The 57,671-nt window shown below is 60.1% G+C and carries 43 protein-coding genes and 1 pseudogene (2 of these 44 only partly in view); 28 read left to right on the forward strand and 16 right to left on the reverse strand.

Features of this window, described 5'->3' with window-relative positions; translation table 11 throughout:
- Positions 1-689: the 3' portion of a DMT family transporter gene (locus AB4N41_RS21325; RefSeq protein ID WP_460138000.1), read on the forward strand. The gene continues 205 nt to the left of window position 1, outside the view; the window shows 689 of its 894 coding nt (coding positions 206-894); the start codon falls outside the window, past its left edge; it ends in the stop codon at positions 687-689.
- Positions 690-692: 3 nt separating this feature from the next.
- Here AB4N41_RS21325 and AB4N41_RS21330 read toward each other — a convergent pair whose 3' ends face one another.
- The 4 genes from AB4N41_RS21330 to AB4N41_RS21345 form a co-directional block, all read right to left on the reverse strand.
- Positions 693-1,733: an FUSC family protein gene (locus AB4N41_RS21330; RefSeq protein WP_243242787.1), complete on the reverse strand. Its 1,041-nt coding sequence runs from the start codon at positions 1,731-1,733 to the stop codon at positions 693-695.
- Positions 1,734-1,790: 57 nt separating this feature from the next.
- Positions 1,791-2,750 (reverse strand): HlyD family secretion protein, encoded by a 960-nt coding sequence (locus AB4N41_RS21335; RefSeq protein WP_016774598.1) that lies wholly within the window; start codon positions 2,748-2,750, stop codon positions 1,791-1,793.
- A 2-nt stretch (positions 2,751-2,752) separates the two neighbouring features.
- Positions 2,753-3,109, reverse strand: coding sequence for a DUF3302 domain-containing protein (locus AB4N41_RS21340; protein ID WP_095179895.1), 357 nt, complete (start codon positions 3,107-3,109; stop codon positions 2,753-2,755).
- A 102-nt stretch (positions 3,110-3,211) separates the two neighbouring features.
- On the reverse strand, positions 3,212-4,837 hold the full coding sequence (locus AB4N41_RS21345) for an NADP-dependent glyceraldehyde-3-phosphate dehydrogenase (RefSeq protein ID WP_252878111.1): 1,626 nt from the start codon (positions 4,835-4,837) through the stop codon (positions 3,212-3,214).
- A 376-nt stretch (positions 4,838-5,213) separates the two neighbouring features.
- Between AB4N41_RS21345 and AB4N41_RS21350 the strand changes: the two genes are divergently transcribed.
- The 12 genes from AB4N41_RS21350 (at position 5,214) to AB4N41_RS21405 (ending at position 16,601) form a co-directional block, all read left to right on the forward strand.
- Entirely contained in the window at positions 5,214-5,825 is a 612-nt protein-coding gene (locus AB4N41_RS21350) for a transposase (RefSeq protein WP_095179898.1), read from the forward strand.
- A 54-nt stretch (positions 5,826-5,879) separates the two neighbouring features.
- Positions 5,880-7,478 carry a ShlB/FhaC/HecB family hemolysin secretion/activation protein gene (locus tag AB4N41_RS21355; RefSeq protein WP_095179900.1) on the forward strand — a complete coding sequence of 533 codons (1,599 nt, stop codon included), beginning with the start codon at positions 5,880-5,882 and terminating at the stop codon, positions 7,476-7,478.
- Between the two features lie 12 nt (positions 7,479-7,490).
- A complete protein-coding gene (locus AB4N41_RS21360) occupies positions 7,491-9,290 on the forward strand; it encodes a DUF2341 domain-containing protein (RefSeq protein WP_252878112.1) in 1,800 nt (599 codons plus the stop codon).
- An 11-nt stretch (positions 9,291-9,301) separates the two neighbouring features.
- A complete protein-coding gene (locus AB4N41_RS21365; protein ID WP_003201710.1) occupies positions 9,302-9,727 on the forward strand; it encodes an ExbD/TolR family protein in 426 nt (141 codons plus the stop codon).
- A gap of 3 nt (positions 9,728-9,730) precedes the next feature.
- Positions 9,731-10,435: an energy transducer TonB family protein gene (locus AB4N41_RS21370; protein ID WP_150635408.1), complete on the forward strand. Its 705-nt coding sequence runs from the start codon at positions 9,731-9,733 to the stop codon at positions 10,433-10,435.
- 39 nt (positions 10,436-10,474) lie between these two features.
- Positions 10,475-12,172, forward strand: coding sequence for a putative porin (locus AB4N41_RS21375; protein ID WP_252878113.1), 1,698 nt, complete (start codon positions 10,475-10,477; stop codon positions 12,170-12,172).
- A 17-nt stretch (positions 12,173-12,189) separates the two neighbouring features.
- Positions 12,190-12,819: a DNA repair protein gene (locus AB4N41_RS21380; RefSeq protein ID WP_252878114.1), complete on the forward strand. Its 630-nt coding sequence runs from the start codon at positions 12,190-12,192 to the stop codon at positions 12,817-12,819.
- A gap of 17 nt (positions 12,820-12,836) precedes the next feature.
- Complete coding sequence (locus AB4N41_RS21385; protein ID WP_056785756.1) at positions 12,837-13,307, forward strand: YbjN domain-containing protein; 471 nt, start codon at positions 12,837-12,839, stop codon at positions 13,305-13,307.
- Entirely contained in the window at positions 13,304-14,245 is a 942-nt protein-coding gene (locus AB4N41_RS21390; RefSeq protein ID WP_252878115.1) for a peptidylprolyl isomerase, read from the forward strand. The genes AB4N41_RS21385 and AB4N41_RS21390 overlap by 4 nt, the downstream gene beginning before the upstream one ends.
- A 144-nt stretch (positions 14,246-14,389) precedes the next feature.
- Entirely contained in the window at positions 14,390-15,370 is a 981-nt protein-coding gene (locus AB4N41_RS21395) for a substrate-binding domain-containing protein (RefSeq protein ID WP_252878116.1), read from the forward strand.
- 95 nt (positions 15,371-15,465) lie between these two features.
- A complete protein-coding gene (locus AB4N41_RS21400; RefSeq protein ID WP_252876575.1) occupies positions 15,466-15,768 on the forward strand; it encodes a transposase in 303 nt (100 codons plus the stop codon).
- Positions 15,765-16,601 (forward strand): IS3 family transposase, encoded by an 837-nt coding sequence (locus AB4N41_RS21405; protein WP_041475818.1) that lies wholly within the window; start codon positions 15,765-15,767, stop codon positions 16,599-16,601. Before AB4N41_RS21400 ends, AB4N41_RS21405 begins: the two co-directional genes overlap by 4 nt.
- A gap of 370 nt (positions 16,602-16,971) precedes the next feature.
- Here the strand turns inward: AB4N41_RS21405 and AB4N41_RS21410 are convergent.
- The 4 genes and pseudogenes from AB4N41_RS21410 to AB4N41_RS21425 all read right to left on the reverse strand — a co-directional run.
- A pseudogene (locus AB4N41_RS21410) lies at positions 16,972-17,183 on the reverse strand (DUF6124 family protein); the annotation flags it as partial.
- Between the two features lie 84 nt (positions 17,184-17,267).
- The gene (locus AB4N41_RS21415) at positions 17,268-19,613 is read right to left on the reverse strand and encodes an Ig-like domain-containing protein (RefSeq protein WP_460138002.1); all 2,346 of its coding nucleotides are present in this window, start codon (positions 19,611-19,613) and stop codon (positions 17,268-17,270) included.
- Positions 19,614-20,129: 516 nt separating this feature from the next.
- Positions 20,130-22,880 carry an Ig-like domain-containing protein gene (locus AB4N41_RS21420; protein WP_460138003.1) on the reverse strand — a complete coding sequence of 917 codons (2,751 nt, stop codon included), beginning with the start codon at positions 22,878-22,880 and terminating at the stop codon, positions 20,130-20,132.
- A gap of 403 nt (positions 22,881-23,283) precedes the next feature.
- Positions 23,284-23,643: a DUF6124 family protein gene (locus tag AB4N41_RS21425; RefSeq protein ID WP_252878118.1), complete on the reverse strand. Its 360-nt coding sequence runs from the start codon at positions 23,641-23,643 to the stop codon at positions 23,284-23,286.
- Positions 23,644-24,270: 627 nt separating this feature from the next.
- Here AB4N41_RS21425 and AB4N41_RS21430 point away from each other — a divergent pair.
- Entirely contained in the window at positions 24,271-24,789 is a 519-nt protein-coding gene (locus AB4N41_RS21430) for a GNAT family N-acetyltransferase (RefSeq protein ID WP_252878119.1), read from the forward strand.
- A gap of 1 nt (position 24,790) precedes the next feature.
- Here the strand turns inward: AB4N41_RS21430 and AB4N41_RS21435 are convergent, their stop codons facing one another.
- Positions 24,791-25,483: an aspartate/glutamate racemase family protein gene (locus tag AB4N41_RS21435; RefSeq protein WP_252878120.1), complete on the reverse strand. Its 693-nt coding sequence runs from the start codon at positions 25,481-25,483 to the stop codon at positions 24,791-24,793.
- A gap of 197 nt (positions 25,484-25,680) precedes the next feature.
- On the opposite strand from AB4N41_RS21435, the gene AB4N41_RS21440 reads away from it, so the two are divergent.
- The 10 genes from AB4N41_RS21440 to AB4N41_RS21485 all read left to right on the forward strand — a co-directional run bounded on the left by AB4N41_RS21440 (position 25,681) and on the right by AB4N41_RS21485 (position 41,766).
- Entirely contained in the window at positions 25,681-26,172 is a 492-nt protein-coding gene (locus AB4N41_RS21440; protein ID WP_252878121.1) for a hypothetical protein, read from the forward strand.
- A gap of 429 nt (positions 26,173-26,601) precedes the next feature.
- Positions 26,602-27,576 carry a hypothetical protein gene (locus AB4N41_RS21445; RefSeq protein ID WP_130911429.1) on the forward strand — a complete coding sequence of 325 codons (975 nt, stop codon included), beginning with the start codon at positions 26,602-26,604 and terminating at the stop codon, positions 27,574-27,576.
- A gap of 129 nt (positions 27,577-27,705) precedes the next feature.
- Positions 27,706-28,383, forward strand: a complete 678-nt coding sequence (locus tag AB4N41_RS21450; protein ID WP_071172345.1) for a DUF3313 domain-containing protein — start codon at positions 27,706-27,708, stop codon at positions 28,381-28,383.
- 288 nt (positions 28,384-28,671) lie between these two features.
- A complete protein-coding gene (gene tpx / locus AB4N41_RS21455) occupies positions 28,672-29,172 on the forward strand; it encodes a thiol peroxidase (RefSeq protein WP_076563099.1) in 501 nt (166 codons plus the stop codon).
- 174 nt (positions 29,173-29,346) lie between these two features.
- Complete coding sequence (locus AB4N41_RS21460) at positions 29,347-30,651, forward strand: MdtA/MuxA family multidrug efflux RND transporter periplasmic adaptor subunit (RefSeq protein WP_041481001.1); 1,305 nt, start codon at positions 29,347-29,349, stop codon at positions 30,649-30,651.
- Positions 30,648-33,749 carry an MdtB/MuxB family multidrug efflux RND transporter permease subunit gene (locus AB4N41_RS21465; RefSeq protein ID WP_252878122.1) on the forward strand — a complete coding sequence of 1,034 codons (3,102 nt, stop codon included), beginning with the start codon at positions 30,648-30,650 and terminating at the stop codon, positions 33,747-33,749. The genes AB4N41_RS21460 and AB4N41_RS21465 overlap by 4 nt, the downstream gene beginning before the upstream one ends.
- A gap of 136 nt (positions 33,750-33,885) precedes the next feature.
- The gene (locus AB4N41_RS21470) at positions 33,886-36,993 is read left to right on the forward strand and encodes an efflux RND transporter permease subunit (protein WP_071172349.1); all 3,108 of its coding nucleotides are present in this window, start codon (positions 33,886-33,888) and stop codon (positions 36,991-36,993) included.
- Positions 36,990-38,459 (forward strand): efflux transporter outer membrane subunit, encoded by a 1,470-nt coding sequence (locus AB4N41_RS21475; RefSeq protein WP_150635394.1) that lies wholly within the window; start codon positions 36,990-36,992, stop codon positions 38,457-38,459. Before AB4N41_RS21470 ends, AB4N41_RS21475 begins: the two co-directional genes overlap by 4 nt.
- 301 nt (positions 38,460-38,760) lie before the next feature.
- Complete coding sequence (locus tag AB4N41_RS21480) at positions 38,761-40,842, forward strand: putative bifunctional diguanylate cyclase/phosphodiesterase (protein ID WP_252878123.1); 2,082 nt, start codon at positions 38,761-38,763, stop codon at positions 40,840-40,842.
- A 177-nt stretch (positions 40,843-41,019) separates the two neighbouring features.
- A complete protein-coding gene (locus tag AB4N41_RS21485; RefSeq protein ID WP_024012870.1) occupies positions 41,020-41,766 on the forward strand; it encodes an SDR family oxidoreductase in 747 nt (248 codons plus the stop codon).
- Positions 41,767-41,897: 131 nt separating this feature from the next.
- Here AB4N41_RS21485 and mapR read toward each other — a convergent pair whose 3' ends face one another.
- The 3 genes from mapR to AB4N41_RS21500 form a co-directional block, all read right to left on the reverse strand.
- Positions 41,898-43,307 (reverse strand): GntR family transcriptional regulator MpaR, encoded by a 1,410-nt coding sequence (gene mapR, locus AB4N41_RS21490; protein WP_125916197.1) that lies wholly within the window; start codon positions 43,305-43,307, stop codon positions 41,898-41,900.
- A gap of 369 nt (positions 43,308-43,676) precedes the next feature.
- A complete protein-coding gene (ccoG, locus tag AB4N41_RS21495; RefSeq protein WP_252878124.1) occupies positions 43,677-45,107 on the reverse strand; it encodes a cytochrome c oxidase accessory protein CcoG in 1,431 nt (476 codons plus the stop codon).
- A gap of 195 nt (positions 45,108-45,302) precedes the next feature.
- Complete coding sequence (locus AB4N41_RS21500) at positions 45,303-45,551, reverse strand: DUF3203 family protein (RefSeq protein WP_252878125.1); 249 nt, start codon at positions 45,549-45,551, stop codon at positions 45,303-45,305.
- Between the two features lie 121 nt (positions 45,552-45,672).
- On the opposite strand from AB4N41_RS21500, the gene AB4N41_RS21505 reads away from it, so the two are divergent.
- Positions 45,673-46,185, forward strand: a complete 513-nt coding sequence (locus AB4N41_RS21505) for an MgtC/SapB family protein (protein ID WP_056785798.1) — start codon at positions 45,673-45,675, stop codon at positions 46,183-46,185.
- A 150-nt stretch (positions 46,186-46,335) separates the two neighbouring features.
- Here the strand turns inward: AB4N41_RS21505 and AB4N41_RS21510 are convergent, their stop codons facing one another.
- A complete protein-coding gene (locus tag AB4N41_RS21510) occupies positions 46,336-46,494 on the reverse strand; it encodes a hypothetical protein (RefSeq protein WP_167351302.1) in 159 nt (52 codons plus the stop codon).
- 217 nt (positions 46,495-46,711) lie between these two features.
- Here AB4N41_RS21510 and AB4N41_RS21515 point away from each other — a divergent pair, with 217 nt between their 5' ends.
- The 3 genes from AB4N41_RS21515 to glgB all read left to right on the forward strand — a co-directional run bounded on the left by AB4N41_RS21515 (position 46,712) and on the right by glgB (position 54,471).
- Complete coding sequence (locus tag AB4N41_RS21515; RefSeq protein WP_095179938.1) at positions 46,712-48,709, forward strand: alpha-1,4-glucan--maltose-1-phosphate maltosyltransferase; 1,998 nt, start codon at positions 46,712-46,714, stop codon at positions 48,707-48,709.
- A 186-nt stretch (positions 48,710-48,895) separates the two neighbouring features.
- The gene (treS, locus tag AB4N41_RS21520) at positions 48,896-52,237 is read left to right on the forward strand and encodes a maltose alpha-D-glucosyltransferase (RefSeq protein ID WP_460138005.1); all 3,342 of its coding nucleotides are present in this window, start codon (positions 48,896-48,898) and stop codon (positions 52,235-52,237) included.
- Positions 52,238-52,239: 2 nt separating this feature from the next.
- Positions 52,240-54,471: a 1,4-alpha-glucan branching protein GlgB gene (glgB, locus tag AB4N41_RS21525; RefSeq protein ID WP_252878127.1), complete on the forward strand. Its 2,232-nt coding sequence runs from the start codon at positions 52,240-52,242 to the stop codon at positions 54,469-54,471.
- Positions 54,472-54,587: 116 nt separating this feature from the next.
- Here the strand turns inward: glgB and AB4N41_RS21530 are convergent, their stop codons facing one another.
- From AB4N41_RS21530 to AB4N41_RS21540, 3 genes are all read right to left on the reverse strand, one after another.
- Positions 54,588-55,640, reverse strand: a complete 1,053-nt coding sequence (locus AB4N41_RS21530; RefSeq protein ID WP_073474582.1) for an autotransporter outer membrane beta-barrel domain-containing protein — start codon at positions 55,638-55,640, stop codon at positions 54,588-54,590.
- Positions 55,641-56,019: 379 nt separating this feature from the next.
- Positions 56,020-56,802 carry an endonuclease/exonuclease/phosphatase family protein gene (locus AB4N41_RS21535; protein WP_016774637.1) on the reverse strand — a complete coding sequence of 261 codons (783 nt, stop codon included), beginning with the start codon at positions 56,800-56,802 and terminating at the stop codon, positions 56,020-56,022.
- 198 nt (positions 56,803-57,000) lie between these two features.
- On the reverse strand, positions 57,001-57,671 hold the 3' portion of the coding sequence (locus AB4N41_RS21540) for a PIG-L deacetylase family protein (RefSeq protein ID WP_056785811.1). 88 nt of this gene lie beyond the right edge of the window; only the last 671 of its 759 coding nucleotides appear in the window; its start codon lies off the right edge, out of view; it ends in the stop codon at positions 57,001-57,003.

Consider the following 57,671-nt stretch of genomic DNA (forward strand, 5'->3'; position numbering starts at 1 on the left):
TGCTGGCGGTGCTCAGTGGAATGGCGATTGTCGGCAACTGGGTGCTGCTGTTCGCATCCTATTCCCGCGCCTCGATTGCGATCGGCACGGCTGTCTATAACGTACAGCCGTTCATGCTGGTCGGCCTGGCGGCGTTGTTCCTCGGCGAAAAAATCACCCTGCAGAAGCTGTTCTGGTTGGCGATTTCGTTTCTGGGCATGCTGGCGATTGTCAGCGCCCATGGTACCCAAGGCGAGAGCGGCAATGACTATCTGCTGGGAATTGCTCTGGCGTTGGGCGCGGCGTTTCTGTATGCGATTGCCGCACTGATCATCAAGCGCCTGACCGGCACGCCGCCGCACCTCATCGTGCTGGTTCAAGTGTGCACCGGTGTGTTGTTGCTCGCGCCGTTCGCGCATTTCGATGCGTTGCCACAAGGCGTCGATGCGTGGGCCAGTCTGCTGACTCTCGGGATCGTGCACACCGGTCTGATGTACGTTTTGCTGTACGGCGCGATTCAAAAATTGCCGACGGCATTGACCGGCGCGCTGTCCTTTATATATCCGATCGCGGCGATTTTCGTTGACTGGTTCGCCTTCGGCCATCGCCTCCAATTGCTGCAATGGATAGGCGTCGCAGCGATCCTGCTGGCGGCCGCCGGCATGCAACAAGGTTGGGGCGGGAAAGCCCGGCGGCTGGCGGCGCAGTAAGGATCAGATGTTCCAGCGCGGTGCGGTCGCTGCCAGGCGCTGGCGCATCTCGCTGATATTGGCCGCCAGTTGTCGGGTCAACATCCGGTAGCCGTCGAGCGTATTGGCAACCGGCGCATCAAGGTCCACTGCTGGCAGCTCCATCGGTCGCTCCAGCCGTTGCGAGGCCCCGGTTTTCAACGCGCGAGCCATGCCGATCAGCTGCACACGAATTTGCCGGTGCTCAGCCTTCAGTGCCGTTTGCAGATGTGCCGTGGCCTGCGGGTCGCTTGCGTTGGGGCGGATATTGCCGAGGATCTCCAGCGTGCTGATGCACATGCGCAGGTTGCGCTGAATGGCGTCGAGCTCGGTCATGGAAATTTTCACTTCCTTGGACACCGACGGCATCAGCGAGCGCAACTGCACCATCACCGCACCGACCTTGCTCATCAGCCGCACGTGTTCGTCGGCGCTGACCGCTTCACCGTTGATGATGCGCCCGTACACCGTGGCGCAGTCGCGCAAGGCATCGGCGAGGTTGTAGCGCCACGAGTAGACCGCGTACAGCGGCAGGGCGAAGGAAAACGCCAGGGCGAGGGCGATGCCGATCAGGATGTCGACGCCGCGCCACAGACCATCGGTGATCGGGTTGTCGCCATGCCCGGCGACGATGAACACCGTGATGGCGGAGAGCAGGGCGGTGTAGCCGCCCTTGCCAATCGCGTGATACGAGAAAAAGCCACAGACCACGGCCATGGAAAAGTAGGTCAGCCACGGCATGCCCAGCCAGGCGTGCTGCGCCACCAAGGCCAATCCGACCCCCGCACCGATCAGGGTGCCGATGGCGCGCTCGGCGGCTTTTTTGCCGATGTTGCCGTGGTGCTGCAAACCGCCGATCACCACCAGCATGGTCACTGACGCCCATTCGCCGTGGGGCAGATTGATGCCAGTGGTCAGCAGAATCGTCGCCAGCAACCCCAAGGCCACCCGCACGGAATGGATCAGTCGGGCGTGACGGTAGCGCCGATACGGGTCCAGCAACGGACGCAGGATACGGCGCAACAGCGGTGGCAGGCGGTGGGTGCTGTAAGTAGTCAGTGCGAACCTCGTACGTCAGTCAAATCAGTGGAAGGGGAAAATGTAATTCATCCAGGCGGACATGCGCAGCAGGATTTTGCGCATCGCGCCGATGTGGTGAAAGTGCTGACTGTAAAGCGCCGCTTGCCCGTAGGCGCCGCCCGGCATGAGCGCGCTGTATTCGGCGAACGCCGGATCGGTTATCTCGATGATCACCGGCACGCGTCCGGCCGGTGGCGAACCGGTGTAGCTGATCAGGGTACCGGAAGGTTGCACCTGGCCCTCGGCGATCACCCCGATCACACTTTTCACCCGACCGGCAAAGACCTTGCCGGGAATGCCATCGAAGGCGACTTCGGCCTCGTCGCCCACGGTCAGACGCAATAGGCTGTTCTGGCGCATCCAGGCGGCGAAGTACTGACCTTCCTGCGGAATAAACACCATTGACGGGCGCAGCGGCAGCTTGCTCGCCATCATCCCCGGTCGCAGCGAAACGTGGGTGACGAAGCCTTTGCTCGGTGCTCGAACCACGGTGTTGTCCAGCTCGAACTGCGCATTGTCCAGTTGCGCCTGCAGATCGTCGGTGCGGGCGATGGCCGCGTCCAGTTCACGCTGGGTGCCGAAGTTGCGGCGAATCAGTTCGGTGATGCGGTAGCGGTCGCCCTTGGCTGCAACCAGTTGCGCCTTGAGCGATTTCAGGCGGTTCTGGAAAGGCGTGGGATCGATGCGAAACAGCACGTCGCCTTTTTCCAGGGGTTCGTTGCCCTTTACCGGTACGTCGATCACCTGGCCACTGATGATCGGAATAACCGGCACCGAGACGAAGTAGGAGCGCGCCACCTCAGAATAGGGATGGTTGTAGTTCATGGTGAAAATCAGCGCGCCGATGATCAGCACGCCACCCAGGACAGCGGTGGGCACCGTCCATTTGTTCAGCGGAATGCGGAAGATCTTGAAAATCGCGACGCAGAGCGCGGCATACGTGAGGATGAGCAACAGATCCATGCTCAGATCCCCCGGCTGTCAGAGTGAGGCGCAACCGGCGACTGCGCTTCCAGCCGCTCGATCCGGGCTTGCAGCTCGACGACCTGTTGCTCCAGTTGATCGACGTGATTCTGAATGGGTTTGCCATCGCCGAAACCCCAACCGCGATCCTCGCGATAGGCCATCGCCCAGATCCACAGAAATGGCCAGAGTGCATGCAAGGTGAACAGACTGACCCAGCCAGTGGCATGGATCGCGTCCTGGTGCGGGTGGTTGCGGTGGACAGCGATCTCGTACGGAATGTCATGCAGCACGATAATCCCGTAAAACAGCACGAGACCGACAAAAACCAACAGACCCAATGCAAAGTAATCGAGCATGGTCAGCCTCCCGGGCATCCAGCAATGCTGGGCTCAGTGTAGTCACTGAATTGCCGGGTAGCTGACGGATCGGCAGGATCATTCAATCCTGCCGATCATCCATCAAAAGATGTAATCGGTGGTCAGGAAACTCGAATCACGCCCGCGAATGATCTCGCTGATCAGGCCCTTATTGCTCTCCTGGAATTTGGTCGCCACCAGGGTGCGGATCGAAAACACTCGCAATGCATCGTGAACCGACAGCGTGCCTTCGGCAGAGTTTTTGCGGCCGTTGAACGGGTAGGTGTCCGGGCCGCGCTGGCACTGGGCGTTGAGGTTGATCCGCCCGACCTGGTTGGCGAAAGTGTCGACCAGCCGGCCGACGGCCACCGGGTTGGTGCCGAAGATACTCAACTGCTGGCCGAAGTCCGATTCCAGCACGTAGTCGATCACGGTATCGAGGTGGCGGTACGGCACGATGGGCACGACCGGACCGAACTGTTCTTCCTGATAGACGCGCATTTGCGGATTCACCGGATACAGCACTGCCGGGTAGAAGAACGAGGCGTGGGACTCGCCACCATTCGGGTTGACCACCTGTGCGCCTTTGCTTTGCGCATCCGCGACCAGCCCGTGCAGATAATCGACCTTGCCCGACTCCGGCAGCGGCGTCAGCGCCACGCCGCTGTCCCACGGCATACCCGGTTTCAGCGTGGCCAGTCTGGCGTTGAATTTCTCGATGAAGCTGTCGACCACGTCTTCATGCACGAAGAGGATTTTCAGTGCGGTGCAGCGCTGACCATTGAACGACAGCGAGCCGGTGACCGCTTCGCTCACAGCGTTGTCGAGATCGACTTCGGGCAGGACGATACCCGGGTTCTTGGCGTCCAGACCCAGAGCAGCGCGCAAACGGTGTGGTTTCGGATGCAGCTTCTTCAGGTCACTGGCAGCCTTGTTGGTGCCGATGAAGGCGAAGATGTCGATCTTGCCGCTGGCCATCAGCGCGCTGACGGTCTCGCGGCCACTGCCGTAGATGACGTTGATCACACCGCTCGGGAAGCTGTCGCGGAAGGCTTCGAGCAACGGCCGAATCAGCAGCACGCCGAGCTTGGCCGGTTTGAACACCACGGTGTTACCCATGATCAGTGCCGGAATCAGCGTGGTGAAGGTTTCGTTCAGCGGGTAGTTGTAAGGCCCCATGCACAAGGCGACGCCGAGCGGTACGCGGCGAATCTGACCGAGGGTGTCCTGCTCCAGCTCAAAGCGGCTGGAACGGCGGTCGAGTTCTTTCAGGGCATTGATGGTGTCGACGATGTAATCGCAGGTGCGATCGAACTCTTTTTCCGAGTCCTTGAGGTTCTTGCCGATCTCCCACATCAGCAGCTTGACCACCGCCTCGCGCTGCTCGCGCATGCGGCCGAGGAATGCTTCGACGTGCTGGATGCGTTCGGCCACGCGCATGGTTGGCCACAGGCCTTGGCCGCGATCGTAAGCGCGAACGGCAGCGTCGAGAGCGGTGAGCGCGGTGTCGGCATCCAGCAGCGGCGTGCTGCCGAGGATCACCTGTTCTTCGCCGTTTTCGCTTTTCAGATAGACCGGGCTGCGCACCTGCGCGAGTGGGCCGTCCCAGCGGCGCAATTGGCCATCGACCAGGTATTCACGCTGCTCGACCTGAGCGTCGAGGCGATATTTTTCCGGGATGTCGCTGACCGAAGGGAACAGGTTGCCAAGGATGTTTGCTGTGGTCATGTCACTACCCTGTGTTGAAGTCGGCGTGCCGATTGAAAGTCTTGTGAAGGTTATACGCCTGAACGGGCCGGGATTTAACCCCGTGAATGTCACGCGAATGTCACGCAACGGTGCAACCACAGTCCACCTTGTGGGAGCGAGCCTGCTCGCGAAGGCGGCGGCACATCCAACATCCTCATCGCCTGACACAGCGCTTTCGCGAGCAGGCTCGCTCCCACGGTCGATCATCTACATCCGTCAATCCATCTTCGGTAATGAAGCTTTTATGACAAAAGTTCGGTAGCCCTTTGCCAGTCCGGTCATGCCTGTGTAACGCGCTTGAGGGGCCTTTCGGGGCGCACTTTGCAAGCCGAGGCGGGACGCCGGGAGTGAGGCAATGGGGACTATGGAACGCTATTCGAAAGTGGGCATGCAGGAGCTCGATCAACGCCTGTCGAAGATCGTCGAAGCCGCGCGCAAGAAGCCGGTTTCGGTGTATCGCTACGGCGCGCCGTGGGTCTGGATCGTCTCGCAGGATGACTGGCAGGGCGCTTTGAAAGAAGTGTCCAGCTACATTCCGCCGGGCCATTCGCTGGTGTTGCTGCGCCCGCAGATCGACGATCTGCTCGACGCCCACCAGGACCTGCTGCGCGACCTCAACGCCGCGCCCGGCATGCTCATTCCCGCGCAGACGGTGATGCACATCCTGCTCCTGCAATTGCTGTATTCGGTGCCCAGCGAACAGCAGCTCTATGAACAGCTCAATTACAACCTGCTGTTCCGCTGGTTCGTCGGTCTTGGCCTGAACCAGAAGGTCTGGAGTTTCACCGCCCTCAGCCGTGACATCGCCACGCTGCTCAACGAGCCGCGCGCGGTGCTGCTGATTCAGAAAATCATCGGCGAAGTGTTCTGCGGTGCCTTGCTGCAAATGCCCGAGTTCTCGCTGAACTTTGCGCTGTTGCACACCTGGCTGGGCAAGCACGCCTGCGCCACAACGATCAGCAATTGACGCAGCACACCGGGCGCTAACGCCCACAGGTCATCGCGAATTTCAGGGGGTAATGTGGAACGGATTTTCACGTCACGGCTGGCGCTGTGGGGCTGGCTGCTGGTGACGGCGGGCGCGCAGCCAGCGCTGGCCGAGGAGGGCACAGAAGCGCCCGCCGCGCAGCGACTGGTCGACGTCAACGAATACTTCGTGCGCGGCAACACCGTGCTTGATGCGCGGGCGATCGAAGAAGCGGTGTACCCGTTTCTCGGCCCGCAGAAAGCCTTGAGCGACATCGAAGGCGCCCGCGATGCGTTGCAGAAGGCCTATCAGGAGCGCGGCTATCAGTCGGTGTTTGTCGAGCTGCCCGAGCAGGCCGTGGCCGATGGCATCGTTTATTTGCAAGTCAGCGAAACCAAGGTCGGCCGGGTGCGCGTGGTCGGCGCCAAACACTATTCGCCGCTGGATATCCGCGACAACGTCCCGGCGCTGAAAGAAGGCGAGGTGCCGGACTTTGCCAAAGTCCAGGGCGAACTCGCGCAGCTCAACAAGACACCCGGTCGCCAGGTCATGCCGCTGGTGCGTGAAGGGCAGCGCCCCGGCACCATGGATGTCGACTTGCAGGTCGAAGACCAGAACCCATGGACGGCCAGCGTCGGCCTCAATAACGACTACAGCGCCGACACCGAAAAGCTGCGCAGCGTCACCAGCCTCGGTTACAACAACCTCTGGCAGCTCGGTCACAGCGTCAACCTGACGTTCTTCACCGCGCCGCAGGAAACCGACAACGCCAAGGTCTGGTCCGGGTCCTACACCGCGCCGCTGAGCGAGCGCTGGAGCGTGCAATTCTCCGGTTACCAGTCCGACAGCAACGTCGCCACCATCGGCGGCAGCAACGTGCTCGGCAAGGGTCACAGCTACGGCGTCGCGGCAATTTACACGCTGCCCTCGAGTGGCAACTGGTCGAACTCGCTGTCGGCCGGCATCGACTTCAAGGACTTCGACGAGCGCCTGAGCCTGTCCGGCGAAAGCGACAAGGTGCCGCTCAAATACGCGCCGTTCACCTTCGCCTACAACGGCTATCGCTACAGCGAAAAGAGCCAGCTCGGTCTCGGTCTGAGTTTGGTTGCCGCCACGCGCAGCGTGTTCGGCTACGGCAGCGACGACGAAGACTTCGACTACAAACGCTATCGCGCCAAACCGGGTTTCGCCGTGCTCAAGGGCGACACCAACTACACCTGGACCTTCGACAGCGACTGGCAGAGCGCAAGCAAAGCCGCATTCCAACTCGCCTCGGGGCCGCTGGTTTCCAACGAACAATTCTCCGCCGGTGGCGCCACCTCGGTGCGCGGCTATCTCGCGGCTGAACGTACCGCCGATGACGGCTACCTGCTCAGCCAGGAATTGCGCACACCGTCGCTGGCGAAATTCGCCGGCACGTGGATGCAGGACTGGCGCTTCTATGCCTTCGCCGAAGGCGCGCAGTTGTACCTGCGCGACGAACTGCCGGATCAGGACGCCAATTACGCCCTGGCCAGCGTCGGCCTCGGCACCCGCGCCAGCCTCAGTAAATGGCTGTCCGGCAGCCTCGACTGGGGCTACCCGCTACTCGAAGGGCCGAACACCTCAAAGCAGGAATCGCGCCTGCACTTCAACCTTCAAGCCACTTTCTAACGGAGCACGTCCATGCAACGCCTCTTCCTTTCGTTGTTGATCTGCCTGGGCTTCGTGCTCCCGGCCACGGCTCAGGCCTGGTGGCAGGACGACTGGCATTACCGCAAACAGATCGCCGTCGACACCACACCGCAGGGCGCGGCGATCAATCAGGCCCTTGGCCGCACCGCGCTGCTGGTGCGCCTGCACACCGGCAACTTCACCTTCGACGGCGTGAAAGAGGACGGCTCCGATCTGCGCTTCGTCGCTGCCGACGACAAGACCGTGCTCAACCACCAGATCGAAAGTTTCGACGCGCTGATGGGCATGGCGCTGATCTGGGTCGATGTGCCGAATGTCGAGGGTGGCCAACGTCAGGACATCTGGATGTATTACGGCAACCAGAAAGCCCCGGCTACCGGCAACGGCCAACTGACTTTCGATCCGAATTACACCGCGCTGTATCACTTCGACGGCGCCACCGGCACCCCGGCGAAAGACACCACGGCGTACGGCAACACCGCGCAAAGCGCGACCGGCACAGCGATCGATGGCGTCGTCGGCCGTGCGTTGCAGTTCAGCGGTCAACCGTTACTGCTGCCGGCCAGTCCTTCACTGCAACACAACGCCGGCAGCGCGTTCACCTTCAGTGCCTGGCTGCGTCTGGATCAGGCCTCTGGCGAGCAACTGATTCTCGCTCGACGCGAAGGCTCGCAGAGCCTGTTGATCGGCGTCAGCCAAGGCCTGCCGTTCGTGGAAATCGACGGCCAGCGCGCCGCTGCCGCCCAAGCGCTGGCGCCGGGGCAATGGCAACACCTCGCACTAACCGCCGAGGGCTCGAAAGTCACCCTGTACATCAACGGTCGCGAGAGCGCTGCATTGGCCCAGGCGATGCCGGCATTCAACTCGGTCATGGCCATCGGCGCTGATCTGCAGGAAGGCGCGTTGCAGCCATTCTCTGGCGCCATCGACGAACTGCGCCTGTCGAAAATTGCCCGACCTGCTGCGCTGTTGCTGGCCGATGCCACCTCGCAAGGCGCCGAGTCGAAACTGGTCGCTTACGGCGTCGATGAAGAACAATCCGGCTTCGGTTTCGGCAGCCTCGGCTTCCTCCTCAACGCGGTGCCGATCGACGCTTGGGTGATCATCGCCGTGCTGGTGCTGATGATGTTCCAGTCGTGGATCATCATGCTACGCAAGAACCGCAGCCTCAGCCGCGTCACTGCGGCCAACGAAGACTTTCGCGTGCAATTCGCCAAGGTCGGCACGCGTCTGGAGATGTTCGCCGACGACGCGCAACTGGCTCAACGTCTGCAGCATTCGTCGCTGTGGCGCCTCTATCTGGTGGCGGTCAAAGAGATCCGCACCCGCCGCGAGCAGGGCGCCGATACCTCGTCGGTTTCCGCCGCGACCATCGAAGCCATCCGCTGCTCGATGGACGGTGTGCGCACCCGCGAGAACCAGCAACTGAGTTCGAAACTCTCGACCCTGTCCAACGCCATCGCCGGCGGTCCGTATATCGGCCTGCTAGGCACGGTGCTGGGGATCATGGTGGTGTTCCTCGGCACGGCGATGGCCGGCGACGTGAATATCAATGCCATCGCGCCGGGCATGGCCGCCGCTCTGTTGGCCACGGCGATGGGCCTGTTCGTCGCGATCCCGGCGCTGTTTGGCTACAACCGCCTGATCACCCGCAACAAGGAAGTCAGCGCCGACATGCGCGTATTCGTCGACGAGTTCATCACCCGTCTGGCGGAGATGCACGGCGAGAGCCAGTTCAGTGAGGCGTCGCACCAGCGCGGCCATCACGCCAACCACTCCGTACCGGCCTGAGGAGCACTGCCATGGCGTCCGTAAATGCCTCCCACGACGATGATGACGATGCCGCAGTCGACAGCATCAACATCACTCCGCTGGTCGACGTGCTGATGGTGGTGCTGGTGATGTTCATCCTCACCGCCACCGCGCAGGTTTCCGGGATCCAGATCAACCTGCCCAAGGCCAGCGCTTCGGTGTCGCTGTCGGAGGCCAAGACCAAGGCGATCTCGGTCAACGACGGCGGCCAGGTGTTTCTCGATGCCTATCCCGTGACGTTGGCGGAGCTGGAAGAACGCCTGCGCATCGAGAAAGCGCAGAGCCCGGATTTTCCGGTGATCGTGCGCGGCGATGCGACGGTGCAGTACCAGAAAGTCATCGAAGTGCTCGACCTGCTGCGTCGGCTCGAACTGTCCCAGGTCGGTCTCGTCACCGGCAAACCGAGTCAGGGCTGAGTCATGACCGCACAACTCCCGATCGAGCCGCCGCCAGTGAAAAAGACGCCGTTGCGCTATGTGAAGTGGGGCGCCGGATTGCTGGTCGGCGCACTCGCCGCGTGGTTCCTCTGGCAGTGGGCCAACGACATGGCCGGCGTGCGTCGCGAAGCGCCGAAGGTGCCGACGATCATTCCGTTGCCGCCACCGCCACCACCGCCGCCGGAGAAACCGCCAGAGCCGGAAACGCCGGTGGAAGAAAAAGTCGTCGAGCCTGAGCCAACGCCGGAGCCGGAGGAGGTCAAGCCTGAAGAAGAAGCACCGCCATCGCCGGCGGACGACCTGGCCAACCCGATGCAAATGGACGGCGACGCGCAGGCCGGCAGCGACGCTTTCAACATCGGCGCGGGCAAGGGCGGCGGCATGGCCGGTGCTGGCGGCGGGCGTTTGGGTACGGGCACGTACAGCCAGTTTCTCGCGTTCACTTTCCAGCGTTTGCTGCGCGAGAACCCCGAGCTGCGCAACCTCGCATTTTCGCTGCAGGCCGATGTGTGGCTGAGCAGCGTCGGCGAGATCACCCGTGTCGAGCTGATCAAGTCCAGTGGCAACCCGCAAATCGATACCCAGGTGCTGGCCGCTTTACGCGGTGCGCCAGCCCTCAGCGAACGGCCTCCGGCCTCCATCACTTTGCCCGTGCGCCTGTCCCTGCAAGGGCGGCGTCCGGGTTAATTCACTTATTCAAGCTTTGGCAAAAGGAGTTGTGTGCAGATGATTTCCAACGTGAATCGATTGTCCCTGGCGGTCGGCATGGTCATTGCGACCCTGGTCGGTCAGGCGATGGCAGCGCCTGCGCCTTCGGAGAACGCCACGATCAATCTGATCCGCTTGCTGGTCGAGCAGGGCATTCTCAAACAGGACAAAGCCGACGCGCTGATCGCCCAGGCCCAGAACGAAGCGGCGCAGGCCAAACAGGCTGCCGCGTCCACTGCCGTAGCGGCCGGGCCGGTCGCCGCGCCGGGGGATGTGCGCGTGCAATACGTGCCGGCAGCGGTGCGCGACCAGATCCGCGATCAGGTCAAAGCCGAGGTCATGGCCACCGCCAAACAGGAAAACTGGGCAGCACCGAATACCTTCCCGGACTGGGCCTCGCGGATCAGCTTCGACGGCGACATTCGCCTGCGAGACGAATCGCGTTACTACTCGGGCAATAACAGCAACGAAATCGTCGACTTCGCCAAGCTCAACAACAATGGCCCGTACGACGTGAACCCCAACAGCAGCACCAGCCTGCCGCCGTTGCTCAACACCCGTGAAGACCGGGAAAACCTCTTTCGCCTGCGCGCTCGCCTGGGCATGAAAGCGGTGATTTCGGAGGAATGGACCGCCGGCATTCGCATCGGCACCGGTTCGGACAACAACCCGGTATCGACCACGCAGAACCTCGGTGGCGGCTTCGCCAAGAAGGACATCTGGCTCGATCAGGGTTACCTGAGCTGGAAGCCAACGGACGAACTGACCCTGACCGGCGGGCGCTTCGCCAACCCGTTCATGTCCACCGACATGCTCTATTCCAACGACCTGAATTTCGACGGTGTGGCAGCGATCTTCGACCACAAGCTCAACCGCGATTGGGGGGTGTTCGGCACCGTCGGCGCATTCCCGGTGGACTACACCAACGACACCTCCAGCAGCAACGGTTTCGACAAGGAAGAGAGCGACAACAAGTGGCTGTACGGCGCGCAGCTCGGCGCGAAATGGGCGATCAATAGCAACAACCGCCTCAAAGGTGCGCTGGCCTATTACCGCTTCGACGATATTCAGGGCCAGCGCTCCAGCCCTTGCGAACCGTGGGCCGGCGCGCCGGGCTGCGACAGCGACGGCACCCGCGCGGCGTTCATGCAGAAGGGCAACAGCGTGTTCCTGCTGCGTGACATCACGCCAAACCCGCTCAACCCGAGCACTACGCCGCAACCGCAATTCGTCGGCCTCGCGTCCGAGTTCAACCTGCTCGATCTCAACGTCGTGTGGGACGCCGACCTGCCGCAGGACTTCAAACTGCGCAGCCAGGGCCACTACATCCACAACCTCAGCTACGACGAAGGCGACATGCGCAAGCGCTCCGCCGGGCAGATCGTCAACAACCTCGACAGCAACGGCGAGATCGAAAGCGGCGCCAATGCGTGGATGGTGCAGTTCACCCTCGGCAACGCGCTGGACCTCAAACGCAAGGGCGACTGGAACCTGTTCGCCGGCTACAAGTACATCCAGCCGGACGCCTTGCCCGACGGCTTCAACGACTCCTCGTTCCACCTCGGCGGCACCAACGCCAAGGGCTATTTCATGGGCGGCAACTACGGCCTGGCGAAGAACGTTTCCGCCACGGGTCGCTGGATGAGCACCGAAGCGGTGTACGGCGCACCGTTCGACATCGACGTCTTGCAGCTTGAGATCAACACGCGCTTCTAAGGCGCCGGGAGAGCTTTATGAACACGCGTTTTCTCGCGCTGGGCCTGGGTTTGCTGCTTGCCACCGGGGCGAGCGCCGAAGGCATGGAAGAACGCTTGCGCACGCAATTGCGCAGCACCACCCAGCAATTGCAGGCCCTGCAAAGCCAACAGGCCCAGGCCAGCGCCGCGCAACTGGCGGCGCAGAACGAAGTCAAGGCAGCCCAGGCGCAAATCAAGCAATTGACCGCCGAACTGGCCAAGGCCAAAGGCCTCGCCGAGCAACTCGCCGGGCAGCAACAGAGCCTGCACAGCCAGGCTCAGGCGCAAGTGGCGGCCAGTGCCGAGCAAACCGGCAAGTTCAAAAAAGCCTATGACGAATTGCTGGTCCTCGCTCGCGGCAAGGAAGCCGAACGCTCGAAGCTGCAAGCGCAACTGGCGGAACGTGACACACAAGTGCAGCAATGTTCAGCCAAGAATCAGCAAATGTACGGCGTCGCCAAACAGATCCTCACGGCCTACGAAAACATCGACGTCGCCGAAGTGATGAAGATCCGCCAGCCCTTCGCCGGCAGCGCCCGGGTCAAGTTCGATGAACTGGCCCAGGGCTTCGGCGACGAGCTGTACAAAACCCAATTCGACGCGCCGCAAGCGGCGATCGCTCACTGATAGCAAGGAAGAAAGCCATGACTCAATTGATCACCCACGTTTCCCCGCAATCACTGACCGACGTCCTGCAAGCCGCCGGTTACCGCGTCAACCAGAGCGAACAGAACGGCATCGTCCAGTTGCTCAGCGCCAGTCAGGGCATCGGCTACGCCGTGCGTTTCGGCAACCCGGCGGTGGAGCAGGGCAGCTTTGTTGATTTCACCTTCAGCTGTGCGCTGCGCGTGCAGGGCGACTTGCCCCAGGGCGTGGCCGAGCAGTGGAACGCTACGCGGCGGTTTGCACGGTTGTCGTTGCAGGGTGAGTTTCTGCTGATGGAAATGGACGTGGTCGTGGCCGCAGGGGTGAGCAACGAGCACCTGCGCGGCAATCTGGAGTTGTGGGATCGCCTGTTGCAGGAATTCATCGTTTACCTGCGCGATTTTAGCCAGACCGCTGCTGTGCAACCCGCCAAATCCGCTGTCGCCGAAGCAGAGGAAGTCGCACTGTGAAAAAGCCTGCCATGGTGATCGGCGCCGGAGCGGTGGCGTTGTTGGTGGTGGCCGTGGCGCTGGTGCTGCGACCGGGCAGTGATCCGGTCGCCGCCCAGCAGCCGTCGCCGTTGCCGGCGGTTGCAGCCGGGCCAGCAGTCGCGCGGTTGGGCAATCAGCAGGTTTCGCCAGAGGAATTGCAGGCGCTGCTGGCCACCGTCCCGGCGCAAACCCGCGAGCAATTGCGCGGTAACCGTGAGGCGCTGGAGCGCTGGATTCGTGCGCGGCTGACCGAGAAAGCGGTGCTGGAACAGGCCGATGCGCAGGGTTGGGCGCAGCGTCCGGACGTCGCCCGGCAGACTCGCGCAGCGACTGAGCAAATCGTGTTTCGTGATTATTTGCGCTCGGTGAGTCAGGTGCCGGCGGAGTATCCAAGCGCAGCTGAATTGCAGCAGGCGTACGACGCCGGCAAGGCCAATTGGCAGACGCCGCCGATGTACCGGGTCAGTCAGATTTTCCTTGGCGTCAGTGACGCAGCGAATGTGGAAACGGTGCGCAAACAAGCCGCTGAATTGAGCAAGAAGGCGCAATCAGCACCGGCTGATTTTGCGGCGCTCGCTACGCAATATTCGCAGGATCGCGTCACGGCAGAGCGGGGCGGTGATACCGGCCTGCAACCGTTGCAACAACTGGTGCCGGAAGTGCGCAGCGCCGTGGCGCGGCTCAAGGTGGGCACCGTGTCAGATCCTGTGCAAAGCGCCGACGGTTTTCATGTAATCAAACTCACCGAACAGCAACCGGCCCGCACCGCGACGCTGGAGGAACTGCGCGACCAACTGACCCAGGCCCTGCGCGCACAACGCCAGGAACAGATCGCCCAGGCTTATCTGGACGGCATGCTCAACACCGCCACCCTGAGCATCGACGGTGCCGAACTGAACAAAGTGATAGGTAACTGACACACAGTGTTTCTGTAGGAGCTGTCGAGTGAAACGAGGCTGCGATCTGTTGATTTTGCTTTTAAAGATCAAAAGATCGCAGCGTGCCGCAGCTCCTAAAAGATTTGCGTAACGACACCACATTAGATCGACAGGGAGTCATCAATGTCATTCACCGAACCCGCAGGACGCTCGGGCACTGCTGATTTCCAATCGCCCCCATCCCGCTCCGAACCCTGGCTAAACCAGGCCGCGACCATCGACAGCGAAGTCGCCCAATACTTCCTGGTCAGTGCTCGCTGCGGCTGCTTCATGCAAGCCGCGCGCAGCCTCAACGTGCGCTCAACTGTATTGCGCAAACAACTCGCGCAACTCGAACAGCAACTGCAACGCAGCCTGTTCAGCTTCCAGGGCAGCGCCCTCAGCCTGACCCGCGAAGGCCAACAGTTGCAGGCCCGACTCATCACCCTGGCCCACGAACGCAAACTCCCGGTCCTCGAACAACCGCTGATTCGTCTGGCCGTCGCCGAATCCATCCTCCACGACATCCTCGGCCGCGACCTCATCGCACTGCTGCGGCGCAATGCCAGTTTGCGCCTGGAAATCATCGCGCTGGACAGTGAGCTGGCCCTGCGTGCGGTCAGTGCCGACATCGTCCTCTGGCTCGCAACCGGGGACACCCCAAATCCCGGCCCCACCTTCGCCACCAGCGAACCGCAACACCTCGTGCGGATCGACTATCTGCCGCATATCGCCAAGCGCTACTCACGAGTGACAGCGCGACCGGAAACGCCGGAAGATCTGGCGGATTTCATGCTTGTGCAATGGCAGCATGACCGACATGTTGAGAGCTTTCGGCCTTGGAATGAGTTGGTCGAGCAGCGCTTGGCCGGGGTGGTACAGATGCAGTCTTATGAATTGATGCTCGAGATGATCCGCTGTGGCGCCTGCATTGGCTTGCTGCCGGCATACATGAGCCGCTTCGACCGTGGCCTCATCGCACTGCCCGGATTATTCGCCGAACCGATGCAGCTACACGCGTGGCTCGCCGTCAACACCGACTCGCAAAACTCCCCCGAAATCAAAGCCCTCACCGACCTCATCCAGCAAACCTTCAACGAACGCCACGAATGGTTCCAGCCTTAACCCGACCCCCTGTAGGAGTGAGCCTGAACTGGCCTAATGATTTTGGACACTTCAATCAGGCGCTATGATGGCGTCCAAATCTGAGGTGTTCGGATATGCGTAACTCTTATTCAATTGAATTCAAACTCAAGGCTGTCGGCATGGTATTGGACGAGGGGATATCGGTTCCCGAAGTCTGTGCCAGTCTAGACATCGGCCCTACCGCGTTGCGTCGCTGGGTCGCCCAGGTTCGCAAAGAGCGCCTGGGTACAACGCCGGTGGGGGCCAAAGCGATTACAGCTGACCACCGAGAGATTCAAGAACTCAAAGCCTTGCTCAGGCAAAAAGACCGGGATATTGAAATCCTAAAAAAAGCCAGTGCTCTGCTGCTATTGGACGCCAAAGATCATTCTCATTGATCAATGAGCTGGCAGAGCTATACGGCGTTAACGACTGTTGCCGTGTGTTTGATGTTTGCCGCAGCAGCTTTTATGCCTGGCGTCAGCGCCAAGGCAAGGTGAGTCCTGAGCGGGAGAAACTCAAAGCCATGCTGGTTGAGCATCATAAGGAATCGAGAGCATCGGCCGGGGCACGCACCCTTTCCCGGGAACTACAGGCCAAAGGACATCGAGTCGGGCGGTACATGGCTCGTAGTTTGATGCGTGAAGCCGGAGTGACTAGCCGTCAGCGCCGGCGCCATAAATACAAATCATCAGGCGTAGAGGCTTTGGTCGCACCGCACGTGCTCAAGCGCCAGTTCGATGTCACATCAATCAATGAGGTGTGGTGCGCCGATGTCACGTATATCAAGGTCGGCACCCGGTGGATGTATTTCGCTGCGGTTTTGGATCTCTTCGCCCGCCGACTGGTGGGTTGGGCGTTTTCAATGATCTCGGATGCGGAACTGACCTGTGAGGCCTTACGAATGGCCGTTGAGTTGCGAGGCAGACCTAAAGACGTGCTGTTTCACTCCGATCAAGGCTGCCAGTACACCAGCCATAAATTCAGGAATGAGCTGCTAGCGCACGGGCTGAGGCAGAGCATGAGTCGCAAGGGAGAGTGTTGGGACAACGCACCGATGGAGCGTTTCTTTGGAAGTCTGAAATCGGAGTGGGTACCTGAAGCGGGGTACCGCTCCGAGTACGAAGCACGGGTTGATTTGCAGCGCTACCTAATGCGCTACAACAACACCAGACTCCATAGCTACAACAACTACCGGTCACCGGTCGCCATGGAGAAAATGGCGGCCTGAAAAACCCTAACTGGTGTCCAATATTACTTGACCAGTTCAGCCTGCTCGCGAAAGCAATCCGCCAGTCGAAGCCTCAGTAACTGACCCACCGCCTTCGCGAGCAGGCTCGCTCCCACAGGAATCTTCATTGCTTACGCGTTGATCGTTCCCACGCTCCGCGTGGGAACGCAGCCCGGGACGCTCTGCGTCCCCACCAGAGCTGGAACGCGGAGCGTCCCTTGAGGCATTCCCACGCAGAGCGTGGGGACGATCATCAAATCGGCGGTGTAACCGCCGCCGTGTGAGCGACACAAATCTCCTGTGGGAGCGGGCTTGCCCGCGAAGGCGTCGGCACTGCCGGCGCCTGACTCAGAGCCCGTCGCGAGACCCGCTACTGCGGCAACTCCAGATTATCCAGCACCCGATTCACCGCCAGTTCCCCGAGCATGATCAACTGCGCAATCCCCATCAGCATTCGGCGCTGCGATGGTTTGACCAGCCCGGCGAATTCCTGGGCGATGGTTTTCGCGGAGGCGAGGGTTCGCAGGCGTTGGCCAGCAGGTTTTCGTTTTTGGTGTCAGCGCTGACGGCGTACATGGCTCGGTTAAATAAATCCGTCCCCTTTGTGCCTTTGTGTAAGGGCAGCCTCTTTTATTGCTAACGAATGTTTTAGGCCTATGGGCAGGATCAGTTGCGGGGGCGGTATCCTATTGACGGCGCCAGAATGTTCGGAGTCGTTCCATAGCCCCCACTTGATAAGATTCCGGCGCGATTTATGGACGCTATGGTCGTAAAATTGCCGCCATCCCACAACATTGTCGTGCACCAATAGTGATAGGTTGCGTCCCCTGGATCACTATAAAAGCTGACTGAAACAGTCTGCGCCAGAGGGTTCGGCTCATTTGGGTGTGGGGCCGCAGGGAAAAGGGTTGCTCCTATAGATCGCATCCATGCAAGCGATTGTGCATAGCTGATTTTTTGCCGATTACATACCAGTTCATATACGTTCGAGCAGCTGACTGTGTAACTCACATGGTCATTGTGGGCATCATGGGCGGTAATTTCAGTTGTGCCATTTCTAATTGATATAACTTGGCCGGTTGTTGTGTCAACAGAGGCGACATTCGGATTGGAGGAACTATATCTATAAGGGGGTATCCCTCCCTGTGCTTTTCTTGTTTGATGGGCTTTCGGGTGTATATATGCTGTTTTATCGCAAGGTGCTGAGTAAGGAGAGGCCGCTAGATAGAACTGGAATCCATCAAGGGACATAGTGGTTGGATCGATCTCAAGCGTGGTCGTCACTGTCAGATTCCGCACCTCGGAATACACATCGCCGTCGTGATACAACGATCTCGCAAATAACCGGTGCTTCCCTTCAGCAACAGTTACTTCCCGTGTCCAGATTCCCGTCAGCGGGTCGGCCGTCGCTCGGCCTTTGGCAACCGTGCTCGACCCATCATCATCGAACACCTCGATATCCAGTCCCTTACTGGCAGTTCCCGACAACGTTAAGCTAGTGCTGACCGTCCATCCCCCTTCCAGCACTTCCTCACCGTTCGAGTCCAATACCCTGTCCAGTGTCGGCACAACCAGTTCCATAGACTTGATCGTGTAAACCCGATCCGGAAATTTCACTGCGTTCGTTTCGATATTGCTTTTGTCGAGCGCCACCAGGTACTTAAGCGTCAGTGTCGTGCCATGCCCCAATTGAACGAGATAACTGTTTGCCAGCGTCTGTGGCCAGAATCCCTGGTTGATCCAAGTGCTGTTGACTCTAGCTGGCAACCCAGCCCAGAGAGTCAAGTCATGTGCAGTGCCATCAGCCTTCTTGCCCTCTAGCCGCAGCCAGCAGGGCTGTTCGGCTTCAATCAAGGTATGCAGCAGCGCATGAATGGTTGCGTTTTTGGTGCCAAGCGCCGTTATGTCGAGAAAATTGTTGGCATCGGCCTCGACAATTTTCGGGGAGTTCAAAGCGGTTGCCGGCAGCGGCAGAATGTCCAGCAGCAACACAGCCGACTCCACGGGTTTGTCGTCGCGGTCGATAAAATAACTGACTGCAACCCGTTGGCCCAGGCTGTAGGCGAGCACCGAGCGCGGTACCGCAATCTCCAGGCCGGCACTGACCAGCCGAGGCGGGCTTGGGTAGGAGCCTTCAGGGACAGCCGTCGCGCCTTGCCAGTTCACCCACAACGTGTCGGTGGGCAGTAACGAACCCTGCGGTACGAGGACTCTGATTTCCGGAGTGGTCGGACTGAACTGATTGCCGTTCATGCCACGGACGGTGGGTGCCAGCAGAGAAAGGCGACCGAGGTGAATGTCCACGCGCTTTTCACCTGACATGACGGCATTGCCCAATTGGTCAAATACTCTGAATTCCGCCACAGCATTCGGGTTGTCACCGGCACGCTGGAAGGTATCGGTGAGCAGGGTCAGGTTGATCGGGGCCGGCGCGTCGGGCACGTCGAAGCGCACGGTGGTATCGCCGAGCGCAAAAACGATGGAGTCGAAGTGGCGTCGGTTGGTGTAAGTAAACGCAAATGTCACACCTCGTGCGGCGAGCTCCGGCCCCACGCCTTCACGTACTACTTCCGGCGGAATGATCAGATCCAGAGATTCCGGCAGACGCAAATGGTAGAGGGCTAGCGTGTCCCGAGACGATTCATCGTTACCTCCTACGCGCGTGACCTTGTAATACAGGCGATTGACGCCCTGATTGAGCCAGCCGTGGGGCAAGTACAAGCGCACCCGCTGTTGTTCTTCGCCCGGGGCAACGGTCTTGCCCGTTACGGGAGTAGGGTTGTCGTTGACGTACAGATCGACGCGGTCATCAGCGGCCATGGTCCAGGAAGCGAGCTGCATTTCCGTCCACGGATCTATCAGACATTCCAGGCCCTGCGTCTCGCCATCGTAAAGCACCTTGGGAATCCCGCCTTGGGCAATGCCCTGCGGCTTCACCGGTGTGACCCAGCCCCTGATGATGACCGGATACAAGACAAACAATTCGTTGAAAATCGAAGACTGGATATCCATGGAAGCGCTCCCTGAGAATTTTGCCGTGCCGTGCCGTGCCGTGCCGTGCCGTGCCGTGCATTGAATGGGATCCATCTCACTCCAGTTTGAAAAAAAGCACACCTGTCAGATCTGACAGGTACAGGCGGTATTCAGACGAGCGGTCGAGCCGGCTCTTGTTTGCGCGGTTGTTGTGGGAGCGAGCCAGCCTGCGAATTTGTCGTAATGTTCGGTTGCAATGCTGACTGCTCCGACGCTTTCGCGAGCAGGCTCGCTCCCACAGGAATCTTCATTGCTTACGCGTTGATCGTTCCCACGCTCTGCGTGGGAATGCAGCCCGGGACGCTCTGCGTCCCCACCAGAGCTGGAACGCGGAGCGTCCCTTGAGGCATTCCCACGCAGAGCGTGGGAACGATCATCAATCACTGGTTAATTGAATCTGTCCCTTTTGTGCACCCGATGACGTCAGCCCAACCACCATATCCATTACTTAATAAATCGCAGTCATCGCGGCAAATCTGCATGATGTGCCAACGATTACTTATACATTCGGACGCTGTCAATTTGAAAGGCACCGACCGTCCCCAGATAACTTCCATAAATTTCTACAAGGTCAATTCCTCCTTCTTCTGTAAGTTGGAGTGAGTCCGATGTGTTGCCGGCAAGGTAATGGATTGGTATGGTTTTTATTAATGCATTGTCTCGATAAATGCGTATATGTCCAGGTGCTCTGATTGTGGAAGAGTGCATTAATAGTGTGATTCTTTTATAGCTCCTTTTAAGTTGCATGCGGCATATTTGGTTTTCGTAAATGAAGCTGCCTGATGTGAGTGCGTGACCTGTCGGGTAACCAGGTGCGAAGCGATAATTCTTTTGGATGCTAACGGTTCCAGATATAAACATGGTCGGAGTTTCCGTTGCAGGCCCGGTAGGCAAGTCATCAAAGGTTTCTTCTACATAGTTAACGATTGTTAGTTTGTGGAAATTTGATACATGGCCGTCGCTGTATTTGGATTTGGCGTGGAAGTTGTGAGCACCCAGTTGCTGGTCAAACAGTCGCAGCATCCACGTTCCATTTATCGCCTCGGCTGTGGCATCGCCTTTTGATTCAACGCTCGTACCATTATCATCAAATATTTCAACCTTCAAACCCTTGCTTGCCTTGCCCTTGAGTGTCAATGTCGTGCTTGCGGTAGTTTGGCCGCTGGGAATGTCCATACCCATATCGTCAATTATATTAGTTAGGGCGGGTATCACCAGCGCCGTTACCGTAAGCGTCCATGTGGCTGAGCTTTGTCCTGGGCCGTACTTCACCTCTGCCGTAAAACTATGTTTTTTTTCTGTCAGCCCTGTGATTTCCAGAACCCATTTGCCCGTATTGGTATCCGCCGAGGATTCTGCTACATACTCGCCATTGTCCAGAATCTGGACTTTCTCGCCCTTCGCCGCTGTGCCAGTGAGGTCCACAGCCGTTTCAACGATGACGCCTCCATGACTAATCTCATTGCCACTCGGAGAGCCTTTAACCGAATCAATCGTCGGCGCAACATCCGCTGTCACCGTAAAACTCCGCGCGTCAGAATCCACCTCACCACCGTGATACAACGATCTGGCAAATAACCGGTGCTTCCCTTCGGCAACAGTTACTTCCCGTGTCCAGATTCCCGTCAGCGGGTCGGCCGTCGCTCGGCCTTTGGCAACCGTGCTCGACCCATCATCATCGAACACCTCGATATCCAGTCCCTTACTGGCAGTTCCCGACAACGTTAAGCTAGTGCTGACCGTCCATCCCCCTTCCAGCACTTCCTCACCGTTCGAGTCCAATACCCTGTCCAGTGTCGGCACAACCAGTTCTACAGACTTGATCGTGTAAACCCGATCCGGAAATTTCACTGCGTTCGTTTCGATATTGCTCTTGTCCAGCGCCACCAGGTACTTAAGCGTCAGTGTCGTGCCATGCCCCAATTGCACGAGATAGCTGTTAGCCAGCGACTTCGGCCAGAAGCCTTGCCTGATCCAAGTGCTGTTGACCTTGGCCGGTAATCCTGCCCAGATCGTCAGATTATGCGCAGTGCCATCAGCCTTCTTACCCTCAAGCCGCAGCCAGCAGGGCTGTTCGGCTTCAATCAAGGTATGCAGCAGCGCATGAATGGTTGCGTTTTTGGTGCCGAGCGCCGTTATGTCGAGAAAATTGTTGGCATCGGCCTCGACAATTTTCGGGGAGTTCAAAGCGGTTGCCGGCAGCGGCAGAATGTCCAGCAGCAACACAGCCGACTCCACGGGTTTGTCGTCGCGGTCGATAAAATAACTGACTGCAACCCGTTGGCCCAGGCTGTAGGCGAGCACCGAGCGCGGTACCGCAATCTCCAGGCCGGCACTGACCAGCCGAGGTGGGCTTGGGTAGGAGCCTTCAGGGACAGCCGTCGCGCCTTGCCAGTTCACCCACAACGTGTCGGTGGGCAGTAACGAACCCTGCGGTACGAGGACTCTGATTTCCGGAGTGGTCGGACTGAACTGATTGCCGTTCATGCCACGGACGGTGGGTGCCAGCAGAGAAAGGCGACCGAGGTGAATGTCCACGCGCTTTTCACCTGACATGACGGCATTGCCCAATTGGTCAAATACTCTGAATTCCGCCACAGCATTCGGGTTGTCACCGGCACGCTGGAAGGTATCGGTGAGCAGGGTCAGGTTGATCGGGGCCGGCGCGTCGGGCACGTCGAAGCGCACGGTGGTATCGCCGAGCGCAAAAACGATGGAGTCGAAGTGGCGTCGGTTGGTGTAAGTAAACGCAAATGTCACACCTCGTGCGGCGAGCTCCGGCCCCACGCCTTCACGTACTACTTCCGGCGGAATGATCAGATCCAGAGATTCCGGCAGACGCAAATGGTAGAGGGCTAGCGTGTCCCGAGACGATTCATCGTTACCTCCTACGCGCGTGACCTTGTAATACAGGCGATTGACGCCCTGATTGAGCCAGCCGTGGGGCAAGTACAAGCGCACCCGCTGTTGTTCTTCGCCCGGGGCAACGGTCTTGCCCGTTGCGGGAGTAGGGTTGTCGTTGACGTACAGATCGACGCGGTCATCAGCGGCCATGGTCCAGGAAGCGAGCTGCATTTCCGTCCACGGATCTATCAGACATTCCAGACCCTGCGTCTCGCCATCGTAAAGCACCTTGGGAATCCCGCCTTGGGCAATGCCCTGCGGCTTCACCGGTGTGACCCAGCCCCTGATGATGACCGGATACAAGACAAACAATTCGTTGAAAATCGAAGACTGGATATCCATGGAAGCGCTCCCTGAGAATTTTGCCGTGCCGTGCCGTGCCGTGCCGTGCCGTGCATTGAATGGGATCCATCTCACTCCAGTTTGAAAAAAAGCACACCTGTCAGATCTGACAGGTACAGGCGGTATTCAGACGAGCGGTCGAGCCGGCTCTTGTTTGCGCGGTTGTTGTGGGAGCGAGCCAGCCTGCGATTTTGTCGTAATGTTCGGTTGCAATGCTGACTGCTCCGACGCTTTCGCGAGCAGGCTCGCTCCCACAGGAATCTTCATTGCTTACGCGTTGATCGTTCCCACGCTCTGCGTGGGAATGCAGCCCGGGACGCTCTGCGTCCCCACCAGAGCTGGAACGCGGAGCGTCCCTTGAGGCATTCCCACGCAGAGCGTGGGAACGATCATCAAAGGCCCGCTACTGTGGCAACTCCAGATTATCAAGCACCCGATTCACCGCCAGTTCGCCGAGCATGATCAACTGCGCAATCCCCATCAGCGTTCGGCGCTGGGATGGCTTGACCAGTCCGGCGAATTCCTGGGCGATGGTTTTCGCGGAGGCGAGGGTTTCGCAGGCGTTGGCCAGAAGGTCTTCGTTTTTGGTGTCGGCGGTAACGGCGTACATGGCGCGGGGGCTGAACGGCGGTGGGGTCGAGCCGGGTGGGCAGAAGTAGTGGTCGAGGGCGCGGTCGGCGGCTTGGTGAAGTTTTTTTGAGTCGAGGGATTCGTAGGGAGAGGTGGGGTCGGTTTGGGGTGGGTTGGGTGTGGGTTTGATCATGGTAAAGCTCCTAGAGTCGACGGAGCTGCCACCTTTCGCTGCGATACGAAATGGTTGGTGGCAGCTGTACGCGGGTCGCAGACCGGGACTCTAGAACCGGCAGACCCGAAGGTCTCCCACGTACAGCCGCCATAAAAACAGCGGGTGTTGTGCGTCCAGAGATCGACGGGCTGCGAGACCCGATCGCTGATTCGTCAGCGACCGCACCACAATAGAACCCGCCCCCAAGGCGCACAAGCCGGCGGATTCTGGCTTGGCTGTAGGCAACGACGCAAGGATTTGTAGCCTGGAAGGCGTGTCAGCAGGTGTCATTTAAACAGCGGTGGTTAAAAAGCAAAAAATTGGCGACAGCACGGTAGACGTTTTTGCCGGGAAGCAGGTGTTGGCTATGAGGTCGCTTTCGCGAGCAGGCTCGCTCCCACAGGAATCTTCAGTGCTCACAGGGGTTGTGCCCGGGCTGGATCAAAATGTGGGAGCGAGCCTGCTCGCGAATGCAATCTGCCAGTCGAGGCTTCAGTGACTGGCCAACCGCCTTCGCGAGCAGGCTCGCCCCCACCATTGCCGCTCGCCAGATTCCAGATCAGCGGTTTAGAGTGACCAGCCACACGCTGATCACGGACCGATCCCATGTCAGACCCAACCTCCACGATCCATCTCGAACGCTCCAACGAATCCCACCTCGAAGGTATCACTGCGCTTTACAACGACCCCGTCGTTGCACGGCAAGTGCTGCAAATGCCGTTTCAATCCACCGAGGTCTGGCGCCAGCGACTGCAGGCCGACAACGAGCGCGCGCTGAAACTGGTGGCGCTGCATCAGGGCGTGGTGATCGGCAATCTCGGTCTGGAAGCTTATTCACGCATGCGCCGCGCCCACGCCGGCAGTTTCGGCATGGCAGTCGGGGCGGCTTGGCAGGGCAAGGGCGTGGGATCGATGTTGTTGGCGGCGGCGCTGGAGGTCGCCGATAACTGGATGAATCTGCACCGCGTCGAACTCACGGTCTACGCCGATAACGAGGCAGCCATCGGCCTCTACCGCAAGTTCGGTTTCGAGACCGAAGGGCTGTTGCGTGATTACGCGGTGCGCGACGGACAGTGGGTCGACACCCTGAGCATGGCCCGTATACGCAATAGCCCGAAAGCCTGAGTCAGTCGCCCAGTGCGAACGCCACTGCTGACTGCGCATGCAACTCGGTAGTGTCGAGCAGGGTCAGGGCGCTGTGTTCGGGTTTGATCAGCAGACCGATTTCGGTGCAGCCGAGGATGATTGCCTGGGCGCCACGGGCGGTCAGGGATTCGATGACGCCTTGGTAGATTTCTCGCGATTGTTCGCTGATCACACCCACGCAGAGTTCGTCGTAGATGATCCGGTGCACCTCTTTGCGCTCGGCATCATCCGGCACCAGTACGGTCAGGCCTTGGGCAATCAGACGTTGCTTGAGAAAGTCCTGCTCCATGGTGAACGCGGTGCCGAGCAACCCGACGGTGCGCGCGTCGATTTCCAGTGCAGCCTGCGCGGCGGGTTCGGCAATGTGCAAAAACGGAATGATGATCGCCGCCTGAATCTGCTCGGCGACCTTGTGCATGGTGTTGGTACACAGCACCACGCATTCTGCGCCGCCAGCTTCGAGCCTGCGCGCGGCATCCACCAGAATCGCCGCTGCATCGTCCCAGCGCCCGGCGTGCTGGGCCTGTTCGACCGGACCGAAATCGACGCTGTACATCAGCAACTGCGCCGAGCGCAACGGGCCGAGGCGCTCGCGAACCTGTTGGTTGATCAGGCGATAGTATTCGGCGCTGGACTCCCAGCTCATGCCGCCGATAAGGCCGATGGTGCGCATTGGATTTCCTCAAGCAAATGTCAGTGTCGAGCATTCAGGGCTGCCTGAAGTTTCCTTCTGTTCGAGACTCGACGCCAGTACCGACTGACTGTACCGCCGATCTTTCCCGCAACTGTGCATCTGCAAGAACTAAACGTACGCCGCGCCGGGGATCTGCCACTATCACCCTTCGCAGGTCCTTTCCGAGGAACACCGCAATGAACGACGTACAGCAACTGGGCGAGATGCTGCGCCACTATGCCGAAAGCGAAGCGCACAAGAAGCAACTGTTCACCACGCAATCGGCTGCTTGGGCGGCTCGGATTGGCGCGCTGTTCGACCAGATCGAACAATGGCTTGAACCGGTCAAGGCGCCCAATCTGCTGGAGGTCAGTCGCGAGGCGTATGTCGCATCCGGGCCGAGCGTGCCGGTGGAAACCTCGACGTTCAAGACGGAAAAATTGAGCATTGTGATTGCCGGCAAACCGGTGGAATTTGTGCCGGATGTGATGGGCAGCGGCGGGCAGATTTCCCTGGCAGTGATGGGGCTGACGGCGGCGCGGTACGGGAGTATTTCCCTGGTTGGCCTGGCGGATGGTGCGTGGCAGTGGCGCAAGACCAATGGCTTGAAGGATCCGGATACGTTTGCCTTCGACGCCGATTTCCTTGCTCAGCAATTGCAGAGCCTGATACCTCGCGATCGCGGTTAAGATCAAAAGCTTACCCCCTCACCCCAGCCCTCTCCCCCAAGGGGGCGAGGGGGAAAGGGGGCAGACCGAGTGACGTTCAAAACTTGAGCTCGACGCGATATTTCAGGTCGACGTGAGTCCTACAAACACTTCGGTCAGTCCCCTCTCCCTCTGCGAGAGGGCTAGGGTGAGGGCAGCCCGCCGCCAGCCACAAAAACATCACGCCCAGCGCATCAAAAAGCATCTCCATCACCTGAGCCCTCAAGCAATCTGAGCATGACGCCGGGCCAGCGCCACATCCGCAGGAGGAGTGAGGCGTAGACCGGGGAAACCCTTAGGTTCGGTGCCAATCCGGCATTTTCCCTTGGGTCACTGATGGCCTTTTGGTAGAGTCGCCGTCGCCAGCGGGTTTTCGGCTGGACGATGGAACCGAAGAAGGGAGTCTGATCAGTGAGTCCGGGTAAAAAAATCCTCGGTCTCACGGCGTCGCTTTTGCTGCTGACGCTGTGGGCCAGTTACTTTTATGTATTCAAGGAAAACCGCGACGGCCAGCTTGGCGGTGTCGGCGAAAGCACCGCGTGGTGCGGCACGCCACCGACCAGTGAAGCGGCGTTGCTGGGCAAGGATCAACTGACCTTGCGCGTCACCAACAACCTGCGCGGCGAATTCATGGTTGGCGGCTCGCTGGTGGTTTCCGAACGAACCTTCAACCGCTACGACCTGGGCCGCAACGAACTGCGCCTGCGTCTGGAACCGCTGCAGTGGTCGTTCGGCGTCACGCCGATCTTCCTCGAGCAGGTCAAGGTGCAGCCGCTGAGCCGCAACCTCTCGTCGACCAATAAAAGCGCCTTCGCCGAACTTGAGCCTCGCGCAATCGGCGTGCACGCTCAGACTGCCGCGTTCCCCTTCGATACCTATCGCTACGGCTATAAACCGGTGCTGTATTACCTCAAGGGCAGCGAGCGCATCGACTTGCGCTTCAAGAACATCACCACGCTGATGGAGATGTCCAACACCTTTACGCCGATCCAGAAGTACAACCGCGCCGACTACATCAACGAGAAAAACTCGATGATCCGCGATGAGGACTACAAGCCGTACGGGGCGCATGAGTGCGCGTTCAGCGTCGAACGCAAAGGCTCGTTCAAGGTCGTGGTGCTGTTGCTTCTGCTGGTGCTGTGCCTGCCACTGATGCTGGTGTTCTACCGCGATGAACCGGGGATCGACTTTCTCGCGACGCTGGTGGGAATTGCGGTGGTGCGTACATTGCTGATCGGGCCGGTGGAAGATTTCCAGCTATACAACATCGACTTCTTGTTTGGTGCGGCGATTCTGCTGGTGGGAACGGTATCGCTGATCAAGGCGATGCGCGCCAATAGCCGGCGAGAGATGGCGTTGCGCAGTGGCGAGACATCGTCCTGGTAATACCGGTTGGCGAGGCATACGCGCCGTCGGATGTGAACTTTGCAATTGGCCATCGCATTTGCCGGGGTTTTGGCTATACCTGTATCTCCCCTATGCAAAATGTCTTGGCCTTCTCAAAGGAATTACAGCATGAAGCTAGCCGTCGTGATGGGCACGCTGTGCATTGCCACCCTTGGCGTGGTGGGTTGTTCCAGCAAAACCGTCGAGCCTGACCAGTATTCCGGCTTTCTCAAGGATTACAGCCAGCTGAAGGAGGCCAAGTCACCCTCTGGTGCCGAGGTGATGCGCTGGATGGACCCGAAACTCGACATCAATAAATTCACCAGCGTTTACGTAGAGCCAAGCCAGCTCTACCCGAAGCCGCAAGCCACCGAGAAAATCCCCCAGCAGACTCTCAATGGCATAACCAGTTATTACGATCAGGCGCTCAAGCGCGAACTCGGCAAATCGCTGCCGTTGGCCGCAGGTCCCGGGCCGGGCGTAATTGTGGTGCGTCCGGCGATTACCGCAGTCAGCAGCAAGACCGAAGGCCTGCAAGTCTATGAAGTGATCCCGATCGCACTGGTCGCCGCAGCGGTAAGTACGGCCTCTGGCATCCGCGACCAGGAAACCACGCTGGCCACCGAAGCGGTATTCATGGACGGCGCGACCAATCATGTCATCGCGCAGGTGGTGCGCAAAGGTACCGGCAAACCGCTGGAAAACTCTTCCCAGGTGATGAAAGCCGACGACATGAAAGCGGTGATCGATGGCTGGGCAAGCGATCTGCATCAGTCGTATCTGAAACTCAAATCTGAAGCCAAATGATGCAGTAAGGCTGGTTGCCTTTTCGCGAGCAGGCTCGCTCCCACACTGGACACGTATTCAGTGTGGGAGTGAGCCTGCTCGCATTTCGGTGTATCAGTTTCGAATATGCGGCCTGACACAACCCTTTCGCTAGCAGGCTCACCCCCACAGGGAAGCTGCGGTGGGTTGTATACAATGTCACCGTTCAGCACCCAACAATTTCAAACAGGGCATAGGTCGTCAGCCGATTTCGTGGTTAACTTCCGCCTCTTGCATGCTTTCCAATCAAAAAACAGAAGGACTCAAGTCATGGCTCAAGTCACCCTCAAAGGCAATCCGGTTCAAGTCAACGGCCAGTTGCCACAAGCCGGTTCCAAGGCGCCAGCCTTTTCCCTGGTAGCCGGCAATCTGTCCGACGTCACCCTGCAAGACTTCGCCGGCAAGCGCAAAGTCCTGAACATCTTCCCAAGCGTCGACACCCCGACCTGCGCCACCTCCGTGCGCAAATTCAACGCCCAGGCCAACGACATCAGCAACACCGTGGTGCTGTGCATCTCCGCTGACCTGCCGTTCGCCCAGGCGCGCTTCTGCGGCGCCGAAGGTCTGGAAAACGTACAGAACCTGTCGACCCTGCGCGGCAGCGAGTTCATCGAAAACTATGGCGTGGCCATTGCTGACGGCCCGCTGAAAGGCCTGACCGCTCGCGCCGTTGTGGTGCTGGACGAAAACGACACCGTTCTGCACAGCGAACTGGTCAAGGAAATCGCCGAAGAGCCTAACTACGAAGCGGCACTGTCCGTTCTCAAGTAAGACTTTTACAATTGTTAACGGCCTGGCCCTGTCCAGGCCGTTTTCATTTGTGTATCAGGGTTTTGCCTCACACCTTGAAACGTAAGTGGAAGGTAAATTGCCGGTAAAGCTGCTTTGCTTAAATCGACTCAGTGCTTATCGTTCAGCCTCCCGTAATAGAAGCCCACGCGCCCAATGGTCAATAACTCCATGCAATCGTCCCCCCGCAAATCCCGTCGCTGGCTGATCAGCCTGCTCGTCCTGTTGGTCATCGCTGTCCTGTGCTGGAAATTCTGGCCCGCCGGCTCTGCTGACAAGGCGGGAGGCGACAAAGCGGCCGCTGGGCATACCGGGCGCTCGGGAATGATGCGGCCTGGCTTCGGCGGCGGTACCGGGCCGATTCCGGTGCGTGTGGCGCCGGCGGTGAAGGGCGACTTCCCGCTGTATTACAAGGCACTGGGCACGGTTACCGCGCTCAATACCATCAACGTGCGCAGCCGCGTGGGCGGCGAACTGGTAAAGATTCATTTCGAAGAAGGCCAGATGGTCAAGGCGGGCGACCTGTTGGCCGAGATCGATCCGCGTCCTTACCAGAACGCTTTGCTCCAGGCCGAAGGCACGTTGCTGCAGAATCAGGCGCAACTGAAAAACGCCCAGGTCGACGTCGAGCGTTACCGCGGCCTGTATAAAGAAGACAGCATCGCCAAACAGACCCTCGACACCGCCGAAGCGCTGGTTGGCCAGTACCTGGGCACGGTCAAGACCAATCAGGCGGCGGTCAACGACGCCAAGCTCAATCTCGAATTCACCAAGATCCGCGCACCGATTGCCGGTCGCGTCGGTCTGCGTCAGGTCGACGTCGGCAACCTCGTCGCCGCTAATGACACGACGTTCCTCGCAGTGATCACCCAGACGCAACCGATCAGCGTGGCCTTCACCTTGCCGGAGAACAGCCTCGACACCGTGCTCGCCCGTTACCGCAGTGGCGCCAAGTTGCCTGCCGAAGCGTGGGATCGCGGCGACACCAAGCTGCAAGCCACTGGCGTGCTGCAAAGCTTGGACAACCAGATCGACGTTGCCACCGGCACCCTGAAATTCAAGGCCCGTTACGATAACCGCGACCAGTCGCTGTTCCCCAATCAGTTCGTCAACGTTCATTTGCTGGCCGACACGCTCAAAGGTGTAGTGCTGGCACCGTCGGCAGCGATTCAGTTCGGCACCAATGGCACCTTTGTCTATGCGCTGGACGGCGACAAGAAAGTCACCATTCGCCAACTGAAAATCGGTGCCAGCGACGGTGACAACACCGTGGTCACCGAAGGCCTCGCCGCGGGTGATCGCGTGGTGCTCGAAGGCACCGATCGCCTGAAGGAGGGCAGCGAAGTCGAAGTGGTCAATGACAGCAGCGAAGTGCCGACCTCGCCGACCGAACACCTGCAAGGCAAATCTGCCGCCAATCCCGATGCGACCACAGCCGATAAGGCCAAGAAGGGCGCATGAACATTTCGCGGCTGTTCATCCTCCGTCCGGTAGCCACCACCCTGAGCATGCTGGCCATTGTTCTGGCCGGCCTGATCGCTTATCGCCTGCTGCCGGTTTCGGCCTTGCCGCAGGTCGATTATCCGACCATCCGCGTCATGACCCTGTACCCCGGCGCCAGTCCGGACGTGATGACCAGCGCCGTCACCGCGCCGCTTGAACGCCAGTTCGGGCAGATGCCGGGCCTCACACAAATGGCTTCGACCAGCTCCGGCGGCGCTTCGGTGCTGACCCTGCGTTTCAGCCTCGACATCAACATGGACGTCGCCGAACAGCAGGTGCAAGCCGCGATCAACGCCGCGACCAACCTGCTGCCCACCGACCTGCCGGCACCGCCGGTGTACAACAAGGTCAACCCGGCGGACACCCCGGTGCTGACCCTGGCCATCACTTCGAAAACCATGCTGCTGCCCAAGCTCAATGACTTGGTCGATACGCGCATGGCGCAGAAAATCGCCCAGATCAGCGGCGTCGGCATGGTCAGCATTGCCGGTGGCCAGCGCCAGGCCGTGCGGATCAAGGTCAACCCCGAAGCGCTGGCGGCCAACAGCCTCAACCTGTCGGACGTGCGCACGCTGATCGGCGCCTCCAACGTCAACCAGCCGAAAGGCAACTTCGATGGCCCGACCCGGGTGTCGATGCTCGATGCCAACGACCAACTGACCTCGCCCGAGGACTACGCCAATCTGATCCTGACCTACAAGAACGGCGCGCCGTTGCGGCTCAAGGACGTCGCGGAAATCGTCGATGGCGCCGAGAACGAGCGTCTGGCCGCGTGGGCCAACCAGAATCAGGCGGTGTTGCTGAACATCCAGCGACAGCCCGGCGCCAACGTTATCGAAGTGGTCGACCGCATCAAGGCCTTGCTGCCAAGCATCACCGACAACCTGCCGGCCGGCCTCGACGTCACGGTGCTGACGGATCGCACCCAGACCATCCGTGCCTCGGTCACCGACGTGCAACACGAACTGCTGATCGCTATCGCGCTGGTGGTCATGGTCACGTTCCTGTTTCTGCGCCGCGCCAGTGCGACGATCATTCCCTCGGTCGCCGTGCCGCTGTCGCTGATCGGCACCTTCGGCGTGATGTACCTCGCCGGTTTCTCGGTGAACAACCTGACGTTGATGGCACTGACCATTGCCACCGGTTTCGTCGTCGACGACGCCATCGTCATGCTCGAGAACATTTCGCGCTTCATCGAAGAGGGTGACAACCCGATGCAGGCCGCGCTCAAGGGCGCGAAACAGATCGGCTTCACCCTGATTTCCCTGACCCTGTCGCTGATCGCCGTCCTGATTCCGCTGCTGTTCATGGCCGACGTGGTGGGGCGCCTGTTCCGCGAATTCGCCATCACCCTGGCGGTGGCGATCCTGATTTCCCTGGTGGTGTCGCTGACCCTGACGCCGATGATGTGCGCCCGCCTGCTCAAGCGTGAACCGCAGGAACACGAGCAAGGCCGTTTCTACCGCGCCAGCGGTGCGTTCATCGACTGGATGATCAAGGAATACGGGCGGATGCTGCGCTGGGTGCTCAAGCATCAGCCGCTGACCTTGCTGGTCGCCATCGGCACACTGGCGTTGACCGTGTTCCTCTACGTGATCGTGCCGAAGGGTTTCTTTCCGGTGCAGGACACCGGGGTCATTCAGGGCATTTCCGAAGCGCCGCAGTCGATCTCCTTCGCGGCGATGGGCGAGCGGCAGCAGCAACTGGCCAAGATCATCCTCGAAGATCCGGCGGTGCAGAGCCTGTCGTCCTACATTGGTGTCGACGGCGACAACGCCACGCTCAACAGCGGCCGCTTGCTGATCAACCTCAAGCCCCATGGCGAGCGCGATCTGACGGCCAGTGAAGTGATTTCCCGCCTGCAACCGCAACTGGACAAACTGGTCGGCATTCGTCTGTTCATGCAGCCGGTGCAGGATCTGACCATCGAGGACCGGGTCAGCCGCACCCAGTACCAGTTCAGCATGTCCTCGCCGGACTCCGAATTGCTCAGCCAGTGGAGTGGCCGTCTGGTCGAAGCCCTGGCCCAGCGTCCGGAGTTGACCGACGTTGCCAGTGATCTGCAGGACAAAGGCTTGCAGGTCTATCTGGTGATCGACCGCGACGCCGCATCGCGCCTTGGCGTGTCGGTGGCGAATATCACCGATGCGCTGTACGACGCCTTCGGCCAGCGGCAGATTTCGACCATTTACACCCAGGCCAGCCAGTATCGCGTGGTGCTGCAAGCCCAGGCCGGGGAGAAGATCGGCCCGCAGGCGCTGGATCAGATTCACGTCAAGACCACCGACGGAGCGCAGGTGCGCCTGTCGAGTCTGGCGCATGTCGAAGAACGTCAGGCGCAATTGGCGATCACCCATATCGGCCAGTTCCCGGCGGTGATGATGTCGTTCAACCTCGCGCCGGGCGTGGCGTTGGGGCATGCCGTGGACATCATCGAGCAGGTGCAGCAGGACATCGGCATGCCGGTCGGCGTGCAGACTCAGTTCCAGGGCGCGGCGCAGGCGTTCCAGGCTTCGCTGTCGAGCACCTTGCTGCTGATTCTGGCGGCGGTGGTGACCATGTACATCGTCCTCGGCGTGCTCTACGAGAGCTACATCCACCCGATCACCATTCTTTCGACCTTGCCGTCCGCCGCAGTCGGTGCCTTGCTGGCGTTGCTGCTCAGTGGCAACGACCTGGGCATGATCGCGATCATCGGCATCATTCTGTTGATCGGTATCGTCAAGAAGAACGCGATCATGATGATCGACTTCGCCCTCGACGCCGAACGCACCCAGGGCATGGCCCCGGCAGAGGCGATCTATCAAGCGGCGCTGCTGCGCTTCCGGCCGATTCTGATGACCACGCTGGCGGCGTTGTTCGGCGCAGTGCCGCTGATGCTGGCCACTGGGTCTGGTGCTGAATTGCGACAGCCGTTGGGTCTGGTGATGGTCGGCGGCTTGTTGGTGAGCCAGGTGTTGACGCTGTTCACCACGCCGGTGATTTACCTGTACTTCGACCGCCTCGGAAGGCGCTTTGGCAAATCCAAAGCCGAAGGTGAAGAGGTCGCGGTATGACTGTCGGAATATATCTCCCCTGTGGGAGCGAGCCTGCTCGCGAAAGCGGGAGGTCAGTCACTGCCAAAGTTGAAGGTAAGGGCGCATTCGCGAGCAGGCTCGCTCCCACAGAGGTATGCGGGGAGAACAAGAGTCGATGAACCTCTCCGGCCCTTTCATCAAACGCCCCGTGGCAACCATGCTGCTATCCCTGGCAATCATGTTGCTCGGTGGGGTCAGCTTCGGTCTGTTGCCGGTATCGCCATTGCCGCAGATGGATTTCCCGGTGATCGTGGTTCAGGCCAGTCTGCCGGGCGCCAGTCCCGAGGTGATGGCTTCGACGGTGGCGACGCCGCTGGAGCGGTCGTTCGGTGCGATTGCCGGCGTCAATACCATGAGCAGCCGTTCCAGTCAGGGTTCGACGCGGGTGATTCTGCAGTTTGACCTCGACCGCGACATCAACGGCGCGGCGCGGGAAGTGCAGGCGGCGATCAACGCCTCGCGCAATCTGCTGCCGAGCGGGATGCGCAGCATGCCGACCTATAAAAAGGTCAATCCGTCGCAGGCGCCGATCATGGTGCTGTCGCTGACTTCGGATGTGCTGGAGAAAGGCCAGCTCTACGACCTGGCTTCGACCATCCTCTCGCAAAGCCTGTCGCAGGTGCAGGGCGTTGGTGAAGTACAGATCGGTGGCAGTTCGCTGCCGGCGGTGCGCATCGAGCTCGAACCGCAGGCGCTGAACCAGTACGGCGTGGCCCTCGACGATGTGCGCAAGACCATTGCCGACGCTAACGTACGCCGGCCCAAGGGTTCGGTCGAGGACGGCGAGCGCTTGTGGCAAATCCAGGCCAACGACCAGTTGGAGAAAGCCAAGGATTATGAGTCGCTGATCATTCACTACGCTGACGGCGCCGCCTTGCGTCTCAAGGACGTGGCGAAAGTCAGCGATGGCGTCGAAGACCGTTACAACAGCGGTTTCTTCAACGACGACGCGGCGGTATTGCTGGTGATCAACCGTCAGGCCGGCGCCAACATCATCGAGACGGTCAACGAGATCAAAGCGCAGTTGCCCGCGCTGCAAGCGGTGCTGCCGGCCAGCGTCAAACTCAATCTGGCCATGGATCGCTCGCCAGTGATCAAGGCGACGCTGCATGAAGCCGAGATGACCTTGCTGATCGCCGTCGCCCTGGTGGTGCTGGTGGTGTACCTGTTTCTGGGTAACTTCCGCGCCTCGCTGATCCCGACCCTGGCGGTGCCGGTGTCGCTGGTCGGTACCTTTGCGGTGATGTACCTGTACGGGTTCTCGCTGAACAACCTGTCGCTGATGGCGCTGATTCTCGCCACCGGACTGGTGGTGGACGACGCCATCGTGGTGTTGGAGAACATTTCCCGGCATATCGACGAAGGCGTCAAGCCGATGCAGGCCGCGTACCTCGGCGCCAAGGAAGTCGGTTTTACCCTGCTGTCGATGAACGTCTCGCTGGTGGCGGTGTTCCTGTCGATCCTGTTCATGGGCGGGCTGGTCGAAAGCCTGTTTCGCGAGTTTTCCATCACCCTGGCGGCGGCAATCGTGGTGTCGCTGGTGGTGTCCCTGACGCTGACACCAATGCTCTGCGCGCGCTGGCTCAAGCCGCACACGCCGGGCCAGGAAAACCGCCTGCAACGCTGGAGCCACAAGACCAACGACTGGATGGTCGGCAAATACGCCACCAGCCTCGACTGGGTATTGCGTCATCGGCGTCTGACCTTGTTCAGTCTGCTGCTCACCGTTGGCGTCAACATTGCGCTGTATGTGGTAGTGCCGAAAACCTTCCTGCCGCAGCAGGACACCGGCCAGTTGATCGGTTTCGTGCGTGGCGACGACGGTCTGTCCTTCAACGTCATGCAGCCGAAAATGGAAACCTTCCGCCGCGCCGTGCTCAAGGATGAAGCGGTGGAAAGCGTGGCCGGGTTCATCGGCGGCAACAACGGCACCAACAACGCGTTCATGATCGTGCGCCTGAAACCGATCAAGGAGCGCCAGCTGTCGGCACAGAAAGTCATCGAGCGTCTGCGCAAGGAAATGCCCAAGGTGCCCGGGGCGCAGTTGATGCTGATGGCCGACCAGGACCTGCAATTTGGCGGCGGCCGCGAGCAGACCAGTTCGCAATACACCTACATCCTGCAAAGCGGCGACCTCGCCGAGCTGCGCAAGTGGTTCCCGAAAGTGGTCACCGCGTTGCGCGCCTTGCCCGAGCTGACCGCCATCGATGCCCGCGAAGGTGCCGGGGCGCAGCAGGTGACACTGATTGTCGACCGGGATCAGGCCAAGCGCCTGGGGGTCGACATGAACATGGTCACCGCCGTGCTCAACAACGCTTACAGCCAGCGGCAGATTTCGACGATCTACGACAGCCTCAATCAGTATCAGGTGGTGATGGAGGTCAATCCGAAATACGCCCAGGATCCGGTGACGCTCAAGCAGGTCGAGGTGATAACCGCTGACGGTGCGCGGGTGCCGCTGTCGACGTTCGCCCATTACGAAAACAGCCTCGAAAACGACCGGGTCAGCCATGAGGGCCAGTTCGCGTCCGAAAGCATTTCCTTTGACATGGCCGAAGGCGTGACCGTAGAGCAGGGCAGTGCCGCCATCGAACGAGCGATCGCCAAGGTCGGCTTGCCGGAGGATGTGATTGCGAAAATGGCCGGCACTGCGGACGCCTTCGCCGCGACGCAGAAGAGCCAGCCGTTCATGATCCTCGGTGCGTTGCTGGCGGTGTATCTGGTGCTCGGTGTGCTGTATGAAAGCTACATTCACCCGCTGACCATTCTCTCGACTTTGCCCTCGGCCGGGGTTGGCGCGTTGCTGTCGATCTATGCATTGGGGGGCGAGTTCAGCCTGATTTCCCTGCTGGGGATATTCCTGCTGATCGGCGTGGTGAAAAAGAACGCCATTCTGATGATCGATCTGGCGCTGCAATTGGAGCGTCATCAGGGCCTGTCGCCGCTGGAGTCGATCCGCAGCGCCTGTCTGCAACGCTTGCGGCCGATCCTGATGACCACGCTGGCGGCGATCCTCGGCGCCTTGCCGTTGCTGCTCGGCCGCGCCGAGGGTGCGGAAATGCGCCAGCCGCTGGGCCTGACCATCATTGGCGGCCTGGTGTTCAGCCAGGTCCTGACCCTTTACACCACCCCGGTGGTTTACCTTTATCTCGACAAGCTGCGCCATCGCTTCAACAAATGGCGTGGCGTGCGTACTGATGCCGCTCTGGAAACTCCGCTATGACTGACCGTTCGCTTATCCAATTGGCCACCGTCCGCGGCTCGCGCCTATTGAGCCTGTCGCTGTGCGTGGCGCTGCTCAGCGCTTGCGCAGTCGGCCCGGACTACCAGCGCCCGCAAACTGCCGAAATCGCTCAGTTCAAGGAAGCCGAAGGCTGGCGTCAGGCCAATCCCAGCGACTCGCTGGCCCGGGGCGCCTGGTGGGAGTTGTACGGCGATCGGCAGCTCAACGCCTTGGTGGAAAAACTCAACAGCTCCAACCAGACCGTCGCCCAGTCCGAAGCGCAGTTTCGTCAGGCGCAGGCTTTGGTGCGCAGTGCACGCGGGGCGTTTTACCCCAGTGTCGACCTGAGTCTGGGCAAGAACCGCTCGAGTCAGGGCACCGGCAGCAGCAGTTCGAGCCTGAGCAGTTCCTCAAGCGGTATTCGTGATACCTACACCGCGCAACTGGGCGTCAGTTGGGAAGCCGATGTCTGGGGCAAGCTGCGCCGTGGGCTGGAGGCGGATGAGGCCAACGCCCAGGCGAGTTTTGCCGATCTGGCGGCGATGCGTCTGAGTCAGCAGTCGGAGCTGGTGCAGAACTACCTGCAACTGCGCGTCATCGATCAGCAGAAGCGTTTGCTTGAAGCCACGGTTGCCGCTTACGAGCGATCACTGAAGATGACGCAGAACCAGTACCGCGCCGGGGTTTCCGGGCGCGATGCGGTGGCGCAGGCGCAAACCCAGTTGAAAAGCACCCAGGCCGATCTGGTCGACCTGATCTGGCAGCGCGCACAGTTTGAAAACGCCATTGCCGTGCTCACTGGCGAAGCCCCGGCCAACTTCAGCATTGCCGAAAGCCAGAACATCCCGAATCTGCCGCAAGTGCCGTTGAGCCTGCCTTCGCAATTGCTCGAACGCCGTCCTGACATCGCTTCGGCAGAGCGCTCTGTGATCGCCGCCAACGCCAATGTCGGCGTGGCGAAAGCCGCGTATTACCCGGACCTGACCCTGAGCCTGAGCGGCGGCTACAGCAGCAGTACCTCGAAAAACCTGATCAGCCTGCCGAACCGTTTCTGGTCGGTCGGCCCGCAGCTTTCTCTGCCGCTGTTCGACGGCGGCATTCGTTCGGCCGAGGTTGACCGCAGCGAGGCGGCCTATGACGAAACCGTCGCGCGCTACCGCCAGACCGTGCTCGACGGTTTCCGCGAAGTGGAAAACTACCTGGTCCAGCTCAAGGTGTATGAGGACGAAGCGGCAGTGCGCCAGGAAGCGCTGGATGCTGCCCGCGATTCTCTGCGCCTGACGGAAAACCAGTACAAGGCCGGGCTGATTGCCTATATCGACGTGGTCGTGGTGCAAGCCACGGCGCTGAGCAACGAACGCAGTGTGCTGAATATTCTGCAGAACCGACTGATCGCCAGCGTGCAACTGATCGCCGCGCTGGGCGGCGGCTGGGACGGCCAACTCGACGTCAGCGACAACCGCTGAACCTGTGGGAGCGAGCCTGCTCGCGAAAGCGGTGGGTCAGGCAACTACGATGGTGGCTGTGCCGACGCCTTCGCGAGCAGGCTCGCTCCCACGGGGATTTTTGTCTGGCATGAGATCGCTTTCACAGGGTGAGGTTAAAGCCCACCGCAGAGCCTTGTAGGACGATCGAACAAGCGTTTCATCGGCTTGATGGCAATTTGGTTACTTTGTCAGTGCGTTCTTCCGCGCAATCAGTACAATCGCCGCATTTGCCCGACCGAGAATGGAAGCAGTACGGTTTCGGCTTGTCACGAGAACGTCCATGCTCATCGGCAGCTACTCCTTCACCCTGGTTTTCATTTCGTTGTGCGTGGCCATTCTGGCTTCCTACACGGCGCTCGATCTCACCGGGCGCATTGCCACGGCTAAAGGCCGGGCCGTGCATTTCTGGACGGCGGGCGGGGCGTTGGCGATGGGCGTTGGCGTCTGGTCGATGCATTTCATCGGCATGCTCGCCTTCAAATTGCCGATCGACCTGGGCTACGACTTCGCCCTCACTGCGCTGTCGCTGCTGATCGCGGTGCTGTCCTGCGGCTTCGCGTTGTGGCTGGTCAGCCAACCGAAACTGCCGCTGGCGCAACTGGCTTTCGGTGCGCTGATCATGGGTTCGGGCATCAGCGCCATGCACTACACCGGCATGGCCGCGCTGCGCATAACACCGGGCATCGATTACGACCCGACCCTGTTCAGTGCCTCCCTGCTGATCGCCGTCGGCGCCTCGGCAGCGGCATTGTGGATTGCCTTTCGCCTGCGTCAGCACTCGCCCTATGTGCGGCTGATTCGCGCAGGTGCGGCGGTGATCATGGGTGTGGCAATTGTCGGCATGCATTACACCGGCATGGCTGCTGCGCAATTTCCTGACGGCAGTTTCTGCGGCGCGACGCTCAATGGCTTGAAGGGCAATGGCCTCGACAGTCTGGTCGTGGTGACCACGCTGGCGGTGCTGTCGATTGCGTTGTTGACCTCGATCCTCGACGCCCGCCTCGAAGCGCGCACGGCTGATCTGGCGCACTCGCTGACGGTGGCCAACCGCGAACTCACCCAACTGGCCCTGCACGATCCGCTGACCAGTCTGCCCAACCGCATGCTGCTCGACGACCGCATCAATCAGGCGATCAAAAAGGTGCAAGAGCAGGGTGGCTGCTTCGCCTTGATGTTCATCGACCTCGACGGCTTCAAACCGGTCAACGACGCATTCGGCCATCACATGGGCGACCAATTGCTGCGCGAGGTCGGCGCGCGTCTGCGTGAAGACTTGCGCAGCCAGGACACTCTTGCGCGAATCGGCGGCGATGAGTTCGTTCTGCTGGTGCGTTTGAGCGAGCCCAATGACGCCTTGAGCCTGGCTGCGCGTCAGGTCAGCCTGATCGGTCGCACGTTCCGCGTCGCTGAACATGATCTGCAGATTTCCGCCAGCGTCGGCATTGCCCTCTACCCGGGCAACGGTGACAACGCCCAGGAACTGCTGATGAACGCCGACGCCGCGATGTACCACGCCAAGGGCGGCGGCAAGAACGGCTACAGCTTCTTCGATGCATCGATGAACACCAACGCGCGCAAACAATTGCAACTGTTACAGGATCTGCGCGCGGCCATCGAGCACAACCAGTTCTGTCTGCATTACCAGCCCAAGTTCGACGCCGCCAATGGCCGTCCGGTCGGTGCTGAAGCGCTGCTGCGTTGGAAGCATCCGCTGCACGGCATGTTGATGCCGGACAAGTTCATTGATCTGGCGGAGAAAACCGGGCTGATCATTCCGATGGGTGAATGGGTGCTCAACGAAGCCTGCCGGCAGATGCGCGAATGGTACGTGCTCGGTTACACCGACTGGCGCATCGCCGTGAACCTCTCGGCCTTGCAGTTCTGCCATGCCGGGCTGGTGCAAAGCGTGGCCAAGGCGCTGGCGACCCATCACCTGCCGGCCAACAGCCTGACCCTGGAAATCACCGAAACCACGGCCATGAGCGACGCCGATGCGAGCATGACCGTGCTGCAAGAGCTGTCGGACATGGGTGTCGACCTGTCGATCGACGACTTCGGCACCGGTTATTCCAGCCTGATGTACCTCAAGCGCCTGCCGGCCAATGAGCTGAAGATCGACCGCGGTTTCGTCCGCGATCTGGAGCACGACAGCGATGATGCTGCAATCGTCTCGGCGATTGTTGCGCTGGGGCAGGCCCTGGATTTGCGGATTGTCGCCGAAGGTGTCGAAACCGGCGCGCAACAGGACTTCCTGACCAAACTGGGCTGTGATTCGCTGCAGGGCTATCTGCTCGGCCATCCGATGCCGGCGGAGCGCTTCATGCAGGACATCGTGCGTGGGCAACGGCTGGCGGTGGTCTGAGATACCGAGTCATCGTTCTTCGCGAGCAGGCTCGCTCCCACAGGTGATCGCATTCCCTTGTGGGAGCGAGCCTGCTCGCGAAGGCGCTTGTGCAAACACCATAGAACTCATGCAAAAGCCATGAATGGCAGTTATTCTTCCCCCGACTGTTACGTGTGCACGTGGGGGAAGGCCAGCATGGATAAAGTCATTGTCATCACCGGGGGCGGGCGCGGAATCGGCGCGGCTACGGCATTGCTGGCAGCCGAACAGGGCTACCGGATCTGCATCAACTACCAGTCGGATGAGCAGGCCGCACACAGCGTACTCGAACAGGTTCGAGCCTTGGGCGCGCAGGCCATCGCGGTTCGCGCCGATGTCAGCATCGAAGACGAAGTGATCGCGATGTTTCAGCGCGTCGACGCCGAACTGGGCCGGGTTACCGCGCTGGTCAACAACGCCGGCACCGTCGGGCAGAAGTCGCGAGTCGATGAAATGTCCGAATTCCGCATCCTCAAAATCATGAAAACCAACGTGCTGGCGCCGATCCTCTGCGCCAAACACGCGATCCTGCGCATGTCGCCCAAACACGGCGGGCAGGGCGGCAGCATCGTCAACGTCTCCTCGGTCGCGGCACGCCTCGGTTCGCCGAACGAGTACGTTGATTACGCCGCATCCAAGGGTGCGCTCGACACCTTCACTATCGGTCTGTCGAAAGAAGTCGCGGGTGAGGGCATTCGCGTCAATGCCGTGCGTCCGGGCTACATCTATACCGACTTCCATGCGCTGAGCGGCGACCCGGATCGGGTCAGCAAGCTCGAATCGGCGATTCCCATGGCCCGGGGCGGGCGGCCGGATGAAGTTGCGGAGGCGATTGTCTGGTTGCTGTCGGACAAGGCATCGTATGCGACCGGGACGTTTGTTGATTTGGGGGGTGGGCGGTAAACCGGTGGGTTTGCAGTGTTAAAACCGGCCTCTTCGCGAGCAGGCTCGCTCCCACAGTGGATTTGTGAATACAGACCCCATGTGGGAGCGAGCCTGCTCGCGAAGGGGCCAGTCCAGACAACATCTATCCCTCAGAACGACCGCACAATCCGCCCCAACGTCTCCATGGCCTTTTCCGATTCCTCGGTCCACGGGCTGCCGTAGTTCAAGCGAATACAGTTCCTGAAGCGCTGGGTCGGCGAGAAGATCGGCCCCGGCGCGATGCTGATGCCTTGTGCCAGTGCCATTTGAAATAACTTCAGCGAATCCATCTGCTCCGGCAATTCCAGCCACAGAAAGTAGCCGCCCGCCGGTTGGCTGACCCGGGTCTGCGCCGGAAAGTAGCGGGCAATCGCCGCGAGCATCGCGCTCTGCTGTTCTTCCAGGGCATAACGAAGTTTGCGCAGATGCCGATCGTAGCCGCCGTGTTGCAGATAATCGGCGATAGCCGCTTGCGCCGGCATCGAAGCGCACAGCGAGGTCATCAGCTTCAGCCGTTCGATTTTCTGCGCGAAACGTCCGGCTGCCACCCAGCCGATGCGATAACCGGGGGCGAGACTTTTGGCAAACGAGCCGCAATGCATGACCAATCCTTCGGTATCAAAAGCCTTGGCCGGTTTTGGCGCCTGTTGCCCGTAATAAAGCTCGGCGTAGACGTCGTCTTCGATCAACGGCACCTGATGCTGACGCAGCAGTTCCACCAGTTCCTGTTTCTTCGCCTCGGGCACAGTCGCGCCCATCGGGTTCTGGAAACTGGTCATGCACCAGCAGGCCTTGATCGGATGGCGTTCCAAAGTCTGCGCGAGCACACCGAGGTCGATGCCGTCACGCGGGTGCACGGGGATTTCCACGGCTTTGAGCTTCAGGCGCTCCAGCACTTGCAGGCAGGCATAAAACGCCGGGGCCTCGATGGCCACCAGATCGCCGGGCTCGGTCACTGCTTGCAGGCACAGGTTCAGCGCTTCGAGGGCGCCGTTGGTGATGAGCAATTCTTCCATCGGCAACATCAGCCCGCCGACCATGTAGCGCAGGGCAATCTGCCGGCGCAGTTGCGGATTGCCCGGCGACATATCGGTGACGACCATGCGCGGATCCATCTCCCGCGCGGCGCTGGCCAGGGAGCGCGACAGGCGTTGCAGCGGGAACAGTGTCGGGCTGGGGAAGGCCGAGCCGAAGGGCACGGTGTTGGGGTCTTTGATCGAATCGAGTACCGAGAACACCAGTTCGCTGACGTCAACCTCGGTGGATTCATTGACCTGGCTGCTGATTACCGGCTCGGAGAATGTGCTCGGCGTATGGGCGTTGACGAAGTAACCGGAGCGCGGTCGGGCGCGGATCAGGCCGCGGCGTTCTAGCAGGTAATAGGCCTGGAACACCGTGGACGGGCTGACGCCGTAGGTCTGGCTGGCGTAGCGCACCGACGGCACCCGCTGGCCGGGGCCGAGGACGCCGGAGCGGATCAGTTCAGCGATGTCGTCGGCGAATTTTTCGTAGCGTTTCATCGGTGGGCCTTGGTGGACTTGATTTTGTGGGGTGTCAGGGAATGAGCCCTCACCCTAGCCCTCTCCCAGAGGGAGAGGGGACTGATTGGGGGATGCTGATGAAATATGCCGACCTGACAGTGCTTTGCCGAATCCATAATCGACTCGGTCTTTCAGGTCGATGCATAGCGACAGACACCTCGGTCGGCTCCCTCTCCCTCCGGGAGAGGGGACTGATTGGGGGATGCTGATGAAATATGCCGGCCTGACAGTGCTTTGCCGAATCCATAATCGACTCGGTCTTTCAGGTCGATGCATAGCGACAGACACCTCGGTCGGCTCACTCTCCCTCCGGGAGAGGGCTGGGGTGAGGGCAGCAATGCCAAATTCTCAACGATTTATCGGCGCCACAAACCGGCTCTTCGCCACGCTGTATACCTGCGGCTCGTCACTGTCTTCAATCCTGAAACTCAATGTCTGCGAACTGCTCGCCGGGCGCTCGGTGGTCATCGCCACCGACACCGGCACATCGACAATCTCTCCCGGCGCCAGGCTCAATGCCGTTTTGCCCTGCAACTCAAACCCGTCGCCATCAACCAGACTCAACCGGTATTCCTGTCGCTGCTGAGTCTTGTTGATCACTTTCAGCGAATAAATATTCTCGATCTGCCCCTGAGCGTTCTCGCGGAACAACCCGCGATCCTTGGTCACGTCCAGCGACACCATCGGCCGCTCGATCAGTGCCAGCGCCAACGCTCCGATCATCACCAACAACACCGCCGTATAGCCAATCAAACGCGGACGCAGCAGATGGGTTTTGCCGCCCTGCAATTCGCGCTCGGAACTGTAGCGGATCAGGCCGCGCGGGTAATGCATTTTGTCCATGATCGAATCGCAGGCGTCGATGCACGCTGCGCAGCCGATGCATTCCATTTGCAAGCCATCGCGGATGTCGATGCCGGTCGGGCAGACCTGCACGCACAACTGGCAGTCGATGCAATCACCCAGGCCGGCTTCGACCGGGCGCACATCACGCTTGCGCGGACCACGGTTTTCGCCACGGGCGGCGTCGTAGGCAATGGTCAGCGTGTCCTTGTCGAACATCACACTCTGGAACCGCGCATACGGGCACATGTGCATGCACACGGCTTCACGCAGCCAACCGGCGTTGATGTAGGTGGCGGCGGCGAAGAACAGCACCCAGAACAGACTGACGCCACCGATCTGCAGGGTCAGCAAATCTTCAGCCAGCGGCCGGATCGGGGTGAAGTAGCCGACGAAGGTCAGGCCGGTCATCACGCTGATCGCCAGCCACAACGTGTGCTTGGCGGCGCGCCGCGCCAGTTTGTTCAGGCTCCACGGCGCCGCTTGCAGTTTGATCCGTTGGTTGCGTTCGCCTTCGGTGATCTTCTCGCACCACATGAAGATCCACGTCCACGAACTCTGCGGGCAGGTGTAACCACACCAGACGCGACCGGCAAACACGGTGATGGCGAAGAGTCCGAACGCAGCGATGATCAGCAGCGCCGAGAGCAGAATGAAATCCTGCGGCCAGAACGTCGCGCCAAAGATATGGAATTTGCTCTCCGCCAGATCCCACAGCACCGCCTGCCGACCGCCCCAGTTCAGCCACACGGTGCCGAAGAACAGCAAGAACAGGAACCCGGCACCGCTTATACGCAGGTTGCGGAACAGGCCGGTGAAACTGCGGGTGTGGATCTGCTTGTCGGTGGAGCCGGCAGTCGCCTTCAGTGGGCGCGCGGGTACGCTTTTTATCGTTGGCGATGCTTCTACGGTTCGGACGGGGATTTGCTCGCTCATGGTCGTTCGCTCATCAGCCTCCATCAGGCCGATGCACTATGAGCGCCGATCTGTTTGCAGAACAGACTCAGGTTTGGCAATAAAAAGCGGATCAGATGGGGTTTGGCGCAATGCCTGCGACAACTTGAAGCATCAGGGTGGGCGCGGCGCAAACGCCTATCGCGGATGTTTGCGCAGCGTATTGAGCGAGGTCAATCAAACCACCGAACCACTGTCATCGGCTTTAACGTGCTTGCGCCCGTCTTTAGCCCCGGCCACGGTCAGGGCATTGGCTTCTGCTTCGGTGATGTAGGCGCGTTTGCCTTCGATTTCCACGAACGACATGGCTTTTTCGCTATCGGTCTCGACTGTCAACGTGTCGCAGATACGGATTTCCTCACCATGCTCGACGGTGAAAAAACACACTTTCTGCTCAGGGTTGGATTCATCGATTCGAACGGTCATGGCGGCAGTCCTTTCAAGTGAGGTCTGCACGTTAGGAAACGCAGCGCGCAGTTCGTTCTGCGCAACCGATTAATGGTCGCTGTTGTCCATCGCTTATCAAGCCAATAACAAGGGAAGCACGATGGAAGACTGGTGGGATGAAGTGTGGGCCACGATGCAAGCCGAATTTGCCGATATCGGCGACGCCTCGCAAATGACCCGGATCACCGTACGCCTGCTGATGGCGGCGATTCTCGGCGGGATACTCGGATTTGAGCGCGAGCATAAAGGCAAGGCAGCGGGCGTGCGCACGCACATGCTGGTGGCGTTGGGCGCTGCGCTATTCGTGTTGGTGCCGCAGACCTCGGGCGCAGAATCCGATGCCATGAGTCGGGTCTTGCAGGGTGTGATTGCCGGGATCGGCTTTCTCGGCGCCGGCACCATTCTGAAAAATCAGCAGGGCGACGAGGCCCATGTCAAAGGCCTGACCACGGCGGCGGGCTTATGGATGACGGCGGCGATCGGCGTGGCGGCGGGGCTGGGCAAGGAAGCGACGGCATTGCTCAGTACCATTCTGGCACTGGCGATTTTCAGCGTGATGCCTTACGTGGTGAGAGTGTTCGAAAAGGATGTCGACAAGAATGACCACCTCTGACTTCCCGCCGGCTGATGATCGTTGCCTGATCGTTCCCACGCTCCGCGTGGGAATGCAGCCCGGGACGCTCCGCGTCCCTTCTGGAGCCGAACGCGGAGCGTCCGTTGAGGCATCCCCACGCGGAGCGTGGGAACGATCAGGGGGGCAGGGTCAGACGATCACTGGCGGCATCGTATTCGGTGGCTCTTCTTTCGGCGGTGGCGTGGTGCCGGGTGGCTCTTGCTCGGGCACCGGTGGCGGCTCGGTATCCGGCAGGGTGGGTTTGTCGATGTTCGGATCAGGCGTTTCCGCCGGGATCGGGATGTTCATCTGATGACCTCCGTATGGCACATGGCGTGGGACGTGCTTAAGTGAGTTGACCCGGCCACGACAAATTCGATCCGCCGGTTTGTCTTGTTAATTTCATCTGAACTTTTCCCCGCGCCGGTTGCTCGGAACCTAAGTGAGTTCATGACAGGGCCGGCGCTTTGTCGCGAATACTGTTCCGGCACAAGAGCGTCCTTGGGGCGTTAAGGAGAGATGCTCAATGACTGCTGAAAGACCTTCAGAGCTGAGTTACAACCCGCACATGCCATTGTCGCAGGCGTTGCTGCTGCCTCGAATCGTCATCGAAAACACCATGCCGACCCTCGACGGCGGCCAGTTTGCCGTCAAGTCGATTGCCGGGCGCGAAGTGGTGGTGACCAGCAAAGTGTTTGCCGACGGCCATGACAAGCTCGCCGTACGCATCCGCTGGCGCGAAGAAGGCCAGGAAACCTGGCAGACCGAGGTCATGTCCGATCAGGGCAACAACACCTGGCAAGGCCAGTTCCGCCCCGAAGAGCAGGGCCGCTATCTGTATTGCATCGAAGCGTGGATCGACCATTTCGCCAGCTTCCAGTACGAACTGGAAAAGAAGCACAACGCTGCTGTGCCGGTTTCCCTGGAGCTGCAGGAAGGCCGGACCATGGTGCAACAGGCCGCCGAACGCAGCGAAGGTCAGCTCAGCGAGCAGCTTGCCGCGCTGCACCATGAATTGTCCGGCCTGCTCGAAACCGAGCAGGTTGCGCTGTTTCTGCACTCGCGCAGTGCAGAGCTGATGGCCCAGGCTGATCACCGCGCCTACCTCAGCATCAGCGCCGAATTCCCCATGGACGTCGAGCGCGAACTCGCCGAGTTCGCCAGTTGGTATGAGCTGTTTCCGCGCTCGATCACTGACGATCCTCAGCGTCACGGCACGTTCAACGACGTGCACTCGCGTCTGCCGATGATTCAGGACATGGGCTTCGACGTGTTGTACTTCACGCCGATTCACCCGATCGGCCGCGCCCACCGCAAGGGCCGCAACAATTCCCTTACCGCCGGCCCTGACGATCCTGGCAGCCCGTACGCGATCGGTAGCGAGGAGGGCGGGCACGAAGCGATTCACTCGCAACTCGGCACCCGTGAAGATTTCCGCCGCCTGGTGGCTGCCGCCGCCGACCATGGCTTGGAAATCGCTCTCGATTTCGCCATCCAGTGCTCCCAGGACCATCCGTGGCTCAAGGAGCATCCGGGCTGGTTCAACTGGCGCCCGGACGGCACGATCAAATACGCCGAAAACCCGCCGAAGAAGTACCAGGACATCGTCAACGTCGACTTCTATGCGCCGGATGCGATTCCGAGCCTGTGGGTCGAGTTGCGCGACATCGTCGTCGGCTGGGTCAAGGAAGGTGTGAAGATCTTCCGCGTCGACAACCCGCACACCAAACCGCTGCCGTTCTGGCAATGGCTGATCGCCGACGTTCGCACGCTGTATCCGGAAGTGATCTTCCTCGCCGAGGCCTTCACCACGCCGGCGATGATGGCGCGTCTGGGCAAGGTCGGTTACTCGCAGAGCTACACCTATTTCACCTGGCGCAATACCAAGGCCGAGCTGGCGGAATATTTCACCGAACTCAATCAGTCGCCGTGGCGCGAATGCTACCGGCCGAATTTCTTCGTCAATACCCCGGACATCAACCCGGCGTTTTTGCATGAGTCGGGGCGTCCCGGTTTCCTCATCCGCGCTGCCTTGGCAACGATGGGCTCGGGCCTGTGGGGTATGTATTCCGGCTTCGAGTTATGCGAATCGGCACCGGTGCCGGGCAAAGAGGAATACCTGGATTCGGAGAAATACGAAATCCGCGTCCGCGACTTCACCGCGCCGGGCAACATCATTGCCGAAATCGCCCAGCTCAACCGCATCCGCCGGCAGAACCCGGCGCTGCACACGCATCTGGGCCTGAAAATCTATAACGCCTGGAACGACAATATTCTGTTCTTCGGCAAGCGCAGCGCCGATGGCAGCAATTTCATTCTGGTCGCAGTCAGCCTCGATCCGCATAACGTGCAGGAAGCGAATTTCGAACTGCCGCTGTGGGAAATGGGCCTGCCGGACGATGCCACCACCCATGGCGAAGACTTGATGAACGGCCATCGCTGGGACTGGCACGGCAAATATCAGTTCATGCGCATCGATCCGGCGTATCAGCCGTTCGGGATTTGGCGGATTACCGCTTCGTAACATTTGCACCGCCTCCGTGGCGAGGGGATTTATCCCCGTTGGGGCGCGCAGCGGCCCCTGTTTTCAAGCTGCACCGCGTTAACAATTTGCGACTGCTGCGCAGCCGAACGGGGATAAATCCCCTCGCCACAGGGGCTCACCACTGCGAGTCCCTCGGTGTATCAGAGAATTTTTCAGGAGTTCCACATGGCGAAGAAACCCAAGGCAGCCGCCTTCATCAAAGACCCGCTCTGGTACAAGGATGCGGTGATCTATCAGGTTCACGTCAAATCGTTTTTCGACTCCAACAATGACGGGATCGGTGACTTTCCCGGGCTTATCGCCAAACTCGATTACATTGCCGACCTCGGCGTCAACACCATCTGGCTGCTGCCGTTCTATCCCTCGCCACGTCGCGACGACGGTTACGACATCGCCGAATATCGTGGTGTGCACAGCGACTACGGGACCATGGCCGATGCCAAGCGCTTCATTGCCGAAGCGCACAAGCGCGGGCTGCGGGTGATCACCGAGCTGGTCATCAACCACACCTCCGACCAGCACCCGTGGTTCCAGCGTGCGCGTAAAGCCAAGCCGGGTTCAGCGGCGCGGGATTTCTACGTGTGGTCCGATGACGATCAGAAATACGACGGCACGCGAATCATCTTTCTCGACACCGAAAAGTCCAACTGGACCTGGGATCCGGTCGCTGGCCAATACTTCTGGCACCGCTTCTACTCGCACCAGCCGGATCTGAACTTCGACAACCCGCAAGTGATGAAAGCCGTGTTGTCGGTGATGCGTTACTGGCTCGACATGGGCATCGACGGCCTGCGCCTCGACGCGATTCCGTACCTGATCGAGCGCGACGGCACCAACAACGAAAACCTGCCCGAGACCCACGACGTCCTCAAGCAGATCCGTGCCGAGATCGACGCCAACTATCCCGACCGCATGCTGCTGGCCGAGGCCAATCAGTGGCCGGAAGACACCCAGCTGTATTTCGGTGACACCGACGCTGCTGGCGTCAATGGTGACGAATGCCACATGGCCTTCCACTTCCCGCTGATGCCGCGCATGTACATGGCGCTCGCGCAGGAAGATCGCTTCCCGATTACCGACATTCTCCGGCAGACCCCGGAAATTCCGGCGAATTGCCAGTGGGCAATTTTCCTGCGCAACCACGATGAACTGACCCTGGAAATGGTCACCGACCGCGAGCGCGATTACCTGTGGAACTACTACGCGGCTGACCGTCGCGCGCGGATCAACCTCGGTATCCGTCGTCGTCTCGCACCGTTGATGGAACGCGATCGTCGCCGCATCGAACTGCTCAACAGTCTGCTGCTGTCGATGCCCGGCACGCCGACGCTGTACTACGGCGACGAAATCGGTATGGGCGACAACATCTACCTCGGCGATCGCGATGGCGTGCGTACACCGATGCAGTGGTCGATCGACCGCAACGGCGGTTTCTCCCGCGCCGATCCGGCCAGTCTGGTACTGCCGCCGATCATGGACCCGCAGTATGGCTATCAGTCGGTGAACGTCGAAACCCAGTCCGGCGATCCGCACTCGTTGTTGAACTGGACGCGCCGTCTGCTGGCAGTGCGCAAGCAATCGAAAGCCTTCGGCCGTGGCACCTTGAAAATGCTCTCGCCGAGCAACCGTCGCGTGCTGGCTTACACCCGCGAATACACCGATGCCGATGGCAAGCACGAAATCATTCTGTGCGTGGCGAACGTCTCGCGCAGTGCGCAAGCGGTCGAACTGGACCTGTCGGCGTATGTCGGCATGGTGCCGGTGGAAATGCTCGGTGGTAACGCGTTCCCGCCGATCGGTCAGTTGAATTTCCTCCTGACCCTGGCGCCGTACGGTTTCTATTGGTTTGCACTGGCGGCAGAAAACCAGATGCCGAGCTGGCACGTCGAGCCGGCGCAGAGCCTGCCGGACTTCACCACGCTGGTGCTGAAAAAGCGCATGGAAGAACTGCTCGAAGCGCCATCGCGGACGACGCTGGAGCAAAGCATCCTGCCGAGCTGGCTGCAGAATCGTCGCTGGTTTGCCGGCAAGGATGCGGCGATCGAGAAGGTCAATCTGGCTTACGGCGTGCGCTTCGGTGACGCCCAGCACCCAGTGCTGCTCAGCGAAATCGAAGTCACCAGTGGCGGCCAGACCAACCGTTATCAGCTGCCGTTCGGCTTCATTGGCGAAGACCATGTCGGCCCGCCGTTGCCTCAGCAATTGGCGCTGTCGCGTGTACGCCGTGTGCGTCAGGTTGGCCTGATCACCGATGCGTTCACCCTGGAAACCTTCGTCCGCGCCGTTCTGCAAGGCATGCAGAACAACACCGTACTGGAGTCGATCGAAGGCGAAATCCGCTTCGAACAGACAGATCATCTGGAAAAACTCGGCCTCGGCGCCGAGTCGGATGTGCGCTACCTGTCGGCCGAGCAATCGAACAGTTCAGTGGTAATCGGCAACAGTCTGGTGCTTAAGCTGATACGCAAAGTCGCTTCTGGCGTACACCCGGAACTGGAGATGAGCGCTTACCTGACCGAGGCCGGGTTTGCCAATATCTCTCCACTGCTCGGTTCGGTGATTCGCCGCGACGCGCAAGGCGAAGACAACTTGCTGATGATCGCCCAAGGCTATCTGAGCAATCAGGGCGACGCATGGGAATGGACGCAGAACAACCTGGAACGGGCGCTGCGCGATGAACTGGCCGACGCCATGTCCGAGCAGGAGCAGCATTACAACGCCCTCGGCGAGTTGAAGGACTTCGCCGGCATGCTTGGTCAGCGTCTGGGCGAGATGCATCAAGTGCTCGCTGCGCCAACCGACAATGCCGACTTCGCGCCGCAAGTGTCGTCGAGCAAGGACATGGCCACGACAGGCAAGGACGTCACCGCCCAGGTCGAACACGCCTTGAAACTGCTCAAACAGCATCAAGGCGAGTTGAATGCGACGGATCAGAAACTGGTCAAGCGTCTGCTCGACGAGAAGAAAACCATTCTTGCCCATGTGCAGGATCTGGCGAAGAAAGCCACCGGCGGCTTGCGCATCCGGGTGCATGGCGACTTGCATTTGGGTCAAGTGCTGGTGATCAAGGGCGATGCCTACTTGATTGACTTCGAGGGCGAACCGGCGCGGCCGTTGAGTGAGCGTCGCGGCAAGCACAGCCCGTACAAGGATGTCAGCGGCGTACTGCGTTCGTTTGATTACGCTGCGGCGATGACCATCAATGTGCACAACGTCGACAACAGCGTCGAAGCCGAAGCGGCGCGTAAACGTGTCGCCGAGCGTTATCTGCGCGAAGCACGCGAGGCATTTGTTCAGGCATACCGCGAGGCAGCAGCTAGTCTTGAGCATGCCTGGCAGGATCCCGAGGGTGCCGACGCCGCGCTGGCGTTGTTCGGCCTGGAAAAAGCCGCTTATGAAGTGGCCTACGAGGCGGAAAACCGCCCAACGTGGCTGCCCGTGCCATTGCACGGCTTGTATGGATTATTGACAGGGCTTAAACCCTTTTCCGATCTTGGTGGAGAGTAGTCATGAGTTTCTCGAACAAGGAACAGGGTGTGGTAAAGGAAGCATTGTTACCCTCGGCGCGCGACATCGATGCTTTGGTGCGCGCTGAACATCAGGACCCGTTTTCCATTCTCGGCCCGCACGGCGATGGCGCCGGCGGGCAGTTCATCCGTGCCTATTTGCCAGGTGCGCTGAGTGTGACGGTGCTGGACAAGGACAGCGGCGAAGAGCTTGGCCCGCTGGAGATGACCGAGACGCCGGGGCTGTTTGTCGGCCATTTCGATCAGGCGCGACCGTACCTGTTGCGCACGCGCTGGGCCGGTGGCGAGCAGGTTGCCGAAGACCCGTACAGCTTCGGCCAGTTGCTCGGCGAGATGGATTTGTATCTGTTCGCCGAGGGTAACCACCGCGACCTCAGCGCCTGCCTCGGTGCGCAGCTGAAGACCGTTGATGGCGTGGACGGTGTGCGCTTTGCCGTGTGGGCACCGAATGCCCGCCGTGTTTCGGTGGTCGGCGATTTCAACGTCTGGGACGGCCGTCGCCACCCGATGCGGCTGCGTCATCCGTCCGGTGTCTGGGAACTGTTCATCCCGCGTCTGCAAGCGGGGGAGTTGTACAAGTACGAAATCCTCGGCGCCCACGGCATTCTGCCGCTCAAGGCCGACCCGATGGCACTGGCCACCAGCCTGCCGCCGGACACCGCTTCGAAAGTTGCCTCGCCCCTGCAGATCGACTGGCAGGATCACGACTGGATGAATTCCCGTCAGGATCGCCAGCAGCGCTCCAAACCTCTGTCGATCTACGAGTTGCACGCCGGTTCCTGGCAGTGCGAGCTGGACGATCTCGGCGAGGTCGCGCGCCAGTACACCTGGCCGGAACTGGCCGAGCGCCTGATTCCTTATGTCAAAGAGCTGGGATTCACCCACATCGAACTGATGCCGATCATGGAGCACCCCTTCGGCGGTTCCTGGGGCTATCAGTTGCTTTCGCAATTCGCCCCGAGTGCGCGTTATGGCACGCCGGATCAGTTCGCCGAGTTCGTCAACGCCTGTCACCAGGCCGACATCGGGGTGATTCTCGACTGGGTACCGGCGCATTTCCCCACCGATACCCATGGTCTGGCGCAGTTCGACGGCACCGCGCTCTACGAATACGGCAACCCGCTGGAAGGCTTCCATCAGGATTGGGACACGCTGATCTACAACCTTGGTCGCACCGAAGTGCACGGTTACATGCTGGCCTCGGCGTTGCACTGGCTGAAACACTTCCATATCGACGGCCTGCGTGTCGATGCGGTGGCGTCGATGCTGTATCGCGACTATTCGCGCAAGGCTGGCGAATGGGTGCCGAATCGCCACGGCGGTCGCGAGAACCTGGAGGCCATCGACTTCCTGCGGCATTTGAACGACGTGGTTGAGTTGGAAGCGCCGGGTGCGCTGGTGATTGCCGAAGAGTCCACCGCATGGCCGGGCGTCAGTCAGAGCACCCAGCAGGGCGGTCTCGGGTTTGCCTACAAATGGAACATGGGCTGGATGCACGATTCGCTGCACTACATCCAGCAAGATCCGGTGTACCGCGCACATCACCACAACGAGTTGAGCTTTGGTCTGGTCTACGCTTGGTCGGAACGATTCATCCTGCCGATTTCCCACGACGAAGTGGTGCACGGCAAGCACTCGTTGATCGACAAGATGCCCGGCGATCGCTGGCAGAAGTTTGCCAATCTGCGCGCCTATCTGAGCTTCATGTGGACTCATCCGGGCAAAAAGCTGTTGTTCATGGGCTGCGAGTTTGGCCAATGGCGCGAGTGGAACCACGATCAGCAGCTGGACTGGTACCTGCTGCAGTATTCCGAGCACAAGGGCGTGCAGAAACTGGTTGGCGATCTCAACCGGCTGTATCGCGAAGAGCCGGCGCTGCACGATCAGGACGATGCGCCGCAGGGTTTCCAGTGGTTGATTGGCGACGATGCGATCAACAGCGTTTACGCGTGGTTGCGCTGGAGCAAGGATGGCTCGCCAGTGCTGGTGGTTGCCAACTTCACCCCGGTACCGCGCCAGGCGTATCGGGTCGGCGTGCCGTTTGCCGGGCGCTGGACCGAGCTGTTCAACAGTGACGCCGACATTTATGCCGGCTCCAACTATGGCAATGGCGGCGGAGCGTTGACCGAAGAAGTGCCAAGCCATGGTCAATCGTTGTCGCTGGAACTGAATCTTCCGCCGTTGGCAGTGTTGATTCTCAAGCCGCAGGGCTAGCACCTGTGGGAGCGAGCCTGCTCGCGAAGGCGCCATGTCAGTCAACGATGATGTTGAAGGTGGCACCGCTTTCGCGAGCAGGCTCGCTCCCACAAGGTTCTTCAGCGTTCAGCAGATCACCAACGCATCCGCACTCCTAGGCTGCCGATAATGCCGTTCAGGTCATTGTCATCCACATCGCTGCTGTAATCGGCGCTCATGTACAGGCTTACCGCCGGTGTGACCCGCGCCACCAGTCCCAAGCCCAATTCCACTGTTGAAGACTTGCGGCTGCTGCTGATCTTGTCGACCTGATCGAGGGTCACCGTGCTGCCGGTGTACACCGTGTGCCAAAGGTTGGTGCGCACGTAGGGTTCAACAGGCAACCCGTTCAAGTCATAACTGCCTTTCAATCGCGCACCGACACGGCCACTCCACGCGGTCAGGTCGGTCGACGAGGCGTTGCCCGAGCCTGCATAAGGCGCGTCGAGGCTGATGCGCTGGTTGATCAGTTGCGCCTGTGGTTCGACCACCCAGTTGTCACTCAAGCCGATCGGATAACCGCCTTCAACGGAAAAGGTCATCGCGTTGCCTTCGGTGGCTTGCCGATTGCCTTGCGGGGTCCGACTGAAACCGCTGACCCGACCGCCGCTGGCCGACAGGTCGACGTGCCAGCCCTGCGCGCCGACCAGGCTGTAATAGGCGCCAAGGCTCTGGCCTTGCAGGTTGAGACTGTCAGTGTTGCGGTCGGCGAGGGCACGTCGGGTCAGTGCACCAGTGGAATTCAGCTGGACCTGATTGTCGCCACCTATGAGACCAAGGGTCTGGGTAGTCCCGTTACCGCTTTTCAACGTGAGCACGGCGGGACCTTTGAACTCGCCACCGGCCAGCGCATAACCGGTAGAAAGTGCGTCGGTCTGTGCTTGCCGAGCGCTTTTGCCGTACAGCTCGTCCCAGGCAGACGGGGCAAGATCTTCGGTGATCAGGCGCGAACTCTGCTGACTCAATGGCAGCGGTCCGGGCGTTATCACGGTCACTGGCAAGGTCATCACAGGGACATCGGCGCGATACCACGCGGGTTCATCCGCCGAAAATTCCGCATGCGCCTCCATGGACGAGCACAGCAACAGCGAACCTGACACTGTGCAAAAAGTGATTTTCAATTCATGTGGGGTCAGTGAAGTTTTCATGGAGGTCTACCTTGCAAGCGCATGCGTCATCTCGTGTTTGGCGTCTCTCCTACCCCGAACGAGGGGCGACCGAATAGAGCGGGGCGAACCGCGGCTGCTCGATTTCGCGAGTGCCGGAAGGTCAGCCCCAGTAGTGATTCCGGGGGTAGTAAGGTAGAGATAAGAAGAGCGATGCCCGCGCGTCAAGAAAATGCACGATGAATGGCGCGCTTAAATCAGCAACCGCAAGCGTTTGTTTTTCTGCACATAACTAAGTGCTTGTTTGCATGGAAAAACGCTTGCGAAGGGTGCATCTGACGGTTTTTTGCCGCCGACGAAAGGTCCTTCCGAGCGGTAATTGCCGGAACGATCTGTCATTAGATGGCTGTCAAAAATGCAGCTAGAGGTGCACTTCAACCGCCAAGGGAAGATGATCCGACAAATGCGTCCACGGCTTGTTGCCGAGAATCCTTGGATCGTGGCTGCTGGCATTGCGCAGGTAAATCCGGTCCAGGCGCAACAGCGGAAAACGCGCCGGATAGGTTTTCGCCGGGCGCCCATGATGACGTTCAAAAGCTTCGTGCAAATAGTCGCGACGGGCGAGGGCGGCGTTGCCCTGCAACTGCCAGTCATTGAAATCACCGGCAATGATCACCGGCGCATCGTCGGGCAGTGATTCAAGCAACTGGCAAAGCAGCTGCAACTGCAATTGCCGATGGCTTTCCAGCAGACTCAAATGCACACAGATCGCGTGCACCTCGGCATGCCCGGGCACATCCAGGATGCAGTGCAACAGCCCGCGCCGTTCAGGCCCGGTGATCGACACGTCGAGGTTGCGATATTCGCGGATCGGGTATTTCGACAGCAGCGCGTTGCCGTGGTGGCCGTCGGGGTAAACGGCGTTGCGGCCGTAGGCAAAATCGCTCCACATACTGTCGGCGAGGAATTCGTATTGCGAGGTCTGCGGCCAGTCGTTGTAGCGACTCGAATGGCGCTCGTGTTCACCCACCACTTCCTGCAGAAACACCAGATCGGCCGAGGTACTGCGCATCGCCTCGCGCAGCTCCGGGAGAACAAACCGCCGATTCAGCGCAGTGAAGCCCTTGTGGGTATTGACCGTGAGTACCCGCAGGCGATGAATGACTGGCGCGTCGACCGCTTGACGCTTGGGATCGCTGGACACGTTCACTCCTCTGATTTGGGCCATGCCTGTTCATGCGACTGGTTTGAGGGGGTGGCAGTTCCTTCCGATGATTCACTGCTGGGCCAATGTGGGAGCGAGCCTGCTCGCGAAGACTTCATCACGTTCAATACATCTGACACATGACACACCGCTTTCGCGAGCAGGCTCGCTCCCACAGGTATTGTGAGCTTCCGCCGTTCAGAAGAAGACGATTTCATACGGCAAGCGCATCCGCTCCAGCAGCACCGGCGGCAGCAGCGGGGCTATGCCGATGGCCGGTTCGCCTTTGAGCTGGCTGGCGTAGGCGTGGGTCGCGTGGCTTTTGCGCGCTACGGTCCAGGTGTCGAGACGCAGCTTGCGCGCGCGTTCCCAGGGAATCATGCGCTGCTCGCGCTCCGGCCAGTGCCAGGCCCACACCGGCACATCGTGATAGGTCGCCCCGGCCTTTTGCGCCGCGTCGAAACTGGCGCGGCCGACCACTTCATGATCCGGCGGGCCATCCTTGCGCCAGGTACTGAACACTACGTCGCCCGGTCGCAGGTAGCGGCCGATGAACTCGGTGAGCTGGCTTTGCTGATCACTCAGTGCGTTGTCGGTAAAGCCGCCGCGCACCCACTTCAGGCTGTGCATGGGCAGGCCGAGGCGGCGCAGGGCTTCGACGCTTTCCTGCGGGCGGAATACACTCAGGCGTTGTTCCGACCATTGCCGCGAGCCGGGGTGGCTGGCGCTGCCGTCGGTAATCGAGAGCAATTGCAGGGGATGGCCAAGGCTGGAGAGCAATTGCAGCAAACCGCCGCAAGTGACCACTTCATCGCCCGGATGCGGGGCGATGACCACGGCGCGGGCGCCGGCGGGAACCAGGCTGTGGG

The sequence above is a fragment of the Pseudomonas sp. S2_A10 genome (genome assembly GCF_054668465.1).

Excerpts from the sequence above, each read along its gene's own strand:
- AB4N41_RS21335 (WP_016774598.1), bottom strand. The coding sequence starts at position 2,750 with ATGGATCTGTTGCTCATCCTCACGTATGCCGCGCTCTGCGTCGCGATT.
- AB4N41_RS21340 (WP_095179895.1), bottom strand. The coding sequence starts at position 3,109 with ATGCTCGATTACTTTGCATTGGGTCTGTTGGTTTTTGTCGGTCTCGTG.
- AB4N41_RS21345 (WP_252878111.1), bottom strand. The coding sequence starts at position 4,837 with ATGACCACAGCAAACATCCTTGGCAACCTGTTCCCTTCGGTCAGCGAC.
- AB4N41_RS21350 (WP_095179898.1), top strand. The coding sequence starts at position 5,214 with ATGGGGACTATGGAACGCTATTCGAAAGTGGGCATGCAGGAGCTCGAT.
- AB4N41_RS21360 (WP_252878112.1), top strand. The coding sequence starts at position 7,491 with ATGCAACGCCTCTTCCTTTCGTTGTTGATCTGCCTGGGCTTCGTGCTC.
- AB4N41_RS21365 (WP_003201710.1), top strand. The coding sequence starts at position 9,302 with ATGGCGTCCGTAAATGCCTCCCACGACGATGATGACGATGCCGCAGTC.
- AB4N41_RS21370 (WP_150635408.1), top strand. The coding sequence starts at position 9,731 with ATGACCGCACAACTCCCGATCGAGCCGCCGCCAGTGAAAAAGACGCCG.
- AB4N41_RS21375 (WP_252878113.1), top strand. The coding sequence starts at position 10,475 with ATGATTTCCAACGTGAATCGATTGTCCCTGGCGGTCGGCATGGTCATT.
- AB4N41_RS21380 (WP_252878114.1), top strand. The coding sequence starts at position 12,190 with ATGAACACGCGTTTTCTCGCGCTGGGCCTGGGTTTGCTGCTTGCCACC.
- AB4N41_RS21385 (WP_056785756.1), top strand. The coding sequence starts at position 12,837 with ATGACTCAATTGATCACCCACGTTTCCCCGCAATCACTGACCGACGTC.
- AB4N41_RS21395 (WP_252878116.1), top strand. The coding sequence starts at position 14,390 with ATGTCATTCACCGAACCCGCAGGACGCTCGGGCACTGCTGATTTCCAA.
- AB4N41_RS21400 (WP_252876575.1), top strand. The coding sequence starts at position 15,466 with ATGCGTAACTCTTATTCAATTGAATTCAAACTCAAGGCTGTCGGCATG.
- AB4N41_RS21415 (WP_460138002.1), bottom strand. The coding sequence starts at position 19,613 with ATGGATATCCAGTCTTCGATTTTCAACGAATTGTTTGTCTTGTATCCG.
- AB4N41_RS21420 (WP_460138003.1), bottom strand. The coding sequence starts at position 22,880 with ATGGATATCCAGTCTTCGATTTTCAACGAATTGTTTGTCTTGTATCCG.
- AB4N41_RS21425 (WP_252878118.1), bottom strand. The coding sequence starts at position 23,643 with ATGATCAAACCCACACCCAACCCACCCCAAACCGACCCCACCTCTCCC.
- AB4N41_RS21430 (WP_252878119.1), top strand. The coding sequence starts at position 24,271 with ATGTCAGACCCAACCTCCACGATCCATCTCGAACGCTCCAACGAATCC.
- AB4N41_RS21435 (WP_252878120.1), bottom strand. The coding sequence starts at position 25,483 with ATGCGCACCATCGGCCTTATCGGCGGCATGAGCTGGGAGTCCAGCGCC.
- AB4N41_RS21440 (WP_252878121.1), top strand. The coding sequence starts at position 25,681 with ATGAACGACGTACAGCAACTGGGCGAGATGCTGCGCCACTATGCCGAA.
- AB4N41_RS21450 (WP_071172345.1), top strand. The coding sequence starts at position 27,706 with ATGAAGCTAGCCGTCGTGATGGGCACGCTGTGCATTGCCACCCTTGGC.
- tpx (WP_076563099.1), top strand. The coding sequence starts at position 28,672 with ATGGCTCAAGTCACCCTCAAAGGCAATCCGGTTCAAGTCAACGGCCAG.
- AB4N41_RS21460 (WP_041481001.1), top strand. The coding sequence starts at position 29,347 with ATGGTCAATAACTCCATGCAATCGTCCCCCCGCAAATCCCGTCGCTGG.
- AB4N41_RS21465 (WP_252878122.1), top strand. The coding sequence starts at position 30,648 with ATGAACATTTCGCGGCTGTTCATCCTCCGTCCGGTAGCCACCACCCTG.
- AB4N41_RS21470 (WP_071172349.1), top strand. The coding sequence starts at position 33,886 with ATGAACCTCTCCGGCCCTTTCATCAAACGCCCCGTGGCAACCATGCTG.
- AB4N41_RS21475 (WP_150635394.1), top strand. The coding sequence starts at position 36,990 with ATGACTGACCGTTCGCTTATCCAATTGGCCACCGTCCGCGGCTCGCGC.
- AB4N41_RS21480 (WP_252878123.1), top strand. The coding sequence starts at position 38,761 with ATGCTCATCGGCAGCTACTCCTTCACCCTGGTTTTCATTTCGTTGTGC.
- AB4N41_RS21485 (WP_024012870.1), top strand. The coding sequence starts at position 41,020 with ATGGATAAAGTCATTGTCATCACCGGGGGCGGGCGCGGAATCGGCGCG.
- mapR (WP_125916197.1), bottom strand. The coding sequence starts at position 43,307 with ATGAAACGCTACGAAAAATTCGCCGACGACATCGCTGAACTGATCCGC.
- ccoG (WP_252878124.1), bottom strand. The coding sequence starts at position 45,107 with ATGAGCGAGCAAATCCCCGTCCGAACCGTAGAAGCATCGCCAACGATA.
- AB4N41_RS21500 (WP_252878125.1), bottom strand. The coding sequence starts at position 45,551 with ATGACCGTTCGAATCGATGAATCCAACCCTGAGCAGAAAGTGTGTTTT.
- AB4N41_RS21505 (WP_056785798.1), top strand. The coding sequence starts at position 45,673 with ATGGAAGACTGGTGGGATGAAGTGTGGGCCACGATGCAAGCCGAATTT.
- AB4N41_RS21510 (WP_167351302.1), bottom strand. The coding sequence starts at position 46,494 with ATGAACATCCCGATCCCGGCGGAAACGCCTGATCCGAACATCGACAAA.
- AB4N41_RS21515 (WP_095179938.1), top strand. The coding sequence starts at position 46,712 with ATGACTGCTGAAAGACCTTCAGAGCTGAGTTACAACCCGCACATGCCA.
- treS (WP_460138005.1), top strand. The coding sequence starts at position 48,896 with ATGGCGAAGAAACCCAAGGCAGCCGCCTTCATCAAAGACCCGCTCTGG.
- glgB (WP_252878127.1), top strand. The coding sequence starts at position 52,240 with ATGAGTTTCTCGAACAAGGAACAGGGTGTGGTAAAGGAAGCATTGTTA.
- AB4N41_RS21530 (WP_073474582.1), bottom strand. The coding sequence starts at position 55,640 with ATGAAAACTTCACTGACCCCACATGAATTGAAAATCACTTTTTGCACA.